51 protein-coding genes and 1 pseudogene (2 of these 52 cut by a window edge) are annotated in these 57,184 nt (G+C 68.8%); 29 read left to right on the top strand and 23 right to left on the bottom strand.

Going from position 1 to position 57,184, the window contains the following annotated elements:
- The 3 genes in view from nhaA to AC0Z9V_RS09875 are tightly spaced (at most 58 nt apart) and all read right to left on the bottom strand, a layout consistent with a single transcriptional unit that may run on beyond the window.
- On the bottom strand, window positions 1-1,077 hold the 5' portion of the coding sequence (nhaA, locus tag AC0Z9V_RS09885; RefSeq protein WP_459269260.1) for a Na+/H+ antiporter NhaA. 279 nt of this gene lie to the left of the window's left edge; the window shows 1,077 of its 1,356 coding nt (coding positions 1-1,077); the start codon lies at window positions 1,075-1,077; the stop codon falls past the left edge of the window.
- A gap of 42 nt (window positions 1,078-1,119) precedes the next feature.
- A complete protein-coding gene (locus tag AC0Z9V_RS09880) occupies window positions 1,120-1,347 on the bottom strand; it encodes an SCO4848 family membrane protein (RefSeq protein WP_133082060.1) in 228 nt (75 codons plus the stop codon).
- A 58-nt stretch (window positions 1,348-1,405) separates the two neighbouring features.
- The gene (locus tag AC0Z9V_RS09875) at window positions 1,406-1,903 is read right to left on the bottom strand and encodes a DUF2505 domain-containing protein (protein WP_133082061.1); all 498 of its coding nucleotides are present in this window, start codon (window positions 1,901-1,903) and stop codon (window positions 1,406-1,408) included.
- 239 nt (window positions 1,904-2,142) lie between these two features.
- Between AC0Z9V_RS09875 and mfd the strand changes: the two genes are divergently transcribed.
- Window positions 2,143-5,742 (top strand): transcription-repair coupling factor, encoded by a 3,600-nt coding sequence (gene mfd / locus AC0Z9V_RS09870; protein WP_485141401.1) that lies wholly within the window; start codon window positions 2,143-2,145, stop codon window positions 5,740-5,742.
- Between the two features lie 112 nt (window positions 5,743-5,854).
- Here mfd and AC0Z9V_RS09865 read toward each other — a convergent pair whose 3' ends face one another.
- From AC0Z9V_RS09865 to AC0Z9V_RS09850, 4 genes are all read right to left on the bottom strand, one after another.
- Window positions 5,855-6,142 (bottom strand): hypothetical protein, encoded by a 288-nt coding sequence (locus AC0Z9V_RS09865; RefSeq protein WP_133082063.1) that lies wholly within the window; start codon window positions 6,140-6,142, stop codon window positions 5,855-5,857.
- 33 nt (window positions 6,143-6,175) lie between these two features.
- Window positions 6,176-6,856 (bottom strand): deoxyribose-phosphate aldolase, encoded by a 681-nt coding sequence (gene deoC / locus AC0Z9V_RS09860; protein ID WP_485141400.1) that lies wholly within the window; start codon window positions 6,854-6,856, stop codon window positions 6,176-6,178.
- A 78-nt stretch (window positions 6,857-6,934) separates the two neighbouring features.
- The gene (locus AC0Z9V_RS09855; RefSeq protein ID WP_485141399.1) at window positions 6,935-8,671 is read right to left on the bottom strand and encodes a phospho-sugar mutase; all 1,737 of its coding nucleotides are present in this window, start codon (window positions 8,669-8,671) and stop codon (window positions 6,935-6,937) included.
- Between the two features lie 90 nt (window positions 8,672-8,761).
- Complete coding sequence (locus AC0Z9V_RS09850) at window positions 8,762-9,562, bottom strand: purine-nucleoside phosphorylase (RefSeq protein WP_133082066.1); 801 nt, start codon at window positions 9,560-9,562, stop codon at window positions 8,762-8,764.
- 117 nt (window positions 9,563-9,679) lie between these two features.
- Here AC0Z9V_RS09850 and AC0Z9V_RS09845 point away from each other — a divergent pair, with 117 nt between their 5' ends.
- From AC0Z9V_RS09845 to AC0Z9V_RS09830, 4 genes are all read left to right on the top strand, one after another.
- Window positions 9,680-11,080, top strand: a complete 1,401-nt coding sequence (locus AC0Z9V_RS09845) for an NAD(P)H-quinone dehydrogenase (protein WP_208740702.1) — start codon at window positions 9,680-9,682, stop codon at window positions 11,078-11,080.
- A 160-nt stretch (window positions 11,081-11,240) separates the two neighbouring features.
- Window positions 11,241-12,653, top strand: a complete 1,413-nt coding sequence (locus tag AC0Z9V_RS09840; RefSeq protein ID WP_133082068.1) for an MFS transporter — start codon at window positions 11,241-11,243, stop codon at window positions 12,651-12,653.
- A gap of 198 nt (window positions 12,654-12,851) precedes the next feature.
- On the top strand, window positions 12,852-14,225 hold the full coding sequence (locus AC0Z9V_RS09835) for a serine/threonine protein kinase (protein WP_485141398.1): 1,374 nt from the start codon (window positions 12,852-12,854) through the stop codon (window positions 14,223-14,225).
- On the top strand, window positions 14,222-14,911 hold the full coding sequence (locus tag AC0Z9V_RS09830; RefSeq protein ID WP_485141397.1) for an LPS-assembly lipoprotein LptE: 690 nt from the start codon (window positions 14,222-14,224) through the stop codon (window positions 14,909-14,911). Before AC0Z9V_RS09835 ends, AC0Z9V_RS09830 begins: the two co-directional genes overlap by 4 nt.
- A gap of 42 nt (window positions 14,912-14,953) precedes the next feature.
- Here the strand turns inward: AC0Z9V_RS09830 and AC0Z9V_RS09825 are convergent, their stop codons facing one another.
- The 4 genes from AC0Z9V_RS09825 to AC0Z9V_RS09810 form a co-directional block, all read right to left on the bottom strand.
- Window positions 14,954-16,786: an acetyl/propionyl/methylcrotonyl-CoA carboxylase subunit alpha gene (locus tag AC0Z9V_RS09825; protein ID WP_459269267.1), complete on the bottom strand. Its 1,833-nt coding sequence runs from the start codon at window positions 16,784-16,786 to the stop codon at window positions 14,954-14,956.
- Window positions 16,787-16,894: 108 nt separating this feature from the next.
- Window positions 16,895-17,527 carry a Maf family protein gene (locus tag AC0Z9V_RS09820; RefSeq protein WP_459288226.1) on the bottom strand — a complete coding sequence of 211 codons (633 nt, stop codon included), beginning with the start codon at window positions 17,525-17,527 and terminating at the stop codon, window positions 16,895-16,897.
- Window positions 17,528-17,621: 94 nt separating this feature from the next.
- Entirely contained in the window at window positions 17,622-18,179 is a 558-nt protein-coding gene (locus AC0Z9V_RS09815) for an AMIN-like domain-containing (lipo)protein (protein WP_208740707.1), read from the bottom strand.
- Between the two features lie 178 nt (window positions 18,180-18,357).
- The gene (locus AC0Z9V_RS09810; RefSeq protein ID WP_485141396.1) at window positions 18,358-20,079 is read right to left on the bottom strand and encodes a DUF885 domain-containing protein; all 1,722 of its coding nucleotides are present in this window, start codon (window positions 20,077-20,079) and stop codon (window positions 18,358-18,360) included.
- Between the two features lie 245 nt (window positions 20,080-20,324).
- Here AC0Z9V_RS09810 and paaI point away from each other — a divergent pair, with 245 nt between their 5' ends.
- A complete protein-coding gene (gene paaI / locus AC0Z9V_RS09805; protein ID WP_485141395.1) occupies window positions 20,325-20,747 on the top strand; it encodes a hydroxyphenylacetyl-CoA thioesterase PaaI in 423 nt (140 codons plus the stop codon).
- 107 nt (window positions 20,748-20,854) lie between these two features.
- The gene (locus AC0Z9V_RS09800; RefSeq protein ID WP_485141394.1) at window positions 20,855-22,036 is read left to right on the top strand and encodes a serpin family protein; all 1,182 of its coding nucleotides are present in this window, start codon (window positions 20,855-20,857) and stop codon (window positions 22,034-22,036) included.
- Window positions 22,037-22,054: 18 nt separating this feature from the next.
- On the opposite strand, the gene AC0Z9V_RS09795 is transcribed toward AC0Z9V_RS09800, so the two are convergent.
- On the bottom strand, window positions 22,055-22,294 hold the full coding sequence (locus tag AC0Z9V_RS09795; RefSeq protein ID WP_485141393.1) for an acyl-CoA carboxylase subunit epsilon: 240 nt from the start codon (window positions 22,292-22,294) through the stop codon (window positions 22,055-22,057).
- Entirely contained in the window at window positions 22,291-23,874 is a 1,584-nt protein-coding gene (locus AC0Z9V_RS09790) for an acyl-CoA carboxylase subunit beta (RefSeq protein ID WP_133082280.1), read from the bottom strand. The genes AC0Z9V_RS09795 and AC0Z9V_RS09790 overlap by 4 nt, the downstream gene beginning before the upstream one ends.
- A 237-nt stretch (window positions 23,875-24,111) precedes the next feature.
- On the opposite strand from AC0Z9V_RS09790, the gene AC0Z9V_RS09785 reads away from it, so the two are divergent.
- The 11 genes from AC0Z9V_RS09785 (at window position 24,112) to AC0Z9V_RS09735 (ending at window position 36,618) form a co-directional block, all read left to right on the top strand.
- Window positions 24,112-24,990, top strand: a complete 879-nt coding sequence (locus tag AC0Z9V_RS09785; protein ID WP_133082077.1) for an SDR family oxidoreductase — start codon at window positions 24,112-24,114, stop codon at window positions 24,988-24,990.
- A gap of 49 nt (window positions 24,991-25,039) precedes the next feature.
- Window positions 25,040-25,921 (top strand): biotin--[acetyl-CoA-carboxylase] ligase, encoded by an 882-nt coding sequence (locus AC0Z9V_RS09780; RefSeq protein WP_133082078.1) that lies wholly within the window; start codon window positions 25,040-25,042, stop codon window positions 25,919-25,921.
- Window positions 25,922-25,923: 2 nt separating this feature from the next.
- The gene (locus tag AC0Z9V_RS09775; RefSeq protein ID WP_485141392.1) at window positions 25,924-26,520 is read left to right on the top strand and encodes a PH domain-containing protein; all 597 of its coding nucleotides are present in this window, start codon (window positions 25,924-25,926) and stop codon (window positions 26,518-26,520) included.
- A gap of 140 nt (window positions 26,521-26,660) precedes the next feature.
- Window positions 26,661-27,749, top strand: a complete 1,089-nt coding sequence (locus AC0Z9V_RS09770) for an adenylate/guanylate cyclase domain-containing protein (RefSeq protein WP_133082281.1) — start codon at window positions 26,661-26,663, stop codon at window positions 27,747-27,749.
- A gap of 152 nt (window positions 27,750-27,901) precedes the next feature.
- Entirely contained in the window at window positions 27,902-28,819 is a 918-nt protein-coding gene (locus tag AC0Z9V_RS09765) for a PP2C family protein-serine/threonine phosphatase (RefSeq protein WP_485141391.1), read from the top strand.
- Window positions 28,820-28,880: 61 nt separating this feature from the next.
- Window positions 28,881-30,053 (top strand): SseB family protein, encoded by a 1,173-nt coding sequence (locus AC0Z9V_RS09760; protein ID WP_485141390.1) that lies wholly within the window; start codon window positions 28,881-28,883, stop codon window positions 30,051-30,053.
- A 118-nt stretch (window positions 30,054-30,171) separates the two neighbouring features.
- Window positions 30,172-31,482, top strand: a complete 1,311-nt coding sequence (locus AC0Z9V_RS09755) for an AAA family ATPase (RefSeq protein WP_485141389.1) — start codon at window positions 30,172-30,174, stop codon at window positions 31,480-31,482.
- A complete protein-coding gene (locus AC0Z9V_RS09750; protein WP_485141388.1) occupies window positions 31,479-32,948 on the top strand; it encodes a hypothetical protein in 1,470 nt (489 codons plus the stop codon). The genes AC0Z9V_RS09755 and AC0Z9V_RS09750 overlap by 4 nt, the downstream gene beginning before the upstream one ends.
- Window positions 32,949-32,990: 42 nt before the next feature.
- The gene (gene ligA, locus AC0Z9V_RS09745) at window positions 32,991-35,267 is read left to right on the top strand and encodes an NAD-dependent DNA ligase LigA (protein ID WP_485141387.1); all 2,277 of its coding nucleotides are present in this window, start codon (window positions 32,991-32,993) and stop codon (window positions 35,265-35,267) included.
- A complete protein-coding gene (locus AC0Z9V_RS09740; RefSeq protein ID WP_485141386.1) occupies window positions 35,264-36,157 on the top strand; it encodes an inositol monophosphatase family protein in 894 nt (297 codons plus the stop codon). The genes ligA and AC0Z9V_RS09740 overlap by 4 nt, the downstream gene beginning before the upstream one ends.
- On the top strand, window positions 36,154-36,618 hold the full coding sequence (locus AC0Z9V_RS09735; protein WP_133082086.1) for a DUF2087 domain-containing protein: 465 nt from the start codon (window positions 36,154-36,156) through the stop codon (window positions 36,616-36,618). Before AC0Z9V_RS09740 ends, AC0Z9V_RS09735 begins: the two co-directional genes overlap by 4 nt.
- A gap of 187 nt (window positions 36,619-36,805) precedes the next feature.
- Here AC0Z9V_RS09735 and AC0Z9V_RS09730 read toward each other — a convergent pair whose 3' ends face one another.
- Both AC0Z9V_RS09730 and AC0Z9V_RS09725 read right to left on the bottom strand, forming a co-directional pair.
- On the bottom strand, window positions 36,806-37,516 hold the full coding sequence (locus AC0Z9V_RS09730) for a fasciclin domain-containing protein (protein WP_485141385.1): 711 nt from the start codon (window positions 37,514-37,516) through the stop codon (window positions 36,806-36,808).
- A 263-nt stretch (window positions 37,517-37,779) separates the two neighbouring features.
- The gene (locus tag AC0Z9V_RS09725; RefSeq protein ID WP_485141384.1) at window positions 37,780-38,505 is read right to left on the bottom strand and encodes an SDR family oxidoreductase; all 726 of its coding nucleotides are present in this window, start codon (window positions 38,503-38,505) and stop codon (window positions 37,780-37,782) included.
- Window positions 38,506-38,633: 128 nt separating this feature from the next.
- Between AC0Z9V_RS09725 and AC0Z9V_RS09720 the strand changes: the two genes are divergently transcribed.
- A complete protein-coding gene (locus tag AC0Z9V_RS09720; RefSeq protein ID WP_133082089.1) occupies window positions 38,634-39,026 on the top strand; it encodes a MerR family transcriptional regulator in 393 nt (130 codons plus the stop codon).
- A gap of 128 nt (window positions 39,027-39,154) precedes the next feature.
- Here the strand turns inward: AC0Z9V_RS09720 and AC0Z9V_RS09715 are convergent.
- The 3 genes and pseudogenes from AC0Z9V_RS09715 to AC0Z9V_RS09705 all read right to left on the bottom strand — a co-directional run bounded on the left by AC0Z9V_RS09715 (window position 39,155) and on the right by AC0Z9V_RS09705 (window position 41,152).
- Window positions 39,155-40,024: pseudogene (locus AC0Z9V_RS09715) on the bottom strand (AraC family transcriptional regulator).
- 204 nt (window positions 40,025-40,228) lie between these two features.
- Window positions 40,229-40,597 (bottom strand): SdpI family protein, encoded by a 369-nt coding sequence (locus tag AC0Z9V_RS09710; RefSeq protein ID WP_208740620.1) that lies wholly within the window; start codon window positions 40,595-40,597, stop codon window positions 40,229-40,231.
- 204 nt (window positions 40,598-40,801) lie between these two features.
- The gene (locus AC0Z9V_RS09705; RefSeq protein WP_459269192.1) at window positions 40,802-41,152 is read right to left on the bottom strand and encodes a hypothetical protein; all 351 of its coding nucleotides are present in this window, start codon (window positions 41,150-41,152) and stop codon (window positions 40,802-40,804) included.
- 145 nt (window positions 41,153-41,297) lie between these two features.
- Here AC0Z9V_RS09705 and AC0Z9V_RS09700 point away from each other — a divergent pair, with 145 nt between their 5' ends.
- Window positions 41,298-41,906 carry a DUF1349 domain-containing protein gene (locus AC0Z9V_RS09700; protein WP_485141383.1) on the top strand — a complete coding sequence of 203 codons (609 nt, stop codon included), beginning with the start codon at window positions 41,298-41,300 and terminating at the stop codon, window positions 41,904-41,906.
- Window positions 41,907-42,087: 181 nt separating this feature from the next.
- Here the strand turns inward: AC0Z9V_RS09700 and AC0Z9V_RS09695 are convergent, their stop codons facing one another.
- Complete coding sequence (locus AC0Z9V_RS09695; RefSeq protein ID WP_485141382.1) at window positions 42,088-42,957, bottom strand: EamA family transporter; 870 nt, start codon at window positions 42,955-42,957, stop codon at window positions 42,088-42,090.
- Window positions 42,958-43,049: 92 nt separating this feature from the next.
- Between AC0Z9V_RS09695 and AC0Z9V_RS09690 the strand changes: the two genes are divergently transcribed.
- Window positions 43,050-43,895 (top strand): LysR family transcriptional regulator, encoded by an 846-nt coding sequence (locus AC0Z9V_RS09690; protein WP_485141381.1) that lies wholly within the window; start codon window positions 43,050-43,052, stop codon window positions 43,893-43,895.
- A 375-nt stretch (window positions 43,896-44,270) separates the two neighbouring features.
- On the top strand, window positions 44,271-44,681 hold the full coding sequence (locus AC0Z9V_RS09685) for a hypothetical protein (RefSeq protein WP_485141380.1): 411 nt from the start codon (window positions 44,271-44,273) through the stop codon (window positions 44,679-44,681).
- A 271-nt stretch (window positions 44,682-44,952) separates the two neighbouring features.
- Here the strand turns inward: AC0Z9V_RS09685 and AC0Z9V_RS09680 are convergent, their stop codons facing one another.
- From AC0Z9V_RS09680 to AC0Z9V_RS09665, 4 genes are all read right to left on the bottom strand, one after another.
- Window positions 44,953-45,612: a hypothetical protein gene (locus AC0Z9V_RS09680; RefSeq protein WP_485141379.1), complete on the bottom strand. Its 660-nt coding sequence runs from the start codon at window positions 45,610-45,612 to the stop codon at window positions 44,953-44,955.
- A gap of 585 nt (window positions 45,613-46,197) precedes the next feature.
- Complete coding sequence (locus AC0Z9V_RS09675) at window positions 46,198-47,283, bottom strand: hypothetical protein (RefSeq protein WP_485141378.1); 1,086 nt, start codon at window positions 47,281-47,283, stop codon at window positions 46,198-46,200.
- Between the two features lie 1,224 nt (window positions 47,284-48,507).
- A complete protein-coding gene (locus AC0Z9V_RS09670; protein WP_485141377.1) occupies window positions 48,508-49,389 on the bottom strand; it encodes a hypothetical protein in 882 nt (293 codons plus the stop codon).
- A gap of 111 nt (window positions 49,390-49,500) precedes the next feature.
- Window positions 49,501-49,950 carry a hypothetical protein gene (locus AC0Z9V_RS09665; protein WP_485141376.1) on the bottom strand — a complete coding sequence of 150 codons (450 nt, stop codon included), beginning with the start codon at window positions 49,948-49,950 and terminating at the stop codon, window positions 49,501-49,503.
- A 323-nt stretch (window positions 49,951-50,273) separates the two neighbouring features.
- Here AC0Z9V_RS09665 and AC0Z9V_RS09660 point away from each other — a divergent pair, with 323 nt between their 5' ends.
- The 7 genes from AC0Z9V_RS09660 to AC0Z9V_RS09630 form a co-directional block, all read left to right on the top strand.
- Entirely contained in the window at window positions 50,274-50,807 is a 534-nt protein-coding gene (locus AC0Z9V_RS09660; protein WP_485141375.1) for a GNAT family N-acetyltransferase, read from the top strand.
- 122 nt (window positions 50,808-50,929) lie between these two features.
- Window positions 50,930-51,226, top strand: coding sequence for an Asp-tRNA(Asn)/Glu-tRNA(Gln) amidotransferase subunit GatC (gene gatC / locus AC0Z9V_RS09655; protein ID WP_485141374.1), 297 nt, complete (start codon window positions 50,930-50,932; stop codon window positions 51,224-51,226).
- 3 nt (window positions 51,227-51,229) lie between these two features.
- Window positions 51,230-52,744 (top strand): Asp-tRNA(Asn)/Glu-tRNA(Gln) amidotransferase subunit GatA, encoded by a 1,515-nt coding sequence (gene gatA, locus AC0Z9V_RS09650; protein WP_485141373.1) that lies wholly within the window; start codon window positions 51,230-51,232, stop codon window positions 52,742-52,744.
- Window positions 52,744-54,258, top strand: coding sequence for an Asp-tRNA(Asn)/Glu-tRNA(Gln) amidotransferase subunit GatB (gene gatB, locus AC0Z9V_RS09645; protein ID WP_133082126.1), 1,515 nt, complete (start codon window positions 52,744-52,746; stop codon window positions 54,256-54,258). Before gatA ends, gatB begins: the two co-directional genes overlap by 1 nt.
- A gap of 25 nt (window positions 54,259-54,283) precedes the next feature.
- A complete protein-coding gene (locus AC0Z9V_RS09640; protein WP_485141372.1) occupies window positions 54,284-55,174 on the top strand; it encodes an aminoglycoside phosphotransferase family protein in 891 nt (296 codons plus the stop codon).
- Between the two features lie 147 nt (window positions 55,175-55,321).
- Complete coding sequence (tdh, locus tag AC0Z9V_RS09635; protein ID WP_485141371.1) at window positions 55,322-56,365, top strand: L-threonine 3-dehydrogenase; 1,044 nt, start codon at window positions 55,322-55,324, stop codon at window positions 56,363-56,365.
- Window positions 56,366-56,380: 15 nt separating this feature from the next.
- On the top strand, window positions 56,381-57,184 hold the 5' portion of the coding sequence (locus AC0Z9V_RS09630; RefSeq protein WP_485141370.1) for a glycine C-acetyltransferase. Its footprint extends 462 nt past the window's final position; 804 of the gene's 1,266 nt are visible here — the first part of the coding sequence; its start codon is at window positions 56,381-56,383; the stop codon falls past the right edge of the window.

The following is a 57,184-nucleotide window of genomic DNA, read 5'->3' as shown; positions in this document are numbered from 1 at the left end:
GAGGTTCGCCCTGGTGGTCTTGGTGACGAGGAACGTGGTCAGCATGATCCCGACGGGCTTGCCCAGGACCAGGCCCAGGACGATGCCGATGAGGACCGGGTCGGTGAGGGCCGACGCGAAACCCTCCGCCCCGCCGATCGCGACGCCCGCCGAGAAGAACGCGAAGACCGGCACGGCGAAACCGGTGGACAGGGGACGGAAGCGATGCTCGAGGACCTCGGCGAGTCCGGGCTTGCCCGGTCGGGGCAGGGCCGGCTTACCGCCGGACTTCCGCAGCACGGGCACGCAGAAACCGAGCAGTACCCCGGCGACGGTGGCGTGGACACCGGAGGCATGCATCAGGGCCCAGGTGATGATGCCCAGCGGCAGGAGGACCAGCCACGGGCCGCGCGTGGTGCTGCCGAAGAACCGGGGTCTGCGCTGGGCGAGGAGCGCGAACAGTCCCAGGGGGAGGATCATCCACAGCAGGAAGGTCAGGTGGACGTCCTCGGAGTAGAAGAACGCGATGATCGCGATCGCGATGAGGTCATCGACGACGGCGAGGGTCAGCAGGAAGATCCGCAGGGCGCCGGGCAGGTGGGAGCCGATGACGGCGAGGACGGCCAGGGCGAAGGCGATGTCCGTCGCGGTGGGGATCGCCCAGCCGCGCAGGGTGTCCGGCGAGGACAGGTTCACGACCGTGTAGACGAGGGCGGGGACGACGACGCCGCCGAATGCGGCCGCGACGGGCACGATGGCCCGGCTGATCCGGCGCAGGTCGCCGGCGACGAATTCGCGCTTGAGCTCGAGGCCGGTGAGGAAGAAGAACACGGCCAGGAGGCCGTCCGAGGCCCAGGCGCCGACGGACAGCTTCAGGTGCCACGGCTCGTAGCCGAACTCCAGATCACGGATGGCGAAGTAGGACTCCGAGAACGGGGAGTTGGCCCAGATGATGGCGATGGCGCTCGCGATCAGCAGCAGGATCCCGCCCACCGTCTCCTTGCGGAGGATCTCGGTGATGCGCAGGTACTCCGGATAGCTGGAGCGCTGCAGGATCACGGGATGGGCGCCGGACGCCTTCGGGTTCTCGTGTGCCATCGGTCTCCTGGGTGGGGCGGATGTGGTGCGAGCGGCGGTGCCTCAGGCGAGAAGGGCCCGGACGCCGATCACCGCGGTGGCCGCTCCCAGGATCATCGACGTCGAGATGAGCATGATGTGCACGGTCAGGAACCGCGTGGCCGCGCCCTTCTCGTCCCGGGCCCTCGGATCCTTGAGGATGCGGCGCAGGAAGGGTGGCCAGACGATCAGGGTCCAGACGCCGGCGAGGATCAGGATCAGGGCGAGGGGTGTGGGCAGGTGCACGGTCATGTCTTTCGGTGGGCGGAACGGTGCTGCGGGGAGGACGACGTGTCCGGGGCTCCGGCGGTCAGCGGCTCTCGAGCCACTTACGGGCCTCGACCGCCTGCACGTTGAGTGCCTTGCCGATCATGGGCTCGGCCGCGCCGGCGATCTTCCCGCCCAGGAAGGGGATGGACGAGGTGACGTTGCCCTGGAGGTCCACGACGGTGTCCGTGCCCTGGGCGATCAGCCGCTGGACCGCGGCGACGTTCAGCGGGACTCCCGCGACCGTCATCTCGAGCGTCGCCCGGCGCGAGCCGTCGGCCGCCGGTGCATCCCAGTGCTCGGTCTGCGTGACGGAGAGGGTCTCTCCGACGAACTTCCGGGCCATGTCCGGCAGCCGGTGGGTGGGCATGGTGCGGACGGCGGTCAGCGTGAACGCCCCGGCGGTGTCGCCGTCGAGCGTGAGGGATTCCAGGGAGCCTCCGACGTACTCGCTCATGTGGCGCACGAAGCCCTCGTCGGTGAAGACTCCGAGCACGGTCGCGGTGTCGTAGGGGAGCGTGGTGGACGCGTTCAGTGCCAAGGTTCCTCCAGGAATGGTCGCGCGGGTGCGCAGGGCGGTGGGCAGGGTCTTCCGCAATCCTACGGCCTGGCCGATCGGCCGTGCCGGGGCCCTCCCGGTCGTCGGGAAAGCGTCAGGACGGCTTGGTACTGTGGAATCATCCCGGGAACGATTCGTCTTTCCGGGCTCTTGTGCTGTCTCCGCCGCCGTCGAACCGCGGCAGGGGCGGTGGAACCCATGCATGAGGAGCCTGGAACACCATGAGCCTGAACGGATTGCGCACGGCGCTTGCCGAGGATGCGTCCTACGCGCGCGTACGGACCAATGCCTCCCGGCCGGTGGAGCAGCGCAGCGCGGACCTGCAGATCGGGGCGCCCGCCGGCATGCGCGCCCCGCTGATCGCCGAGATGGTCGAGGGCCTCGCCTCGGTGGGTTCCGGTTCCACCGGCGACGCAGCGGTGCCGGTGGTCCTCGCGATCACGGCCACGGGGCGGGAAGCGGAGGACCTCGCCGCGGCGCTGCGCAGCTACCTGCCCGAGAGCGCCATCGAGGAGTTCCCCTCCTGGGAGACACTGCCGCATGAACGGCTCTCGCCGCGCTCAGACACCGTCGGACGCCGCCTGTCCGTCCTGCGCCGGCTCGCCCACCCGGGGGGCTCGCCCGTTCTGGTCATCACCGCACCGATCCGCGCCGTCCTCCAGCCGCTCGTCGCCGGACTCGGCGACCTGGAGCCCGTGGCGCTGAAGGTCGGCGACGAGGTGGCCTTCTCCGACGTCGTGAAGGCCCTCTCCGACGCCGCGTACGCCCGGGTGGACATGGTCACGCACCGCGGCGAGTTCGCCGTGCGCGGCGGCATCATCGACGTCTTCCCGCCCACCGAGGACCACCCGATCCGCGTCGACTTCTTCGGCGACGAGGTGGACCAGATGCGCTGGTTCGCCGTCGCCGACCAGCGATCCCTCACCACGGGGGAGCCTCCTGCCGCCCTGTACGCCCCGCCGTGCCGCGAGATCCTCATCACCCCGTCCGTCATGTCGCGGGCCGCGACACTGCAGTCCGAGCTGCCGGCCGCGGCATCGATGCTCGAGAAGATCGCCGGCGGCATCGCCGTCGAGGGCATGGAGTCCCTCGCTCCGGTGCTGGTCGATGCGATGGTGCCGTTCGCGGGCGAGCTGCCACCCGGGTCGATCGCCGTCGTCATGGAACCCGAGAAGGTCCGCGCCCGCGCCCACGACCTCGCCGCCACCAACGAGGAATTCCTCGCAGCCGCGTGGGCCACGGCATCCGACGGCGGCGCGGCCCCGCTGGACCTCGGCGGCCGCCTCGGCACCGACCTGCAGGAGGCGAGCTTCCGCTCCCTCACCGACACCCGCTCGACGGCGCTCGCGAACTCGGTCGCCTGGTGGGGCATCACGAGCTTCGGTGCGGACGAGGAGCTGAGCGATGTCGACAGCTTCTCCCTGCACGCGCGCGAACCGCGCGGCTACCAGGGTGACGTCGCCGAGATGATGGACTTCATCGGCGGCCGCGTGCGCGACCAGTGGCGCGTCGTCGTCGCCACGGAGGGCCCCGGCCCGGCCCAGCGCCTCGCCGAGCTCTTCTCCGACAACGACATCCCGGCCAGCCGGGTCGATTCGCTCGACGGACCCCCGCAGGCGGGCATCATCGAGATCACCACGGCCTGCGCGGGCCGCGGCTTCGTGGTGGACGGGCTCAAGCTGGGCCTCCTCACCGAGGCCGACCTGCTCGGGCGGACGAGCGCCGCGGGTACGCGCGACATGCGCAAGATGCCCTCGCGCCGCCGGAACGCCGTCGACCCCCTGCAGCTCAAGGAGGGTGACTTCGTCGTCCACGAGCAGCACGGCGTGGCGAAGTTCGTCGAACTCCTGCAGCGCTCCACGGGCGCCGGCCCCACCCGCACCACCCGCGAGTACCTCGTCCTCGAGTACGCGCCGTCCAAGCGCGGAGCACCGGGGGACCGCCTCTTCGTGCCCACGGACCAGCTCGACCAGGTGACGCGCTACGTCGGGGGAGACGCCCCGGCCCTCAGCAAGATGGGCGGCTCGGACTGGAGCAAGACCAAGAACCAGGCGCGCAAGGCGGTCAAGGAGATCGCCGGCGAGCTCATCCGCCTCTACTCGGCGCGCATGGCCTCACGGGGCCACGCGTTCGGACCCGACACGCCCTGGCAGCGCGAGCTCGAGGAGGCGTTCCCCTACGTCGAGACCCCCGACCAGCTGACCACGATCAACGAGGTCAAGGCCGACATGGAGCGCGAGGTCCCGATGGACCGTCTCGTCTCGGGTGACGTCGGCTACGGCAAGACCGAGATCGCGGTGCGCGCGGCGTTCAAGGCCGTGCAGGACGGCAAGCAGGTCGCCGTGCTCGTGCCCACGACGCTGCTGGTCCAGCAGCACTTCGAGACGTTCTCCGAGCGTTTCTCGGGCTTCCCGGTGCGGGTCCGCGCGCTGTCGCGGTTCCAGACCGCGAAGGAGTCGCGTGAGACGGCGGAGGGCCTGACCTCGGGTGCCGTCGACGTCGTGATCGGTACCCACCGGCTGCTGTCCAAGGAGGTCTCCTTCAAGGATCTCGGGCTCGTGATCGTCGACGAGGAGCAGCGGTTCGGCGTGGAGCACAAGGAAGCGCTGAAGAAGATGCGCACCAACGTGGACGTCCTGGCGATGAGCGCGACGCCGATCCCGCGCACGCTCGAGATGTCACTCACGGGCATCCGCGAGACCTCGACGCTCGCGACGCCGCCGGAGGAGCGCCACCCCGTGCTCACGTATGTGGGCCCCTACACGGACAAGCAGGCGTCGGCGGCCATCCGGCGCGAACTGATGCGGGAGGGGCAGGTGTTCTTCGTGCACAACCGCGTCTCCTCGATCGACCGCACGGCGGCACACCTCAAGGAGCTGGTGCCCGAGGCGCGCGTGGCCGTGGCGCACGGCCAGATGACGGAGTCGCGCCTCGAGCAGATCATCGTCGACTTCTGGGAGAAGCGGTTCGACGTCCTCGTCTGCACCACCATCATCGAGACCGGCCTGGACATCTCCAACGCCAACACCCTCATCGTCGACCGCGCCGACTCCTACGGGCTGTCGCAGCTCCATCAGCTCCGCGGCCGCGTGGGCCGTGGGCGCGAGCGGGCCTACGCGTACTTCCTGTACCCGTCCGAGAAGCCACTCGGTGAAGTGGCCCTCGAGCGGCTCAAGGCCGTCGCGGCCCACAACGAGCTCGGCGCGGGCATGCAGCTGGCCATGAAGGACCTCGAGATCCGCGGCGCGGGCAACCTGCTGGGGGGTGAGCAGTCCGGCCACATCCAGGGCGTCGGCTTCGACCTCTACATCCGCCTCGTCGGGGAGGCCGTCGCCAATTTCCGGGGCGAGGCCGAGGAGAAGGCGGCGGAGATGAAGATCGAGCTGCCGGTCAACGCGCACCTGCCGCACGACTACGTGCCGGGGGAGCGGCTGCGTCTGGAGGCGTACCGGAAGCTCGCCGCCGCCGTCACCGACGAGGCGATCGACGCCGTCGTCGCCGAGCTGAAGGACCGTTACGGGGAGCCGCCCGCAGCCGTCCAGAACCTGGTGTCCGTGGCCCGCTTCCGGGTCGCGGCCCGCGCGCTCGGCCTCACGGACGTGGCGCTGCAGGGGAACTTCATCAAGTTCGCCCCTGCCGAGCTGCCCGAGTCCAAGCAGATGCGCCTCACGCGGATGTACCCCGGGGCGGCGATCAAGCCGGCGCTGAACGCCGTGCTCGTGCCCAAGCCGAAGACCGCGCGGATCGGTGGCAGGGACCTCGTCGACGCCGAGATCCTCGACTGGGCGAAGAACGTCCTCGACGCGGTGTTCACGGCGTAGTCGCGGTCCGTGCTGCTGCCTGTTCTCCTTCCCGGAGACGAGGAAGAGGCCGTCCCTGCGGGGACGGCCTCTTCCGTGTCCGGGGTGGCGCTGCCGGGCGCCCGGTACTACATCAGGAACTGACGCTCGTCGAGGTCTCCTTCTCGTCGGTCCGGTTGCCCTCGGCGAGGTTGAAGCCGGTGTCGGCGCGCCCGAGGATGCCCTGGGGGATGTAGAAGACGAGGAACGCGACGACGACGATCACGGCCATCGGCCAGACGTTCTGCGGCGTGAACCACGTCAGCAGGTACATGCTGAGCAGGAACGCACCGAAGATCAGCACGAACCACACGATGTTGCCGACGAGGTGGCCCTTGCCGGCGTGGGCGGGCTGGCTCTCGGCGTTTGTCGGGTGTGACATTGGATCTCCTTGCGTGATGGATCTGCTGCGCCGTCAGTAGCCTGCAGCGCCCTGTTCTCCCTTAACGATAGCGACTCCGGAGCTCGCGCCGATACGCGTTGCACCGGCGTCGATCATGGCGCGTGCATCCTCGAGCGAGCGCACGCCGCCGGAGGCCTTCACGCCCAGGTCGGGGCCCACGGTCCTCCGCATCAGCGCGACGTCCTCCACGGTGGCGCCGCCACCGTTGAAGCCGGTGGAGGTCTTGACGAAGTCGGCGCCTGCCTCGACGGCGGCCTCGCATGCAAGCACTTTCTGTTCGTCGGAGAGCAGCGACGTCTCGATGATGACCTTCAGGAGGGCGCCGTGCTCGTGCACGGCATCGGCGACGGCGAGGATGTCCTGGACGAGTGCGTCCCTGTCGCCCGCCCGCGCCGCGGCGATGTCGATGACCATGTCGATCTCGTCGGCGCCGTCGGCGACGGCGCCGCGGGCCTCGAGGACCTTGACCTCGGTCGTGGTGGCGCCGAGCGGGAAGCCGATGACGGAGCAGGTGAGGACGCCGCTGCCCTTCACCGCGGTGCGCACGGTGCTCACCCAGAGGGGATTCACGCAGACGGACTTGAACGAGTACTCGACGGCCTCGCGGCATACCGTGAGGATCTGCTCACGGCTGGCTTCGGGCTTCAGGAGCGTGTGGTCGATGTAGGAGGCAAGGGATGCATCGGTAGGCATGGCCTCCATCTTTCCATGTCGCCGCACCCGATTCCTCCGGTCCGGACCATCGGGTGCGAGCGGGTGCGAGCGGGAGGGTCAGAGGCCGAGGGCTTCCTCGACATCGCGTTTCACGGCGTCCAGGCGCACACGGGCGGCACTCTTGGCCGCGTCGAGCTCGGCGGCCGAGCCGACGGGCTCCACCACCTCGAGGTAGCACTTCAATTTCGGCTCGGTGCCGCTGGGGCGGATGATCACCCGCGTCTCGTCCTGGGTCAGGTACAGCAGTCCGTCCGTGGGCGGCAGGTGCGCCGAGCCCTGGGCGAGGTCGTCGGCGATGCTCACCGCCGATTCGGCGAACGACGACGGCGGGTTCTCGCGCAGCCTGTTCATCATGGCGCCGAGCAGACCCAGGCTGCCGACGCGCACCGAGAGCTGGTCGGAGGCGTGCAGGCCGTGGACCAGGAAGGCGTCGTCCAGCAGGTCGAAGAGTGTGCGGCCGGAGGTCTTGGTGGCGGCGGCGAGCTCGGCCAGCAGGAGGCCGGCGGAGATACCGTCCTTGTCGCGGACGAGTTCCGGTGCCACGCAGTAGCCCAGCGCCTCCTCGTAGCCGAAGGACAGGCCCCGCACTCGGGCGATCCACTTGAATCCGGTCAGCGTCTGCATGTGGTCGATGCCGGACACGGCCGCGATCCGCCCGAGGAGGCGGGAGGACACGATCGAGTTCGCGAAGACGCGGTGGCGCGTCCCCTCGGCGCCCGTCCCGTCGCCGTCCGGGAGTCGGGCCGCGAGGTGCAGGCCGAGGAGCGTCCCGACCTCGTCGCCGCGCAGCATGCGCCAGGCGCCGGTGGAGGGTTCACGAGCGGCGAGTGCCACGCGGTCGGCGTCGGGATCATTGGCGATCACGAGATCCGCACCGACCTCGGCAGCGGTCTCGAGTGCGAGGTCGAGGGCGCCGGGTTCCTCCGGGTTCGGGAAGGCGACGGTGGGGAAGTCGGGGTCCGGCTCGGCCTGGCGCTCGACGACGGTGACGTCGTCGAACCCGGCGGCGGCGAGGACCGCCCGCGCGGTGCGCCCGCCCACGCCGTGCAGGGGAGTGAGGACGATCCTGAGGTCGCGATCCATCACCGCCGGGTCGGCGAGGCCGGCGACGGCGGCGACATAGTCCGTCTCGATGCTCTCGGGCAGCACGGTCCAGCCCCCGGAGGCGAGGTCGACGGCGTCCACCGCTGCGATGCGGGCGGCGATGCCGGCGTCGTGCGGTGCCACGATCTGGACGCCGCGGGCATCCTCCTCGACGGCCCGTCCACCCAGGTACACCTTGTACCCGTTGTCCTGCGGAGGGTTGTGGCTCGCGGTCACCATGATGCCCACCTCGCAGTGCAGCGCGCGGATGGCGTAGGCGAGCACCGGCGTGGGCAGTTCACGCGGCATCAGGAAGGTCTCGATGCCGGCCGCGGTGAAGATCGCCGCCGTCTCCTCGGCGAAGATCCGGGAGTTGTGGCGGGCATCGAATCCGACGACGGCACGGGGCGCGTAGGCACCGGCGGCGAGGCCGAGGGCGTGGGCGGCGACCCCGGCAGCGGCCCTGCGGACCACCACGCGGTTCATGCGGTTGGGGCCGGCGCCGAGCGCCGCACGCAGGCCGGCCGTGCCGAAGGCGAGCGGACCCGAGAAGCGGTCCCGCAGCTCCTGCTCCGACACGGCGGCGGACGCGTCCGCGGACCGCACGGAGCCGACGAGCGTGCGGAGCTCCTCCGCCGTCCGGGGATCCGGGTCGGCGGCGGCCCAGGCGTCGGCGGTGTCGAGGAGGATGTCGAGTTCCGAGGTGCTCATGGTGGTCCCTAACGTGGATCGGCGGAGGCTGCCGTACGGGCGTGCCTGCGGTGCTGCTGGCGTACGGGGTCCGGTCGGAGCCCGTTCGATCTAGAGCGTGGCGACGATGTCGGCGAGCAGGCGTGAGATGCGCGGCCCTGCGGCCTGGCCGGCCTCGAGGACCTCGGTGTGGCTGAGGGGGACGGGGGAGATGCCGGCGGCGAGATTGGTCACCAGTGAGATGCCGAAGACCTCCATGCCCGCGTGGCGTGCCGCGATGGCCTCGAGCGCAGTCGACATGCCCACGAGGTCGGCGCCGATGCGCTTCGCGTACTGCACCTCGGCCGGCGTCTCGTAGTGGGGACCGGTGAACTGCGCGTACACGCCCTCGTCGAGTGTCGGGTCCACCTGGCGCGCGAGGGCGCGCAGGCGTGAGGAGTAGAGGTCGGTCAGGTCGACGAACGTGGCACCCTCGAGCGGCGAGGACGCCGTCAGGTTGATGTGGTCGCTGATGAGCACCGGGGTGCCCGGCTGCCAGTGCTCCTGCAGCCCACCGCACCCGTTGGTGAGGATCATCGTGGTCGCACCCGCGGCGGCTGCGGTCCGGACGCCGTGGACCACGGCGCGGACGCCCCTGCCCTCGTAGAAGTGGGTGCGGGCGCCCAGGACGAGGGCGCGCTTGCCGTTCGGCGTGAGGACGGAGCGGATGGTGCCGGTGTGGCCGACGACGGCGGGTGCGGTGAACCCTGGGATGTCGGCGGCGTCGAGGGTGGCGGTGGTCTCGCCGATCAGTTCGGCCGCCTCTCCCCAGCCGGATCCGAGGACGAGAGCGGTGTCGTGCCGGTCGATGCCGGTAGCGCGGGCGATATGGTCGGCAGCGTCGCGGGCCAGGTCAAAAGGATCAGAAGTCACCGATCCAACTTACCCTCTGGTGAAAGACCGGACCACCGGCCGAGGCACCCCACGAAGCCCCACGGCAGGGGCATCCGCCGTTTCGGGGTGTCGGTGGCATGGGCGATAATCGAACGCGTGACCAATCAACTCGATTTCAGCTCATTGCGCCTGGCCATCCTGGGCGGAGGGCCCGGCGGCTACGAAGCGGCCATGGTCGCTTCCTCGCTCGGAGCGAAGGTGACCATCGTCGAGCGCCAGGGCCTCGGCGGATCGGCGGTCCTCACGGACGTCGTGCCGTCCAAGACCCTCATCGCCACGGCGGACACGATGACGCGCTTCACCGACGCGAGCGGGCTCGGCGTCCACTTCTCCGCGGACAGCAAGGTCTTCGCGGATCTCGACAGGGTCAACCAGCGGCTGCTGAAGCTCGCCGTGGAACAGTCCTCCGACATCCGTGCCACGCTCGAGCGTCTCGGCGTCCGCGTCATCATCGGCACCGGCAAGCTGCTCGACAACCACCGGCTCGAGGTCGAGTCGGAGGGTGAGACCTCCGTCATCGAGGCGGACGCCGTCCTCCTCGCCGTGGGCTCGACGCCGCGCGAACTGCCGAGTGCCATGCCCGACGGCGAACGCATCTTCAACTGGACGCAGCTGTACAACCTCCGGCAGATCCCCGAGCACCTGATCGTGGTGGGTTCCGGGGTCACCGGAGCCGAGTTCGCCAGCGCCTACAACGGCCTCGGTTCCAAGGTCACCCTGATCTCGAGCCGCGATCGGGTGCTCCCCGGTGAGGACGCCGACGCCGCCGAGGTCCTCGAGGGCGTGTTCAAGGACCGCGGCATGACCGTCCTGTCCCGGTCACGCGCCGATGCCGTAAACCGGACGGACGACGGCGTGGTCGTCCACCTGTCGGACGGCCGGACGGTCGAGGGCAGCCACTGCCTCGTTGCCGTCGGTGCCGTGCCCAACACGGCGGGCATCGGCCTCGAGGATGCCGGCGTCGCGGTCGGGGAGTCCGGCCACATCCAGGTCGACGGCGTCTCCCGCACCACCGCGCCCAATGTCTACGCCGCCGGCGACTGCACGGGCGTCTTCGCCCTGGCCTCTGTCGCGGCGATGCAGGGCAGGATCGCGATCGCCCACCTCATGGGTGATTCGGTGAGCCCCATCAAGCTCAAGCAGGTCGCGTCGAACATCTTCACCTCGCCGGAGATCGCCACGGTGGGCGTGACCGAGGAGGACATCGCGTCCGGGCGGTACCAGGGGGACGTCGTGAAGCTCTCCCTGCATACCAATGCCCGCGCGAAGATGATGAACGTCAGGGACGGCTTCGTGAAGGTGATCTCGCGCAAGGGCTCCGGCACCGTGATCGGCGGCGTCGTCGTCGGTCCCCGCGCGTCCGAGCTGATCTTCCCGCTCGCGCTCGCCGTCACCAAGAAGCTGCACGTGGACGACGTCGCGAACACGTTCACCGTGTACCCCTCGCTGACCGGGTCCATCTCCGAGGCGGCGCGGCGCCTGCACGTGCACCTCTAGGCCCGCCGGCGGGAGGTTCCCGGCGTCCGCATGGTGGACACGCTTATCCACGTGCTGGACGCCGGTGATCTGATATTGGGGTTCAAACCGAAGCACGGGCGCCGTGCCGCGAGGGCTCCGTGCACCTGGCGGCGGCGCCTCGTCCGAGAAAGCCGCCGCCATGACCTCCTCTACTTCCGCTGGTGCCAGCGGGACAACCACGCCCCTGAACAGCAGGGGCCGGGTGATCTTCGCCAGCCTCATCGGCACGACGATCGAGTTCTACGACTTCTACATCTACGCCACGGCCGCCGTCCTGGTCTTCCCGGCGCTGTTCTTCCCCAACCAGAGCGACGCGAACCAGCTCCTCAGCTCGTTCGCCGTCTTCGGCGTCGCGTTCGTCGCGCGTCCGCTCGGCTCCATCGTCTTCGGCCACTTCGGCGACAAGATCGGGCGCAAGGCGACCCTGGTCGCCTCACTCCTGACCATGGGCATCGCCACCTTCCTCATCGGACTCCTGCCGGCCGCGACCAACCCGGGATGGGTCTTCCTCGCGCCGCTGCTCCTGGTGGTGCTCCGATTCCTCCAGGGCCTCGCGCTGGGCGGTGAGTGGAGCGGTGCTGCGCTGCTCGCCACCGAGAACGCTCCCGAGGGCAAGCGGGCCGTCTACGGCACCTTCCCGCAGCTCGGGGCGCCCATCGGCTTCATCCTGGCCAACCTGCTGTTCGTGCTGCTCAGCACCACGCTCAGCCCGGAGGAGTTCCTCGCCTGGGGCTGGCGTGTGCCGTTCCTGCTGAGTGCCGTCATGGTCATCATCGGCCTCTACGTACGGCTCAAGCTGATCGAGAGCGCGTCCTTCCAGAAGGTCCAGAAGACCGGCAAGGTGGTGAAGGTCCCGCTCGGCACGACCTTCCGCCTCCACTGGCGCCGCCTGATCCTCGGCACCTTCATCATGTTCGCCACCTACGTCCTCTTCTACTTCATGACGGCGTTCACGCTGACCTACGGCACGGCACCGTCGAGCCTGGAGCAGGCCCGGGCGAAGGCCGAGGCCGCCGGCGGCACGTTCACCGAGGCCCAGGCCGCGGCGTTCGTCCCCGGTCTGGGGATGGCGCGCACCGACTTCCTGTGGATGCTGATCATCGGCGTCGTGTTCTTCGGTATCTTCACCGTCGTGTCCGGTCCGCTGGCCGAGCGCTTCGGACGCCGCAAGATGCTCCTCGCGACGACGGTCGGTATCGCAGTCTTCGGACTCCTCTGGGCTCCGCTCTTCGGGGCAGGGACGATCGGCGCCATGGCACTCCTGATCCTCGGATTCATCCTCATGGGGTTGACGTTCGGGCCGATGGCCGCCGTGCTGCCGGAGCTGTTCCCTGCGAACGTGCGCTACACGGGCTCCGCCGTGGCGTACAACGTCTCGAGCATGATCGGCGCCGCGCCGGCGTCGTTCATCGCCGTCGCACTCTGGCAGGCAGCCGGGGGAAGCACCGTGCTGGTGGGCGCCTACCTGACCGTGGCCGCCGTCGCCACCTTCATCGCGCTCTACATCTCGCGTGAGACGCGTGATCACGACTACGAGAACAACGTGGCCTGATCCCCGCGCCTGCCGTAACCGACGGCGCCGTACCCACCGGGTGCGGCGCCGTCGTCGTTCCGCCGGAGCCGTGGTGCCGCCGCATGCCCGTCGCCGGTGCCCGCCGTACACTGGATGGGAAGCCGGCTTATCAATCAGGGGTGCGTGGACTGCGCGCGCCCGCGAGCCGGACGATTCGGGGTAGCGGGAGCGGGTGACATGGAGAAGCAGGCGCTGGCCGGGCGGTACGCCCTCGGGGAGCGGGTCGGTACGGGCGGCATGGCGGAGGTGTTCGCGGCGCGCGACACGCGCCTCGAACGGGACGTCGCCGTGAAGCTCTTCCGTCCCGGGACCGCCGACGGCCTCGAACGGGGATCCGCCGAGGCGCGGATGCTCGCAGGGCTCGACCACCCGGGGCTCGTGCGCGTGCTCGACATGGACAACGGCGACGACGCAGGCGACAGCACCTACCTCGTGATGGAGCTCGTGAAGGGCCCGGATCTCGGGGTTCTCCTGAAAGCCTCCGGGAGCATGGGCCGCGAGCAGGTCCGGCTCATGGCGCTCGACCTCGCACGGACGCTGCACTACATCCACGGCCGCGGCATCGTGCACCGGGACATCAAGCCGTCGAACATCCTCACCCGCCCTGCCGACCCCCAGAGCGGCCTGTTCCGCTACCTCCTCACGGATTTCGGCATCGCCCGGTTCTTCGACGGCGGCCGGATGACCGCGACCGGCCAGGTGATCGGCAGCGCGGCCTACTTCAGCCCCGAGCAGGCCCGCGGTGACGGCGTAGGGCAGCCCTCCGACGTCTATTCGCTGGGGCTCGTGATGATCGAGGCGCTGACGGGTGAGAGGGCCTTCCCGGGCACGGGCGTCGAGAGCGCGCTGGCTCGCCTCCACCGGAGTCCGTCCATCCCCCATGGCGCCGGCCCGGCGCTGTCCGCGCTCCTGGTCTCCATGACCCTCGATGATCCCGCGGACCGGACCGACGCCGCGGGAGTGGTACGGGCGCTGACGGCGATGGGTCCCCAGCGGCCGGCGGAGGCCCCCGCGACCCGGGCCACCCCCGTCGACGACCCGCCGACCGCAGCCATGCCGTTGCCCGGCGCCGTCGGCTCCGGTACGGGACCGGCGGCATCGTCGCCGGGAACCGTCGACGGGACGGCGCGGATCCCGCAGGCTGTCACCGCGACGCGCGTGGCAGGTCCTCCCACGGGTACGACGGCTGAGCCGGAGCGAGCCGTGGCGAACACCGCTCCGACGTCCGCTGCGGCTGCGGCTCCAAGAATGAGGCCATCCCCTGGTCGCACGGCGCGCGGTCTGTCCGGCCCGGCCGGGACGGACCCGGCGGAGCCGTCGAGGCGAGCGGACAGCGAGGTGCCGTCGTCCGAGCACCGGCCGGCCGGGCGTCGTCGCCCAGCCCTTCCGGTGCTGTTCACCGTGCTGCTGCTCGCTCTGGTGGCGGCGGGGATCTGGGCCTTCATGACCCTGTCCGGCGGCACGTCGTCGCCCGACGTCGAACCGCTGCCGGCCGTGTCCGGTGAGCCCGGCGAGAAACTCCAGGAACTCTACGAAAGCGTGCAGCGATGAGGATGGGCCTCGAGACCAGATTCGCCGTGCTGGCCGCTGGAATACTCCTGCTGGCGGGGTGCGGAAGCGAGGCCATCGACGCCGGGACGGCCGGGGACTTCCAGGCCGAGGTGCGGACCATCGCCTCGACGGCTGCTGCCGGTGACCCCGCCGGCGCGATCGCCCTCGCGCAGAGGCTGAAGGGCGAGGTCGACGACGCCCGTGCGGCAGGCGCCGTCACGGAGGACAGGGCCACGCTCATCGGGATGCGGATCGACGCCCTCGTAGCGTCCCTCGGCGCCGGACAGGTCCCGGCGGACGCGACACCTCCTGTCCCGGCGCCGAGCGACGACGCTCCTGACGGGGAAGCACCTGAGGATGGAGCGACCGGCGAGGATACTGCCGAGCAGGCGCCGGCAGACCCGGCCCCGGCGGAGGAGCCCGCTGATCCCGCACCGGCCGAGACCACGGAACCGCCGGCACCGGTACCCGCCCCCGTCGAGGAGGGTGACGGGGAGGGCGACGAGGAGAGCGGGGATACGGGCTCGGAGGACACCGGGGCGGATCCTGCACCGGGCAACAGCGGAGGCAATGCGGCGGACCCGGCCGAGCAGCAGCGCAAGGCCGAGGAGAAGGCCAGGGAGGCTGCCGAGAAGGCGGCGGAGAGGGCCCGCGACAAGGGCAAGGGCGAGAACGGAGGCAACTGACCTCCTCCGGTGACGGGTCCTCCCCGGCTCCTCTCCTGCCGATCAGTCCCGGATCGAGGCGATGACCGACCCGGCGGAGACCGTGTCTCCGGGCGCTGCCGCGAGACCTGTCAGCGTTCCGGCCTTATGGGCCGTCAGCGGCTGCTCCATCTTCATGGCTTCGAGCACCACGATCAGGTCGCCCTCGGCCACGACGTCGCCGTCGGCTGCAGCGACCTTCACGATCGTCCCCTGCATGGGGGAGGTGAGCTCGTCGCCGCTCACGGCGGTGGACTTGCCGCCACGCGCACGCGAGGACTTCTTCGACTTCGCCGGGGCGCCGGCCTTGCCGTTCGAGGCTGCGCCGAGCCCGGCTGGCAGGACCACCTCGAGGCGGCGCCCGCCGACCTCCACGGTGACGCGCTGCCGGAGATCCTCGTCGGACGCCGGGTCGGGCGCACCCTGCCAGGGCTCGATGGTGTTGGTGAACCCGGTCTCGATCCAGCGGGTGTGGACCGAGAAGGGCCCCTCGGCCGGTGCGAAGGCGGGGTCGGCGACGACGGCGGCGTGGAAGGGGAGCACGGTGGGCATGCCCTCGATGACCATCTCGGCGAGGGCGCGGCGCGCACGCTGCAGCGCCTGCTCACGGCTGGCGCCGCTCACGATCAGCTTGGCGAGCATGGAGTCGAAGTTCCCGCCGATGACCTCGCCGGCCTCGATGCCCGAGTCCACGCGGATACCGGGACCCGTGGGCAGCGTGAGGGTCTGTACCGTACCGGGCGCCGGCATGAAGCCGCGGCCGGCGTCCTCCCCGTTGATCCGGAATTCGAAGGAATGTCCCCGCACCTCGGGGTCGCCGTAACCGAGCTCCTCGCCGCGGGCGATGCGGAACTGCTCGCGCACGAGGTCGAGGCCCGTCACCTCCTCGGAGACGGGGTGCTCCACCTGGAGGCGTGTGTTGACCTCGAGGAAGGAGATCGTTCCGTCCTGGCCCACGAGGAACTCGCAGGTGCCGGCGCCCTGGTAGCGGGCCTCGCGGAGGATCGCCTTCGACGATTCGTAGAGCCGCTCGTTCTGCTCGTCCGAGAGGAAGGGCGCGGGTGCCTCCTCGACCAGCTTCTGGTTGCGGCGCTGGAGCGAGCAGTCACGGGTGGACACGACCACCACGTTCCCGTGCGCGTCGGCGAGGCACTGGGTCTCGACGTGCCGTGGGGCGTCGAGGAACCGCTCCACGAAGCACTCACCGCGGCCGAACGCGGCTGTGGCCTCGCGGACAGCCGAGTCGAACAGCTCAGGGATCTCCTCGTGGCTGCGAACCACCTTGATCCCGCGACCGCCGCCACCGAAGGCGGCCTTGATGGCGATGGGCAGTCCGAACTCCTGCGCGAAGTCGACGACTTCCTGCACGGACGCCACGGGATCCTTGGTGCCGGGTACCAGGGGAGCACCGACCCGGGCCGCGATGTGGCGGGCCTGGACCTTGTCGCCCAGCTGGGAGATCGAGTGCGGGGACGGGCCGATCCAGGTGATCCCGGCGTCGATGACGCGCTGCGCGAACTCCGCGTTCTCCGACAGGAAGCCGTAACCGGGGTGGATGGCATCGGCACCGCTGCGCTGCGCCGCCTCGAGGATCCGGTCCATCACGAGGTAGGACTCCGCGGCCGTCTCCCCGCCGAGCGCGAAGGCCTCGTCGGCCATGCGCACGTGCAGCGCGTCGCGATCCGGGTCCGCGTACACGGCGACCGACGCGATGCCCTCGTCCCGGGCTGCGCGAATGACGCGCACGGCGATCTCCCCCCGGTTCGCCACCAGGACCTTCGTCACCCGGTGGTGCAGCCGCCCGTCGGGCTCACTGTCGGGTAGGGCGGGGGACGGGGCAGGGGGGGACTGGCTCATGGGGCGTCGAACTCCTTCTTCTCAGTCCGGAGCCTAGCCCGGTTTTGGAGCTTCCGCCCAGAAATCGTGGCGATGGGGAGTGTTGTCCGCCATTCTTTTGTAGGGAACCTACAAGGTCACGGACGGCGCCCACAGGTCCGTGATCGCTACTCCTGCGGACTGCAGGAGGGCGCGCAGCGTGGAGATGCTGAGCCCGACCACGGCGTGCGGGTCGCCGTCGACGCGGTCGATGAAGGCACCGCCGAGCCCGTCGATGGTGAATGATCCGGCACACTGCAGCGGCTCGCCGCTCGCGACGTACGCTTCGACCTCCGCGTCCGACATCGCGCCGAAGTGGACCGTCGCGGAGGAGACGGCGCCGATCGTGGCACCGGATCCGCCGTCGCGCGTGTCCACGAGCCAGTGGCCCGTGTGCAGGACGCCGGACCGCCCGCGCATGCGGCGGATCCGCTCCACGGCGACCGACGGCTCGTAGGGCTTGCCGTGCGCCTCGCCGTCGAACTCGAAGACGGAGTCGCAGCCGATGACGAGGGTGTCGTCGGCCTCGGGCAGTGCCGCGACGGCCTCGGCCTTCGCGCGTGCCAGGAGCAGGGAGGTGTCGTGGGCGTCGAGCGTCCCGTAGGAGGCGACGACGGCCGGTTCGTCCACGTCGGACACCAGGACGGAGTGCCGGATCCCCGCCTCGGCCAGGAGCTTCGTGCGGGCGGGAGACTTCGAGGCGAGGATCAGGCGGAGGGTCATGGACCAAGCCTAGGCGGCAGTGCACGGGGCGGGTGGAACGGTGGCGTGCCTGCCGGTCCCGGCACTGCAGCGGGACGGGACCGGCAGGAATCTGTCACCAGTAGTGGGCGACGTCGACCACCACCCTCGAGGCGGTGCCGGAACCGGGTATGACGAAGGCACGGAAGGGGAGCCGTGCCCTGACCCCGAGTGCGAGCGTCGTCTGCCCCTCGAAGCTTCCAGCCCATGCGACCTGGCGGAAGGTGGAGTAGCCCGTCACGTTCACGAGCTCGCGGCCGTTGGCGAAGGTGTACGTAGCGACCCCGTTCCGATAGGCGGGAGCTTTCACGACCACGGAGAGGCGAGCCCCGCCGCGCACCGGGACGACGAACCCGGATCCGTCGCTACGGACTGCGTCGACGTATCGGACGGTGTAGCCGTTCACAGGCCCACTGACGTCGATCACGAGCCGATCGAAGCAGTCGTGCCGGCCGGAACGGACGTTGATGATGGGAGCGGAGGACAGGGTGCCGGCGGTCTCCGCCGTCGAACCCCAGGTGATGCCGCAGTATGCGGCGGATGCCGGCGGTCCCCCTGCGAGGCCGAGGCCTGCAGCGAGGGCGAGTGCGGCGAGTGTGGCGGAGAATCTCCCCGTCAGGCGCGATCTGTTCATAGCGCACCACCTTGTAGAGCTGGATAGGTGCACCCATAGTGCGCCTGCCCTCAGGGAAAAGCGCCGCCGTCGCGCTGAACGCCGCCCAATCGTTAGGGGTACACCGAATCGTTAGCCGGAGCCGCCGGACGGCAGTGCCCGGCGGGCGGAGGTGATCCCGCCCGCCGGTCACGGGGAACTACGAGGCGGACACCAGTGCCCGGCGCAGCGTGTCGAGTCCCACGGAGCCGAGGTTCAGGGCGCGCGTATGAAAGGCCCGCAGATCGAAGGCGTCGCCCTCGCTCGAGCGCACCTCGTCACGGATCTGCTCCCACAGGCGCTGGCCGATCTTGTACGACGGCGCCTGTCCCGGCCAGCCGAGGTAGCGCGTGTACTCGAAGTTCAGCTGGCCCTCGCTGATGGCGATGTTCTTCTTCAGGAAGTCGTAGCCCTTGTCCGGCGTCCAGGTCCCCTCGCCCCAGCGTTCCGGGATCTCCAGCTCGAGGTGCACACCGATGTCGAAGACGACGCGGGCGGCGCGCATACGCTGCGCGTCGAGCATCCCGAGGCGGTCTCCCGGGTCGGCGAGGAAACCCAGTTCCTGCATGAGCCGCTCGGAGTAGAGCGCCCAGCCCTCGCCCTGCCCCGACACCCAGATGGCATTGCGGCGCCAGGGGTTCAGGAGTGCACGCTGGTAGGTCGCCGTGGCGACCTGCAGGTGGTGGCCCGGGATGCCCTCGTGGTAGACGGTGGTGGTCTCCTTCCACGTGGTGAAGGAGTCCTCGCCCTCCGGCACGGACCACCACATGCGGCCCGGGCGGGAGAAGTCGTCGCTGGGGCCCGTGTAGTAGATGCCGCCCTCGTTGGTCGGGGCGATCCTGCACTCGAGCCGGCGCATCACGTCCGGGACGTCGAAGTGCACGCCGGCCAGCGCGTCGACGGCCCTGTCCGAGAGATCCTGCATCCATGCCTGGAGCGCGTCGGTACCGTGCAGCTGGCGGGCGGGATCCTCGTCGAGGATCCGCATGGCCTCCTCGATCGACGCACCCTCGCGGATCTCGTTCGCCACGGCCTCCTGTTCGGCGATGACGCGATCGAGCTCCTCGACGCCCCACTGGTACGTCTCCTCGAGGTCGACGGCGGAACCGAGGAACACGCGCGACATCAGGGCGTAGCGCTCGCGCCCGACGGCGTCCTTCTCCGGTGCGGTGGGCAGGAGGTCGTCCTGCAGGAACGATGCGAGGGAGCGGTAGGCGCCACGGGCGGCTTCCGCTCCGGCGCGGAGCTGCTCGCGCACCGGCGCCGGCAGCTCGCCGTCGTCCCCACGCTCCGTGGTGCCGAGCGAGTCGAAGAATCCGCCGTCCTCCGCGTACTTGGCGGACTGCTCGATGACGATTTCCACCTGGCGCCGGGCAGCGACGTGACCGCGCTCGCGGCCCGCGCGCAGGGACGAGATGTACCCCTCGATCGCGCCGGGGACGTTGGCCATGCGGCCGGCGATGTTGCCCCAGTCCTCCGCGGTGGCCGTGGGCATGAGGTCGAAGATCGCCCGGATGTCCTGGGCCGGGCAGGCGATGTTGTTCAGTTCGGCGAAGCTGTAGCCCGCCTCGTGGATCTCGAGGTCCAGCCCGAGCCGTTCGCGCATCGCGTCGAGGGTGACGGCGTCAACGTCGTCGGCGGGCTGAAGGCCCTCGAGCAGTCGCAGGGTGTTGCGGGCGGCCTCGGCGAGGGCTTCGATGCCGGCCGGCGAGTAGTCCTGGTATTCGGTCTCGTGGCCGGGGATGCCCAGTTCGGTGGCGAAGTTGGGTATCAGCTCGAGGAGGGTCTCGTAATACGAGGTGGCGACGGCGTCGATGGCCGTGGACCGCCGTGCTGGGTGCTCGCTGGAGGAGGGGACGGGAGCTGGGGTGTTCTGGGTCACGTCCAGAGCCTAGCGCCAGCCGGTTGCCGAAGGCCACCGAGTGCCGGGTGCGCGGCACCGTCGACCGGATGATCGCCGAGGGACTCGCGACGTAGGGTGCAGGAATGACCACAGCAGGTGCACGTCCTGACGCACCCGATCGGCGCTGCAGCGAACGGGGACCTCGTCGGGCGGACAGCGGGCAGGCCGGCCTCCTGCCCGTCCGGGAACCGATCACCTCCACCACCTTCCGAAGGGACCCGTCGATGCCGCACACCCACCCCATCCTCGAGCAGGACAGAGCCTCGCAGTGGCTCGGTATCGACGTCGACCGGGCCCTGTTCGGTGACGCGCAGATCTCCATGACCGTCCGGGAGGAGATGGTGAACGGCTTCGGCATGGCCCATGGCGGCATCATCTTCGCCTTCGCCGACACGTGCTTCGCCCTCGCCTGCAACGATCCGGAGACCGATCGCGACACCGGTTCCGCGACCATCACGGTGGCCTCCGGTGCCGACATCAACTTCGTGGCACCCGCCTTCGAGGGCCAGACCCTGACGGCCGTCGGCAGGGAGGTGAGCCGGAGCGGCCGGAGCGGGATCTACGACATCCGCGTCACTGCCGGCCACACCCTGATCGCCGAATTCCGGGGCCGCAGCCGGACCATCCCGAAGCCCGCGCGCGACTGAACCAGGGAGTGCCGTCGTCGGGCCGACATGACCGGATGGTTCGCCGATACCCGTGGCCCTCGGCAGGAAGTGCACCTACCGTGGGGACATCACACGAGGGGGAGCGGATGGACCATCAGCGCGAGCAGCAGCCGGCGCCCGTCGATCGGGTCGCCATCGACGGGCGCCGCTTCCCCGAGGCGCAGGACGCTCTCCTGCGGTCCTCCTTCGGCCTCGGTGCCGCGATGACCGCCGATCCCGCTGCCGACCAGGTCACCAGCCCGCTCGGTGCGCTCCACGCCCTGTCCCTGCTGCGGGCCGGAGCCGGGAGCACGACGGCCGCGGAGATGGATGCCGTGCTCGGGCTGCCGGCCGAGCACCACGAGGCGATGAACGCCCTCCTGGCGCGCATGGAGAGCTTCGACGGTGATCCGGGGAGCGTCGACGAGGAGGATCCCCCCGAGAAGCCCCTGGTGCACCTCGCGAGTGCGATGTTCGTTCCCGCGGCCGGAACCACCGGCGAGCGCTTCCTCGACACGCTCGCGCGGCACTACGGGGCAGGCGTCCATGAAGTCGATTTCGGAGACCCGTCGACGGCGGCACGCATCGACGAGTGGGTGTCGAGGGAGACGGGCGGACGGGTCGGGAAGGCCCCGCTCGAGGTCGGTGCGGCCACGACGCTGTCCCTGCTCACCACCGTCTACTTCGCGGCGGCCTGGGACGAGCCCTTCGATCCGTCCGGAACCTTCGACCAGGACTTCCTGCTGGCCGATGGCAGCGCAGTGGGGGTCCCGATGATGCACGGGACGCGGACGGTGCGGTACGTGGCGGCGGATGGCTGGTCCGGGATCGACCTGCCCTATGGCCAGGGCTTCTTCCTGCGGCTCCTGCTGCCCGCGGACGGATCACCGGCGCGATGGACCGGGCAGGAGTTCCTCGACATGGCGGAGCTGCTCGATGCAGCCGAGGTCGTCCGGGTGGACGTGGCGCTGCCGAGGTGGGACCACGGGTTCGAGCTGGACCTCCGGGAGTCGCTGGCCGCTGTCGGGCTCTCCGAGTCCTTCGGGCCCGACGCCGATTTCCATGCCATCCAGCCGGGCTCCGTCGTCGCGGGCGCTGCGCAGGTGGCCACCATCACGGTGGCGGAGAAGGGGACGGTCGCCGCGGCGGTGACGCAGTTCGCGATGGCGACGAGCGCTCCGATGCCACCCGAGGCGAGGATCTCCTTCGACCGGCCCTTCGGTTACCAGATCGTCCAAAGGGAGACGGGACTGCCGCTGTTCCTGGGGACGGTCACCGACCCGCGCTAGGGCCAGGTCCCGGCAGCGTCAGCGCACGCTCCGCCGCCACGATCCCGGACCCGGCGTCGGGCCCAGCCGCAGCATGGCCCGGCGGACCCACGAGCGACCATGGTCCGGCGCGCCGTCCGCGTCACCGGCGCCCTGCAGGGCGATGACGACGGCGGTGAGCGCGGCGAGCTCCTCCTCGGTCGGCCGGCCGGACACCACGGACAGGAGTGCGGGGCTCTCCCCGGTGACGCCGTCGGGCGTGCCGTCGCGGGGCGTCACAGTGGGATGTTCCCATGCTTCTTGGCGGGGTTGGCCGCCCGCTTGTCGCGCAGCGCGCGGAGCCCCCGGACGATCTGCAACCGTGTCTCGGACGGCGCGATCACAGCGTCGACGTAGCCGAGCTCGGCCGCCTGGTACGGGTTCAGCAGCTCCTCCTCGTACTGCTGCACGACGTCGGCGCGGGCGGCCTCGACGTCCCCGCCGGCGTCGGCCACTGCCTTGAGGTGGCCGCGGTAGAGGATGTTGACGGCCCCCTGCGCTCCCATGACGCCGATCTGCGCCGTGGGCCAGGCCAGGTTGAGGTCCGCGCCGAGCTTCTTGGAGCCCATGACGATGTACGCGCCGCCGTACGCCTTGCGCGTGATGACCGTCAGCTTCGGCACGGTGGCCTCGGCGTAGGCGTAGAGCAGCTTGGCCCCCCGCCGGATGATGCCCTGGAACTCCTGGTCCTTGCCGGGTAGGAAACCGGGCACGTCCACGAGGGTCAGGATCGGGATGTTGAAGGCGTCGCAGTGCCGCACGAAGCGGGCAGCCTTCTCCGAGGCGTTGATGTCGAGGGTGCCGGCGAACTGCAGGGGCTGGTTGGCCACGATCCCGATGGTGTGCCCCTCGACGCGCGCGTAGCCGGTGACGACGTTGGGTGCGTAGAGCGCCTGCATCTCGAGGAAGTGGCCGTCGTCCACGATGGCGGCGATGACCGCGTGCATGTCGTACGGCTGGTTCGCCGCGTCGGGGATGAGGTCGTCGAGGGCGAGGTCCTCGTCCGTGATGTCGGCCTCCTCCACGAACGCCGTCAGCGGGGCCTCCGCGAGGTTGTTCGAGGGCAGGAAGTCGAGCAGCTCACGGACGAAGCCGATCGCATCGGCCTCGTCCGTCGCGAGGTAGGCGGACGTGCCCGTCGTCGTGTTGTGCTGCCGTGCCCCGCCGAGGGTCTCCATGTCCACGTCCTCGCCCGTCACGGTCTTGATGACGTCGGGACCCGTGATGAACATGTGCGAGGTCTTGTCCACCATCACCACGAAGTCGGTCAGCGCGGGGGAGTAGGCGGCGCCACCGGCGCAGGGTCCCATGATGAGCGAGATCTGCGGGACCACGCCCGAGGCGTGGACGTTGTTGCGGAAGATGTCGGCGAACATGGCGAGCGATGCCACACCCTCCTGGATGCGGGCGCCGCCGCCGTCGTTGATGCCGACCACCGGGCAGCCGTTGCGCAGTGCGAACTCCTGCACCTTGACGATCTTCTCGCCGTTGACCTGGCTGAGCGAACCGCCGTAGACGGAGAAGTCCTGGCTGTAGATGGCGATCAGCCGGCCGTCCACGGTCGCGTAGCCGGAAACCACGCCGTCGCCCAGTGGCTTCTTCCTCTCCATGCCGAAGGCGGTGGACCGGTGGACTGCGAGGGCATCGAACTCGACGAACGAACCCTCGTCGACGAGGAGATCGATCCGTTCCCTGGCAGTGTTCTTGCCGCGCGCGTGCTGCTTGTCGATCGCCTCGGGACCGGAGGGCTGCTCGGAGAGCGCCTTGCGCCTCCTGAAGTCGGCGAGCTTCCCGGCCGTCGTGGTGAGGTCGGGTTGCAGGTCCTGGTGCATGGAATCTCCGGTCGGCGGGTGGCTGGGGGCGGGCGCGAGCCTTGACTGGAGGATTCCGACAAAGCACGGCGCTTTTCCCCCAGTCTAGTGAGGATCCCAGGGCCCACCGTTGTAGGACGTCTACAGTTTCCGCTTCCATCACTTAGCCGCCGCACCGATGTTACTCACGAGTAATATCGGTGCGTCGCACGCCGTCGGAAAGGCCCCGCTGCTTACAGTGAAGCCATGACTGCACGCAATGAAGCTCAGGAATCCGCGGCGCCGACGGGTGCGGGTACGGCGTCGACCCTCGCCGGGCGCACTCTCCTCATGTCGGGCGGAAGCCGCGGCATCGGCCTCGCCATCGCACTGCGAGCCGCACGCGACGGCGCCAGGGTGGCCATCCTGGCCAAGACGGGGGAGCCCCACCCGAAGCTCGAAGGCACCGTCCACACCGCTGCGGAGCAGATCGAGGCCGCGGGCGGATCCGCCCTTCCCCTCGTGGGCGACGTGCGGAACGACGACGACGTCCGGGCCGCGGTCGAGGCGACCGTGAGCACCTTCGGCGCGATCGACATCGTGGTGAACAACGCCTCGGCGATCGATCTGTCGAAGACACCGGACGTGGACATGAAGCGCTACGACCTCATGGCCGACATCAACGTCCGCGGCACCTTCATGCTGAGCAAGTTCGCCCTGGACGCCCTCCGGCAGTCCGGCAACCCGCACATCCTGACCCTCTCGCCCCCGCTGAACCTCGAGCCACGGTGGGCTGGCATGCACCTGGCCTACACCATGGCGAAGTACGGCATGAGCCTGACCACGCTCGGGCTCGCCGAGGAGCTCCGGGCCGACGGCATCGCCGTGAACTCGCTCTGGCCGGCGACCCTCATCGACACGGCGGCCATCCGCAACATGCCCGGCGGCAGCCGGATGGTGCGCGCAGCCCGGAGTTCCGCGATCGTCGCCGATGCCGCACACGCCGTCCTGGTCAGGGACGCCCGCACCTGCACCGGCAACTTCTTCACCGACGAGGAAGTGCTGCGTGCAGAGGGCATCACGGACCTCACCCGGTACAGTCTGGGCGCTCCGGAGGACCAGCTCGTCCCCGACATCTTCCTCTGAGCCGCGGTCCCCGAGGAGCGGAGGCGCCGGGCCGGATAAGATCGATGCCATGTCCTCCCGCTATTCCAATCTCGAGCGCCCGGGCCTGGACCTCGGCGCACTGAGGACAGCCCTGTGCATGCCGTCGGGGCCCTTCTCGAGGCTGGACATCGTGGCCCGGACGGGATCGACGAACACCGACCTGGTCGACGCCGCGCAGCGGGAAGCGGCAGGCTGGCCCGACCTCAGCGTCCTCGGCGCCGAGGTCCAGACCGCCGGCCGCGGGCGGCTCGATCGCGCCTGGGTGGCCCCGGAGCGGTCCTCGCTGTTCGTCAGTGTCCTGCTGCGGCCGTTCAACCGCCAGGGGCGACCCGTTCCCACCGCGGCCTACTCCTGGTTCTCGCTCCTCGCGGCACTCGCGCTCGCGGAGAGCGTCGAGGACCGCACGGAGATCGCGCCGCAGCTCAAGTGGCCCAACGACGTCACGGTGGACGGACGGAAACTCGCCGGGGTCCTGGCCCAGTTCGTGCCGGGTGCGGGTGCGGAGCCGCCCGCCGTCGTCGTCGGCGTCGGGCTCAACGTCAGCCTCACGGACGAGGAACTCCCCGTGCCCACGGCCACGAGCCTGCTCCTCGAGTACGCCGGCACCACGGACCGGAACATCCTGCTCAAGTCGTTCCTGCGCACCTTCGCCGACTCCTACCGCGCCTTCTGCGACGTCGACGGCGATGCCGGGGTGGACTGGGACAACGGCCCGTCCCTGCTCACGCGCGTCGGCGCCCGCATGGCCACCCTCGGGCAGGACGTCCGGGCGGAGCTGCCGGGCGGGGTGGCGCTGAGCGGCCGCGCGCTCGCCCTCGACCCGCACGGCGCGCTGATCGTGCGCGACGAGGACGGCGAGCGGCACACCGTCTCGGCGGGCGACGTCGTGCACCTGCGTCCGCAGGAGTAGCCATGCGGATCAAGCTGCTGCCCGGGGAACGCGTCCTCGTGCGCACCCGGCCCAACCCCCTGCCGCTCGTGGGGCCGGTGATCGCGGGCTTCGTCCTGTTGGCGGCGGGCGGCTTCGGCCTGGGCTACCTGGGTCGGCGGGACCTGCCCAGCGGGCTCGCCGAGTGGCAGCCGGTGCTGCTGCTGGGAGCACTCGCCGTCGTGGCCCTCCTCCTGCTCCGCATGGTGGTGCGGCCGCTGGTGCGGTGGTCCAGCAACCGCTACGTCCTCACGAGCATGCGCCTCATCCATCGGCGGGGAGCCACCCGGAGGACCGAACACCAGATCAACCTGTCCGCCATCTCCCAGCTGCAGACGGAGCAGGGTCTGCTGCAGCGGATGGTGGGCAGCGGGACCCTCATCGCGGACCTGGGGTTCGACCGCGCGCATGCCTACCGGCACGTTCCGCAGATTGCGACGTTCAAGGAGTACGTGGTGCAGGCGATCGGCGACCTACCGCTGACACGCATGTTCGACGGTGTGGACATGGAGATCGATCCGCAGTACGCCCGTGGCGGACTGCCCCGGACACAGCAGGAATGGAGAAGCGAGCAATCGTGACAGTCGAGGACCGCCACGAGCCCGGGCAGCCCGGCCGAACCGACGCCGGCCCGGTCGGGGAGACCGCGGTCGGCACCGGACAGTCCGACGACGCCCCTGAGGCCTCCGCGTCCAAGGCCGTCTGGCAGCTGCAGCCGGACATGGCCACGGGAGGCGGTGCCGATGCGGCGCCCCCGGCCGGCCCGATCGAACTCGACCGCGAGACGATCCGGCGCCTCGAACGCGAACTCCTCGGGGCCGAGCGCACCCTCAAGCGCCGCGACATCGCCGCCGGCGCGGGCGTGTCCCTGCTGTCCGCGCGCAAGCTGTGGCGTGCCATGGGCTTCCCCAACATCGGGGACGACGACGTCGCCTTCACGGAGAAGGACCTGCTCGCGCTGACGACGATCATCGACATGGTGCGCCAGGAGCAGCTCACCGAGGACGCCGCCATCTCCATCACGCGCGCCGTGGGCCAGATGACAGACCGCATGGTGGTGTGGCAGATCGAGGCCATCGTCGAGGAGATGGTGGCCCAGCGCGGGTTCACGGACGCCGATGCACGGAAGACCCTCGTCTCCGAACTCCCGGACCTGATCGAACCGCTCGAGAAGACACTCGTCTACGCGTGGCGCCGCCAGATGAACGCCGCCGTGCAGCGGCTGGCCCTGCGCGCGGAGTCGGGGCTGGCGTCGAGCGAGGCAGGGCGCGACGGCGACGAGCAGGACGCGCCGCTGCCGCTGGCCCGAGCGGTGGGGTTCGCCGACCTCGTCTCGTACACGTCGCTGTCGCGGCGCATGAACGAGCGGACGCTCGCGCAGCTCGTGCAGCGGTTCGAGAACAAGTGTGCCGAGATCATCTCCGTGGGCGGCGGGCGCCTCGTGAAGACGATCGGCGACGAGGTCCTGTACATCGCCGAGTCGCCGGAGGCCGGAGCCGAGATCTCGCTGGCCCTCGCGAAGGCCTTCACGGAGGACGAGTTCCTTCCCTCGGCGCGGTGCTCCCTTGTCTGGGGCCGCGTCCTGTCCCGGCTCGGGGACATCTACGGGCCCACCGTCAACCTGGCCGCACGGCTCACGGCGCTCGCCGAGCCGGGAGAGGTGCTCGTCGATTCCGCCACGGCCGCGACCCTCGAGAACAACGAGAAGTTCGTCCTGGCTCCGCACGAGCCGCGGCAGGTGCGCGGCTTCGGCGAGGTCCGCCCGGTGACGCTGGCCCGGGGGACCGGTACGGGGATCATCCTGGACTGACGGCCGAACCGCAGCGACGCGGATCGGTGCCCGGGCGGACAAAGGGCAGAATGGGGACATGACAGACCAGCAAGCCCGCCTCCGCGCGGCCGCACGCTCCCTCCCGGTTCCTGCCCAGCCGGGCTGTGCAGGACGGGTGCCCGGAGGCCGCGATGCGTGAGCCGACGGCCAACGGGTCCCACGCGGTCGACCTGCGCGCCGGGGCCGGCAGCACGGAGGACCCTCCCGCCCAGCAGCACCAGGGCGTGGCACCGGGGCTGGGCATCCGGCTCACCTGCGGGTTCGGCACCGACCGGGGGCTCCGCCGTGAACTCAACGAGGACTCCTTCATCGCGCTCGAGCCCGTCTTCGCCGTCGCCGACGGCATGGGCGGACACGAGGCAGGCGAGGTGGCCAGCAGCATCTGTGTCCGGACCCTCGCGGACAGCAGCATCATCGGCACCAGGACCCCGCACTTCCAGGCGGGCGACCTCGAGGAGCTCATCCGACAGGCCGACGCGCGGATCCGCCGGGAGGCCGGTGGCCATGCCGGTACCACCCTGACCGGGGTGGTGCTGGTCGAGGAGTCGGGAGCCCCCTACTGGCTCTTCTTCAACGTGGGCGACTCCCGGACGTACCGACTGAGCAACGGCACCTTCGGGCAGATCTCGGTGGACCATTCCGAGGTGCAGGAGCTCGTGGAGATCGGGCAGATTACGGAGGAGCAGGCACGGACCCATCCCCGCCGGCACGTCGTCACCAGGGCCCTGGGCACGGGGGACGACGCCGAGGCGGATGTCTGGCTCCTGCCCGTCGAGCCGGGGGACCGCATCCTGCTCTGCTCGGACGGACTGAGCGGGGAAGTGGCGGACGACGGCATCTACGCCGTCCTCAGCGAGGTCGCGGACCCGCAGGAGGCCTGCGACGCGCTGATCGCCGCAGCGCTCCGGTCGGGCGCCCGGGACAACGTCACCGTCATCGTCGTGGACGTCACCGACCCGGGCGAGGAGCCTGCCGGGCCGGCACCTGCGTCCGCGGGCGGACTCTTCGCGGCCAATTCGGACCGACGCCCCCCGGGGGACCGCCCGTGAGGTATTCCACCGCCCGGACCGATCTCCGCTCCATCCCTGGATCGGAGCTGCTCCGGTGCAGGTGAGCGTCACCCGTGACGGCCTGGAGCTTCCCGACGGTGTTGTTCCGCAGCTCCGGGAGTTCGACGTCGAGGAGTACACGCCGCTGACGACGGTCCTGGAAGGATGCGGCCTCCCCCTCTCCTTCGTCGACGGCGCGGGACTCTGGACGGTCGTCGCCGGCCGGGCCGAGTCGGTCGTGGCGGTGGTCCGTCAGGTCCCGCGCGCGGACGGCAGGGGCTTCCTGCCGGAGGTCCTGTTCGCCCTCGACCGGTCGTGCGGGGAACTCGCGGCGGAGGACGGCATCCTCCGGCTCGCCTTCCGGTCGACGCCGGGACCGCTCGCGGACGTCCTGGCGCCGGCCAGGGACGGACGGTTGTGGCGCCCGTCCGCGCGCGGCGGGGCGGTGGACAACACGCCGGTCGCCGACGCGGTCGCCCGGTTCTCCGAGCGACCGGGACAGCGGACGATGATCGAGGTCCTGAGAGCCTGCCTGTCGGGCGAGCTGCTGATGGACGTCACGGGTTCGGATCCGTCCGCCCCCGCGGTGCGGAGCTTCGCAGGCTCGGACGGCGCCCGGGCGCTCGGCGTCTTCACCAGCCAGGCGGAGCTCTCCAGATTCCTCGAGGGCGGGCCGACCGCAGGTCCGCCGCAGTCCCTGGCGCTGCCCGGCGTGGTCGCACTGGAGACTGCGCTGATGGATCCGGCGGTCGAGCGGGTGTACGTGGATCCGGCCGGCCCAACGTGCGGGCTGGTCCGCGACGACCTGGCGTTCGCACTGCAGGGCCCACCCAATGCCCTGCTCCGCGACGTCGTGGTGCGACAGGGGTCGCAGCAGGAGCTGTTCACCGCCATGCTCGGCGAGAGCGTGCTGTTCCTGGCCGAGTCGGAACGGGACGGTCGGCGGGAACTCGTGATGGTCCCGGGCGAGGGCACCGGATCGACCGGCGTGCACCTCGCCGTGTTCACCTCCGCGGCGGAGGTCGCTGCATTCGACCCCGAGGTCTCGGCGCGGGCTTCCTCGACCGGCTGGGTGGCGGAGCTCGTCTTCGGGCGGCGGCTGGGCGGGATGGTGATCGACCCGGCCGGTCCTTCGGCGTCGATCGGCGCGTTCCAGCTGTGGCACATCCTGGCCAACCCGTCGCTGGACCGAGGGACGGAGCATTCCGGGCAGGAGCGACGGACCGGGGCATGATGGAATGTGTGCCGGGCAGGTGCGGTGGTGCCCGGCTCATCGACAAGCACAGGGGGAGAGTTGACCGACCAGAAGTCCTTCACCCGGACGCGCAGCAGCCGGCAGCACGGGAGCACCGATGACTGATCCTGTCATCGCCAGCCTCAGGAGGGCCCTCGAGGCCCACCCGGGCGACGTCGTCCTGCGGATCCACCTCGCGCAGACCCTGCTGGCCGGCGGCGACCCGGCCGCTGCCATCGCCGAGGCGAGCCTCGCCCTGCAGGCGGACCCGGCGAACGACCAGGCGCGGCTCCTCCTGGGTACCGCCGCATCAGCACTGAGCTCGCCGCCCGGCGCAGCCGAGCCCGATGACGCGCCCGATGACGCGCCCGATGACGCGCCCGATGACGCGCCGGGCGGCGGAGCGGCGCCGGGCGCTCCGGCCGGACCCGCCGCCTTCGACTGGGACCAGGCGGAACACGAGGTGGGGAGCGCCGTACCGCCTCCCTTCGTGGAGGCGAGCCCCGTCCCCGTCGGCCCGGCGGCGGACGACGGCACCGCACCGGTCGAGGTACCGCGCGAGGCCGTGACACTGTCCGACGTCGGTGGGCTCGACGACGTGAAGCGTCGCCTCGAGGAGTCCTTCCTCGCGCCGATGCGCAACGCCGAGGTGGCCCGGGCGTTCGGCAAGTCCCTGCGCGGCGGCCTGCTGCTGTACGGTCCGCCGGGCTGCGGCAAGACCTTCCTGGCCCGTGCCGTCGCGGGTGAACTCGGTGCGACCTTCCTGTCCGTGTCGATGACCGATGTGATCGGGTCCTTCATGGGCGAGACGCAGAAGAACCTCAAGCGCGTCTTCGACGAAGCCCGGGCCCAGGCCCCCACAGTGCTCTTCATCGACGAGATCGACTCTCTCGGGATGCGGCGGGGCGCCCTCTCGGGCGGAGGAGCCGCCTGGCTGCGCCAGATGGTGAACGAGCTGCTGCTGCAGCTGGATTCCATGAGCGGAGACAACGACGGCCTGTACGTCCTGGCCGCGACGAACAACCCGTGGGACCTCGACGAGGCGCTCCTGCGCCCCGGCCGGCTGGACCGCTCGATCCTCGTGAGTCCGCCCGACCACGAGGCGCGGGCGTCCATACTTCGCCATCACCTGAAGAACCGTCCGATCGCGGGCATCGACGTGCAGCACCTCGCCACCGTGACGGAGGGTTTCTCCGGAGCTGATCTCGAGCACGTGGCCGTCACGGCGGCGGAGAAGGCCATGATGCAGTCGATCGCGCAGGGGGCGATCAGCCCGATCACCATGGACCACCTCGGTGACGCGCTGCGGGAGATCAGGCCGAGCACCGTCGCATGGCTCGAATCGGCGCGCAACGTGGTGCGGTTCTCCAACGCGAACGGCCGCTACGACGACCTCGCGGCCCTGCTCGACGGCAAGAAGCGCCGGTGAGCGAGGTCGTCGACCTCGACGTCCTGTCCAACCGCTTCGAGATCCTCGCCGCCCAGCAGCGTGCCCGTGACGCGGTCGACCTGCTGGAAGGGCAGGCGGCGTACCACGGGGACGAGCCCCTCTACTGGGCGCTCCTCGGGCGGGCACTCGTGATGGACCAGCGGTTCGTCGACGCCGAACACGCCGGGCGCCGGGCCGTGGAGCTCGAGCCGAACGCCGCCGGGACGCAGATCATCCTGCTGCTCGCGCTCCTCGGTCAACGCCGGACCGACGAGGCCGTGGCACTCGCCTGGTACGTCGTCGAACAGCATGCCGAGGAGCCCGACGCCCACTACTGGCTCAGCCGGGCGCTCCTCGTGCGCCGGCGCGACCACCAGGACCTGGTGGTCGCCCATCAGGCAGCCCGCCATGCGCTGTCCCTGAACGCGGATGCGGCAGCGTTCACGCAGGCGGCGCAGACCGCGTCGCTGCTCGACGACGACGGCGAGGCCCGGGCTCTGCTGGCCGCCGGCCTCGCGCAGTTCCCCCAGGACCGCGAGCTCCTCCTGCTCAGCGGGCGGATCCGGGGCGGGGAGAGGGTGGTGGGGCCGCGCGAGGAGCTCGTCGGCGGGATCCTGAGGATGAGCCCCCTGGACACCTCCGCGGAGGCGGATCTCGCCTCGAGCCCGCTGCGCTGGGTGCGCGGCCGCCTCTTCCTCCTCTGGTACCACGTCCTGGCGTTCGCACTCCTGGCGGTCGTCCTGCTGCCGGTGCCCGTGCTGGTCGCCGTCACCCTGACGGCCGCCGGAGTCCATGCCGCGCTGGTCGTCCGGAGCTACAGGAAGCTGGACGCGGTCCTCCCCGGCGGGTACCTGCGGGAGCAGCTGGCGGATCCGGGGCGCGGCAGGAACAGCGTCGCGGCCGGCGCGGCGGCCGCCGTCCTGGTCCTCGTCGGCACCGTCCTCGCCGCCCTCCACCCGGATCCCGGTCCCGGTGTCGGCGACGGGATCCTCGTCCTGGCCGCCGTCGTCCTGGCCGCTGGACTGCTGGCGGTGGAGCGGGCCCTGGCGCGCCTCTCCGTGACAGGCCGGTCCGAGGACCGCCGGCGGCAGGACTACCACCTCATCCGCTTCGGGGACAACGCATCCTCCTACCGACGCTACTGGCTGGCCGCGCTCGCCGGGATCGTCCCGGTGATGGTCACGGCCAACACCGGGGGCGACGCGACGGCCGGAGCCGGGATGCTCGCCGTCGGGATCCTGTGGACCGTCAAGACCCTCGACCTGCTGGTCCATTCGCGGGCCGTAACCGGAGGCGAGAACCCATGGGTGACGGGCGCCGCGCTCAGCCGGGCCGGGAAGGGCCGGCAGGCCGTGCGGGGCCGGCTCCTCGGCGCCCGGTTCCTGCTGATCATGCTCTTCGTGTGCTTCTTCACCTGCTCTCTCGGATTCGGCATCTTCATCGGCGGGTTCATCGAGGGCGCCTGACGTCGGTGGCCCGTGTCAGGGGTGTAGGGCAAGATAAGGACGGTGACCACAGGAACCGAAGACGCAGCCCAGACCGCCGGATCCGGAGACCGTCAGCCGCCGGGGGACGAGCTCAGGGCCGAGTATGCGCAGCTCGCTGAGGAGGTCCGCGCACACCGCACCGCGTACTACCAGGACGCCGCCCCCACCATCTCCGACGCCGAGTTCGACACCCTCTTCCGGCGGCTCGAGGAGCTGGAGGCGCTCCACCCCGAGATCGTCGCCAACGACTCGCCCACCCAGGAGGTGGGTGGGGAGGTGTCCGCCGCCTTCGCCCCCGTGGACCACCTCGCGCGCATGTACAGCCTCGAGGACGTCTTCTCCCTCGACGAGCTGAAGGCCTGGCTGGACCGCGCGGCCGCCGGCGTCGAGCAGCGCAGCCCGGGGGCGACGGTCGCCTGGCTGACGGAGCTCAAGATCGACGGCCTCGCCGTGAACCTCCTGTACCGCGACGGCGAACTGGTCCGCGCCGCCACCCGCGGCGACGGCGTCACGGGGGAGGACATCACGCACAACGTCCTCACCATCGCCTCGGTCCCGAAACGCCTCGCCGGTACCGGCCACCCGGAGGAGGTGGAGATCCGCGGCGAGGTCTTCTTCCCCACCAGGGAGTTCGCGCAGCTCAACGAGCGGATGGTCGCCGCCGGCAAGGCCCCGTTCGCCAATCCCCGGAACGCCGCCGCCGGTTCCCTGCGGCAGAAGGATCCCGCCATGACGGCGGAGCGTCCCCTCGACATGTACGTCCACGGCATCGGTGCCCGCACCGGCCTGGCGGCCGAGACGCAGTCGGAGACGTACGACCTCCTGAAGGCCTGGGGGCTCCCCACCTCGCCGTACTACAGGGTCCTCGCCACGCAGGACGAGGTCGTCGACTTCATCGGTCACTACGGGGAGCACCGCCACGACCTCCTGCACGAGATCGACGGCATCGTGGTGAAGGTCGACAGCTTCGCCCTGCAGCGCGCGCTCGGCCACACCTCCCGCGTGCCGCGCTGGTCCGTGGCGTACAAGTACCCGCCGGAGGAGGTGAACACGAGGCTGCTGGACATCCTCGTGAACGTGGGCCGGACCGGCCGTGTCACGCCCTTCGGCCTCATGGAGCCCGTCAAGGTGGCCGGATCCACCGTCGGTATGGCCACGCTGCACAACCAGGAGGTCGTCAAGGCCAAGGGCGTGATGATCGGGGACATCGTGGTGCTGCGGAAGGCCGGCGACGTCATCCCGGAGATCGTGGGCCCGGTCATGGCCCTGCGCGATCCCGAGAAGGTCCGCGCGTTCGTCATGCCCACCGAGTGCCCCTCCTGCGGCACGCCGCTCCAGCCGGCGAAGGAGGGCGACGTCGACATCCGCTGCCCCAACGCCCGGTCCTGTCCCTCCCAGTTGCGTGAGCGCGTGTTCCACCTCGCCGGGCGCGGCGCCTTCGACATCGAGGCGCTCGGGTGGGAAGCGGCGATCGCACTCACCCAGCCCGCGGAACCAGCGGTGCCGCCGATCACCACCGAGGCGGAGATCTTCGACCTCACGCCGGAGAAGCTGGCGGACGTGAAGATCGAGCGGGACAAGAAGGTCAAGGGCGTCGTCACCGGCAGGGAACTCGTGCCCTACTTCTATTCGAAGGGAACGGCGAAGAAGCCCTCGGAGCCGAGCGTAACGACCCGGAAGCTCTTCACGGAGCTGGAGAAGGCGAAGAAGCAGCCGCTCTGGCGCGTGCTCGTGGCGCTGTCCATCCGTCACGTCGGCCCGACGGCGTCACGCGCCCTCGCCACCGCCTTCGGCTCGATGGACCGCATCCGTGCCGCGAGCGAGGAGGAACTCGCGCACGTCGACGGCGTGGGCCCCACCATCGCCGTCGCCCTGAAGGAGTGGTTCGCTGAGGACTGGCACCGCGAGATCGTGGACCGCTGGGCGGCAGCAGGCGTGCGCATGCAGGACGACGTCGACGAGAGCACGCCGCGCACCCTCGAGGGCCTCACCGTCGTGGTGACCGGATCCCTGGAGCAGTACAACCGCGACGAGGCGAAGGAGGCCATCATCACCCGTGGTGGCAAGGCCGCCGGTTCGGTATCGAAGAACACCAGCTACGTGGTGGCGGGCGAGAATGCCGGGACCAAGCTCGAGAAGGCCGAGGCGCTCGGCATCCCCGTGCTCGACGAGGAGGGCTTCATCGCACTCCTCGAGAACGGACCCCCGATCTCCGATCCCGACGACGAGGACGCCGAGGTGGCCACGGAACCCGGGTCCGGAGCGGGAACGGGCCCCGACACCCCGGAAGCCCCGTGACGACCGGGCCGGCAGGTCCTTCGGGGGACGGCCGTGCGCCGACCCCGGAGGCGCTCCTGCACCTGGCACGGCAGGCGGCCGCGGCCGGTGCCGAGGTCCTGGCCCGGCGCGACCCCGCTGCCCTCGATGCCACCAGCAAGAGCTCGGACAGTGACTGGGTGACCGCGTTCGACGTCGCCGCGGAGCGTGCGGTGCGCCGCGTCATCCTGGACTCGCGGCCGCACGACGCCATCACCGGCGAGGAACTCGGCACCACCGTTCCTGCCGGGTCCGGCGCCGCAGGTATCCGCTGGTCGATCGACCCGCTCGACGGCACCACGAACTTCATCCGGAACATCGTCTACTACGGCACGTCCGTGGCGGCGGCCGACGCGGACGGCACCTGGCTGGCGGGCGTCGTGCACGCCCCGGCGCTGCGCCGGATCTACTGGGCGTCCCGCGGCGGCGGAGCGTGGCTGAGCGACCAGGGCAGGGTGCGGCGCCTCACTGGGCCCGGCACCGACCGGAGGAGGATCCTCGGCACCGGCTTCTCGTACCACGCCGCGACGCGGGCGGGGCAGGTGGACGACCTCGGTGCGTTCCTCCATGGCTTCGGCGACCTGCGGACGCTCGGTTCTGCGGCTCTCGATCTCTGCATGGTCGCGGACGGCTCCCTCGACGCCTTCGTGGAGCGCGGGCTGCACGAGCACGACATCGCGGCGGGCGCGCTGATCGCCGAGGAGGCGGGCGTCGTCGTCCTCCGGCCGCCGCTGCGGTCCGTGCTCGACGGCGGGCCCACGGAGGCCGAGCGCCTCGCGGCCGTCACGGCGGCCGGGACGCCCGGCTTCCTCGCGGCCGTTCGGGGGTCTGCAGCACCGACCTCGGCACCGACCACGGAAGGGGCATCATGACGCGGTCCTGGCAGAAGATCCTCTCGACCCTCGCCGGAGCGCGTTCCCGTGAGATCTATGCGCGGGCCGTGCTCGGGGAGCCGCTCGACGCTGCGCCGAAGGAGATCCGGCGCCTCGTCGACGCGGGACTCCTCGCGGCCGACCACGCGGTCGACGGTGAGCTCTTCAAGGAGGTGCTCGCGGCCGCGGCGCCGGGAACGCCGAAGGGCGTGGACCGGTTCTTCCGGGACGGGCGGATCGACGGACTCCCGCGCGCCGGCCAGGACCGGGCCGACCTGCTGGCGCACCTCGCCGAGCGGCTCCTGCCCGCCGACGAGGAGCTGGGCGAGCCTGACGTCAACCGGCTGCTCGCCACGGTCACACGCGACGTCCCGACGCTGCGGCGGGCGCTCGTCGACCACGGCTACGTGGAGCGGTACCCGGACGGCACGGGCTACCGACGCGTCACGGAGACGTCCTGACCTCACGGTGCGGCGGCACGCGACTCGTCGTGTCCACGGACGGTGCTCATGGACGGTGCTCATGGACACACCGGCGGGGCCACCGCTGCCAGGTCGTCGAGCCTGCGGCGGGACCGTCTGGGGAACGCAGAAGGGCTCCCGCACCAGTGCGCGGGAGCCCCTCTGCAGAACGTGACCTGCGTGGTCCTTAGCCGGCGGGGGGTGTGAGGACGGTGTCGATGAGGTAGACGACGGCGTTGGCGGTCTGGACGCCGCCGCAGACGACGTTGGCGTCGTTGACCTTGAGGTCCTGGCCGGATCCGGTGACTTCGAGGTCGGCGCCCTGGACGGTGGTCTGGGTGGTGCCTTCGAGGTCGGCGGGCTGGATCTTGCCGGGGACGACGTGGTAGGTGAGGATGCTGCTCAGGCCCTCGGTGTCGGTCTTGAGTCCTTCGACGGTCTCGGGGGGCAGGGCGCCGAAGGCTTCGTCGACGGGGGCGAAGACGGTGAATTCGCCGCCGTTGAGGGTGTCGATGAGGTCGACGTCGGGGTTGATGCCGCCGGAGACGGCGGCGGTGAGCTGGGTGAGGATGGGGTTGTTGGAGGCGGCGGTGGCGACGGGGTCCAGGGCCATGCCGGCGACGGATCCTGCGCCGTCGGGGACGGTCTCGGCGTAGCCGGCGCAGCCGGGGCCGACGAGGTTCGCGGCGGGGTCCATCATGGCGTCGGCCGAGGCGGAGGGGGCCATGCTGGCTTCGGGGGAAGCGGACGCGCTCTCGGGGCCCGCCGTGCTGCTCTCACTGGCCATGCTGCCCGAGGTGGTCTCGGTCGCATCGGTGCCGCCACATGCTGCGAGACCGAACATCGAGACTGCTGCGATCCCAAGGATCGAGAGATTCCTGCGCTTGGTGAGTTCCATGCTTCTCCTTGATAGGTGGACGGGAACTGATCGCCGCCCTCTGTGTCCGACTTCCCGACGCTGCACTCCACGCCGATGTCTTACTGGTCCTTCGGTGACACCTTCCGGGCAGATGGGTGCCGGACCGAGGTGACGCGCGACACAGCTGCCCGCCATCAGCGGGTGGTGACCTGTCCTACCGCATCCGGGGTTGCGCTAGGACAGTACTGGCCGACGTGCCTGCTGCTGCCTGCCGCCCAGTACCTGCTGTCAGTGCCCTGCTGTCAGTGCCCTGGGAGCTGCGCGTAGAGAGCGGCGGGGTCGTGGGCCAGTGACGCCTTGACCATTGCGCTCCACTCGTCGACGACCACCTCGATCGCGCCCACGGCCAGTCCGTCGAAGGACGCACGGGGTACGAGTGCCGGGTCGATCATCGGTCCGTCGTAACCGGCCATGATGTCGGTGTCCGCCGCACCGAGGTGGACGCCCTGAACGAGCGTGCCCTGCGCCGCGAGGTCCTGCCGCACGCCGTTGGTCATGTTCCACTCGGCAGCCTTCGCGGACGCATAGCCTCCGTTCCCGGGATAGGAGAACCAGGACAGCGCCGACAGCACATTGACGATTCCCCCTCCGCCGTTCGCCGCAAGGGTCGGAGCGAACTCGCGGATCATGTCCAGCGTGCCCCAGAAATGCGTGTCCATCTCGCGGCGGAGCGCGTCGAGGTCGCCCGTGACGAGGGGCGTCGAGGTGGCGATGCCGGCATTGTTGATCAGCAGCGTGACGTCCGACGCCGTCCGTGCCGCTGCCACCACCGCGGCGTGATCGGTGATGTCGAGCCGGAGCACCTCGACGCGGTCCAGGGCCGCGAGATCACGGGCCTCGGGGGTGTCGGTGCGTCGTGTCGCGGCGTAGACCTTCCGGGCTCCCCGTGCAAGGAGCTCGTCGACGAAACGGCGCCCGATGCCTCGGTTGGATCCGGTGACGAGGGCGATCTGGTCGGTGATGTCCATGTGTGGCGTTCTCCATTCTCGCGGCCGGGCCTCGTGCCCTGCCTGCTCGGCTACAGTAGGACTTCACGTTGACGTCAAGGGCAAGTCCGGCCCGGACGTCGAAGGAAAGTCGGAGGAAAGGAGCGCTTGTGCGCATTGGAGACATCGCCGAGCGGACCGGGGTCAGCACCCGGGCTCTGCGCTACTACGAGGAGCAGGGACTCCTGCCGGCGGATCGGACGGCGCGGGGCCAGCGCGTGTACGAGGAGGCAGCCGTGGAGCGGGTCCAGCTGATCCAGCAGCTCTTCTCTGCAGGACTTGCCAGCCGCACGATCGTGGACCTGCTTCCGTGCGTCGACAGGGGTGAGGCGAGCGACGAGGCACTGGCCCTGCTCCAGCGTGAGCGCAACCGGATCACCGAGAGCATCGCCGAACTGGAGAAGGCGCGTGCCCAGCTCGACCGCGTCATCGAGATCTCCCTGCACCCCGACCCGGAGCACTGTCCCGCTCTCCGCGACGAGACGTCATCCCTCCCGGCGTGAGTCTTCCGGTCGGCATCGAACCCAGGCAGTAACGCTGCCCGCCCTCATGAACGGGCGAATCCGTCCGCACAGGACCCCCGATCCCTGTGCGGCCACGCAGCCCCGGCGCATCAGGGCCGGCGGTCGGTTCAGTCTGCGTGTTCTACCGGCAGCCATAGTTCGCAGGTGGCCGTGCTGAAATCCTCGGCGTGATCGAGGACCGCGACGATCTATGGTCCGGGACGGAGGCGCCACGGGTTGGAAGGGAACCAGTCCGTGGCTGTGGCTGCCCAGACTGCCTGCAAAGTAGCCGGGTATTCACCCTCGGTGCGGAATACGGCCCATGTGCCGGCAGGAACATCGGCCGTCCACAGATCGTCGGGGGTCCGGGTCGTGTCGGTGACGGCGACGCCGTGCACGTAGGTCAGCTCGCTGCCCTCGACGTAGTCAGGGTCGACGTCGAGGCTCACCTGGAGCAGCCCGGCCGGCTCGGTGTTGCTCAACTCCTTGAGCCGGGCGTGCTCTGCGGCAGGCACGGAAGCGATGTGCGCCTGGATGTGGGGATTGGCGCCCTGATGGATGAGGGGCACGCGCACGGCGTGGCCCACGAGATTGAACGTCGGCCGCTCTGTGACGCGGGTGTCCATGGTGATGTTCCCTTCGACGGTCAGGCGGAACCTGAGCTGTGACTGAGTGCGAAGGGGACCACCGTCTCGGCGGACAGCGCTGGGCCCGACGCCGTGGACGGAGCGGAACGCTCGGCCGAATGCTTCAACCGATCCGTAGCCATGACGCACCGCGATGCTCAGCAGGTCTTCGTCGCCGAGTACCTCTGCCGCGGCGAGTGTCATCCTGCGGCGCCGGATGTACTCGGACAGCGGCATGCCGGCCAGCGACGAGAACATCCGCCGGAGGTGGTATTCCGTCGTCCCGAGTCCGGTTGCCAGAGCATTGACGTCCGGGTCGCCCGTCAGACGGTCCTCGAGCACCTCGACGAGTCTGTTGAGTGCAGCGATCACGGCTCTCCCTTCACCAGCCATCCTTCCAAGCCGACTCGATCGGCACCCTACTATCGCGGTCCGATCCGATCGCCCCGGCCCTCGGCGTCCTGCCGGTGGGCCGGTTGCCCAGCAGCTCCGCAGGCGACGGGGCATGCATGGTGAGACCGGCCGGCAGGCTGCATTCATCGAATCAGATCGCCCGCTGAGGGCTGCCACACCCGATCACCTGGGTGCCGTGCGTGCAGCACGATTGGCGGCCGCGGTCGCCCGGAAGAGGACCACGGTCTGCGCGATGAGCGCCGCGAAGGCCGTCAGAGGTCCGGCCTGTCCGCCGGCCAGGAGTTGTGCGCCCACCGCGGAGACTATTCCGATGACAGCGACGAGCCTCATTTTCTTCAGTGCTGGGAGGGCGGCCTGATGACCGGCGACCCATGCTTCATCGGATGCCTGCGTGTACCTGGTGCGGATTCCCGCTGCTGCGTTCCGACCGATCGATCCCTCAGCGGCTTGGCGCACGACGAACAGGCAGACGGCCGGCAGGAGGACCATGGTGAGGAGCAGGATGGCGAGCGCGACGGACTCCTCAGACACGCAGATACCAGGTGGCGTTCAGAAAGGACATCACTGCGATGAGGGCGAATACAGCGCCCAGGTTGCCCTGCACCGCAGCGTCACGTGTCACAGCGCGAGTTCTTCCTTCTGCGTGCTGCTGGTGATGATGGTTCGTCCCCCTTGCCATGCCCTCGAGTCTAGCCAGAGCCATCCGCCACGTTGCCAGTAATGATCTGCGTGCTGTCAGGACGTAGCTGGCCAGGGCAGGTCGCGGGGGACACGAAGCTGTCCCCACCCGAAACGACTCTCGGCAATGAAGTCTTGAAGCTCACTCTGCACGAAACGAATGAGCGCATCTTCGCCATCCTCAGGGCGGAGACTGCCGGATCCGCCCTCTTCGCCAAGCACCTGCCACCTGACCCACGTGTCGTTCGTCGTGATGATGGTGTCGCCAGGAAGCTCTCCGCCATTCCCACCGTCGGCGACCCGCTCCAGCCGGAACGTCGACGATTCCAGCTCTGCAGCGCTGAGCAGCGATTCGAAAATGGGCTCGAGGAGTCGCTTCACGTCTCGCACGTACTTCACCTCGGTCATGTGTACACGATAGAGACCTCGAAGCTGTCGGCGCCTGCCGTGATTGCCCGTATGCCGGTCGGTCAGCGGACCCTCGCCATGGTGTCGGATGTGACACTGCTTGAATAGAGCTTGCGAATCGAGCGATCGAGCGAGGGGATATGACGTGACACCAGCAACCGGAGAAGCTCACGATGACTGGGGCCGGGGGACATGGCGCAACCCGCCCGTAGGTGTGGTCGCTGATGGTCGGACTCTGCAGGTGACCGCAGCGGAGAAAAGTGACGCGTGGAGGCACACCTCGTATGGCTTCGTCCATGACAGCGCGCATGCCTTGCTGGCACCGCTACCTGCAGAAGGGGCGATGGAGGTCTCATTTTTGTTGGATTACACCGAGCAGTTCGACCAGGCAGGGATCTATCTTCACGTTTCGGAATCCGTGTGGATCAAAGCCGGTGTCGAGGTGTCCGACGGAATCCCCCAGGTGGGGGCCGTCGTCACACATGGGGTCTCTGACTGGTCCGTAGCACCTGTCCCTGAGTGGATCGGCCGGGAAATCACCGTGCGCCTCAGCAGGGCCGATAACGCCGTCACTATCAGAGCCCGCGCTGGGGATGAGCCCTTCCGGCTCGTCCGCGTCGCCCCTCTTGACGAATCCGCGCGTGCTGAAGCCGGCCCGTTCTGCGCCTCTCCCACGCGGGCCAACCTCACGACCACCTTCACCCGATGGGTCGGAACCGATGCAGATGCGACGCTGCACCCTGGACAGGACTAGGGTCACAACCCCCGTCGGTGGGGGGTGCCCGAGATGGTGGAGGATCGCTGACCGGCGGACGTCCCGCCGAAGGTCGACCACAGGTGGCTGGTGCGGCGCCTTGGCAGTACGTGCACTGATCGGTCACGGGGATGGTCAGCAACGCCTGTGACCAGTCACATCTTCGAGGGTCGCGTGGTTCCTATCCGGGCCGTGGTGGGTTGCCGGGGAGGAGGAGGGCTGTGGTGTTCGCGGTGACGATGAGGGCTATGCCTACCCATTCGGGGGTGCCGAGGTGCTCATGGAGCAGTGTCGCGCCGATGAGGGCGGCCAGGACGGGGTTGATGCTCATGAGGATCCCGAAGAGGTTCGCTGGGACCCTGCGTAGTGCGATGAGGTCTGCCACGAACGGGATCGTGGAGGCCAGGACACCGGAGCCGACGGCGTAGAGCACAGTGAGCGCTTCCGGGCGGGTGGTGACGAGTATCCAGGCGCCGATGGGCAGGAACAACGCGGCGGAGATCCCTGTGGCCGTGGCGGTGCCCTGGACCCCTGGGATGCGGTATCCGATGGTCCTGTTGAGCAGGATGTACGCGGCCCAACTGCACGCGGCGATGAGCCCGAGCCCGAGGCCCAGGTAATCGGTGGTGGGTTGGGGCCGCGTGATCGCGATGACGCCGGCACCGGCGATGACAGCGCAGAGTGCGTTGGTCCGGGTCCGGGAACTCAGCAGGGCCACCGCGAGGGGCCCGCAGAACTCCAGGGTCACCGCCAACCCGAGGCCGATGCGTTCGATGGCCAGGTACAGGGTGAGGTTCATGGTCCCGAAGACCAGTGCCAGGAGCACCACCGGCCACCACTGCGCCCGGGTCAACTCCCACACCCGCGGCCGAACGATCGGGAGCAGGATCAGCGCGGCGATGACCTGCCGGACGGCGACGACGCCGACCGGCTCGATGACCGGGAAGGCCAGGGACCCGCTGGTGGCTCCGAGCTGGTTCGAGAGCGCCCCTCCCAATGCAACGCCGATACCCCTTGCCCGGCCGCTGCCCGTGTGTCCAGTTGTCGTCATTGTGGAAGTCTGACCACCATTGACTGCCTGCACATAATGCATGAATGCTCGTGTTGATGCGCTGGACGCATGGATAGGCTGGAGGTGTGGATATGGAACTGCGTCACCTTCGATCCCTCGCGAGTGTCGTCGATTCGGGGACGTTCACCGATGCGGGGATCGAGCTCGGGATCTCCCAGACCGCTGTCTCACGCAATATCGCAGCCCTGGAATCCGTCCTGGGTGTCCGGCTCCTGCACCGCACCACCCGCAGCGTGGAACTGACTCCGGCCGGGGAACGAGTCCTGCGCCATGCCCGCCGGGCCCTGGCTGTCGTCGCTGATCTACGCCAGGAAGTACTCACCGGTGTGAGCACGATCCGGATCGGGTACGCGTGGTCCGCCCTGGGCAAGCACACCCCTGAGTTCCAACGTCGATGGGCTGCAGCCCTCCCGCACCATGAGCTGCGTCTGGTCCGGACGAACACCCCGACCGCAGGACTGAATGAGGGCACCAGTGACCTGGTGATCCTGCGCCGCGTCCCCGAAGCAGTGAACCTCGAGCTGGCCCTGATCGGTGCGGAAAAACGCTACTGCGCGATGTCCGTCGATGACCCACTGGTCACCAAACGCACCGTCACCCTCGCCCAGGTAGCGGAGTCAGCGTTGGCGGTCGATCATCGAACCGGAAGCACCCAACTCGACCTCTGGCCCGAGCACGGCCGGCCACATCGCACTATCCCCACCAACGACGTCGACGACTGGCTCACCCTCATCAGCAGCGGCGCAGCCCGCGGCGTCACCGCAGAATCAACAGCACACCAATACCGCCGCCAAGGCCTCACATACCGGCGCGTCCGCGACGCACCACCCGTGCCCATCTATGTTGGTTGGGACAGAACTGACCCGCCTGCGATCCTGCGGGAGGTCATCACGCTTCTCGCAAACCTCTATCAATGACCCCGTTAAAAGCCTGCACGCAACGGGATCCGCTAGCGGTCACTGGCGGTCGCGGGCCGGGACATGGTCCGGCCAGGTCTCACCGATGCCTCCTGATTCGTACACGTGCTCGACGAACCCTCGTACGTCCGCCGCGAGCTCTTCTCGTGTCATGCGGGCTGCATCGTCCGGGGTGATTTCTCCCGTCCCGAGCGTGGACCGTCCGACAGTAAAGCCGTATGTCCCACTGGCTGGTCCGTTGACCCACAGCAAGTCGTAGGACAGAGCCCCACCGGGCTGGCGTCGCTCGCTGACTCGGAACACTTCGTGCTCGGCCGTGACGTCAAAGGGATCCATCCGGTGATCCTAGGACCCGCTCCTGCATACTGGGGCGCTATGGGGAAGAACTGGATCATTGCTGTCCTGGTGGGAGTGCCACTGATTTGTGTGGCGGGCATGATCTATTGGTTCTTGCACCCCCAACTCACCCTCACGCTCGAAGACGTGATGGAGGCCGAATACACCGAGAAAGACGTCACTACCGACGTCGTGGAGATCACCGATACGGCGTGTAACAGCGACATCAAGTGCGTCGAGGCGTACAGCACGGCTGAAGCCAACTACTACCGCTTCCGGACCCACGCCTCGGCGACGGAATACGAGGCAACCCTCGACGACGGATTCAGCGTCAACTGCTTCGTCATGGACTTCGCTGGCAAAGACGCGTCCGTGGACGACCAGCTGTTCGCGATGCAGATCCTGGCCGGCATGTGGAACGACTACGAAGGCGACTTCCCCACCCGCTGATCGATCCCTCGGCGCGCGTCTCGAAGCGAGCCAAGGGTCGGCTTCCATGCGCTATTGCTCGAGCGCGGCTCGTAGGAGGCGAATGGCTTTCGGTCCAACTCCGTGAAGCGCCTCGAGGTGATCAAGGCCGACGCCCTCCGCATCATCCAGGCTTCGTACCCCCGCCGCCGCTAGGGCCCTGACGGCGGGAGCACCAATGGCCGGGAGAGGTCGCGGGGCGTCCATAGATTGGAGGATACGCTTCGTATCGACCGCCCCGTAAGCCGATCGGCTAGCGGGACGGTGAGGGCTGATCGCTTGTTACTGGCCCCAGGTGGGTCGACGGTAGCTTTACCTTCCTCCCCCGATTGTCCTTCTCGGGAACTGCCTCGGGCATTGGACCAGCCGTGGCCGAGACGGCTCGTTCGTACCCCCCGTCAAAGCCGATCCTTGTGATGTCCCGCAAACGGAACCGGTCCAGAAACGTCTCCCACTGCCCGTGTTCGTTGATTGTGAAGAGCCACAGATGCTTCTTGCTCCACCTGACCGGGATGCCAATGAGGAGTTGTTCGGGGTGCTTGTCTTCTCGGTACAGCGAGATGACATCTGCGGCGTCCAGGGCTGCCCGTATGAGCTGTTCAGGATCGCTGAGGTCGGCGGTCAGGAAGGGGCTGCGCGGGGGCCACTGATTGTTGTCCCGGACGAAGCCTATGAAGGTGTCAAAGACCCAGGCGCGCTTGATTGAACTGGCCCGGAAGGCCACGTAGCCGTCCCGGAGTACCCCCTCGCGGAGTTCCGCCAGAACCACCCATTCCTCGAACAGGCCAACCACCACACCGAACTCGGCTTTTGCGCCGCCTGCGTCGCGAAGGATGCGCAAAGGAAGGGCTTGTTCCTGAGAGAGGACTAGGAGCTTGTTGATCTGCGTCCGGCCCTTGGCTGCTGTACCCATACGTCGAATCTAGATCACCTTCGGTCCGTTCCACTCCTGACTCGACCAGTTACCCGGATCATCACAAAGCAGTGCAGTTCCGAATCAGCACACACTCACATGCCTAGCTCGTCGGCACCCGGTTGACGATCTTCCACCGCACTAGGAGACGATAAGGCTCAAGCCTTTTGTGAGGACACGCTCAGCCCCATCTCCACGGGTGCTACTAGAGTGAACCTGGTTCAGGCTTAGTCATCTTGCTGATTGAAGGAAGATGTATGAAACAATCCATGGTCCTCAAAGCGTTGGCGATGCTTGTTCTGTACGTGGTCATTTGGGGAACGGTCGGCTACCTGGGGGGAGGCTGGGAGGATGCCCGGAGGTACGGTCTCATCGCAGGGCCGATCTTCGCCCTCTTCACGGCTATTCCGTTCATCCTCAAAGCCCGAAGGAATCGCGTCAACTCTGGGGGACCGGCCGACCCTCGAGGTAAAAGAAAGCGCTGAGTCGAGTCCTTCAATGCGTCAATCCACCTCACTGCAACGTGCGCCCCTCGGAGGGATGGGGTTGTGCCCCTGGAATCATCTTTAGTTGAGCAGTGTGGTGTCAGATGTCCAGGATTGTGTTTAGGGCGACCTTGTGGGGCGGAAGAACTCCTGTGTCGAGATCCTCCATGAGATGGATGGAAGCGTACTGCCATGATTTGATACGCCCGGCGTCGTCGAAGACTCGGTATGTGCGCCGTAGTCGGCCTTGCCGGTAGTGAGGGTGTATGAAACTCACCTCGACCTGTGTTTGGGGCCAATCACCGACCACGTCGACGCGGGCATCAGCAACCCCGTCGGTGAGGGGAACCATCTCCCCTCCGGGTGTTCGCCAGTATGACTCGAGGCGATCGAACTCGGCACAGAGGGCCTCGACGGCTGCCTTCTTCTGTTCCTCGGGGAGGTTCACCCTGTCCCACGACACGTAAGGATCGCCGGCGACCACAGGATTGATCTGGGGAGCATCACCTTCGGACCATCCAGGGATGTCTATCTCCTCGATCGGCGTCGATGGAAGCTCGTTCGCCCGAAGGACAGCGGGAAGTCCGCCGGTGGGCACCTCTATCTGCTGATAACGGTAGGTGTATCCGGTACCGCCATACCTGTCGTGAAGCGCTTCCGGGGCGGAGGCATACACCACCAGGTAAGGCGAGGATCCGGCCTCAAAGGCTAGTAACGGGATGCGGTCGATGCTCGTGCGGTGTGTTCGGCCGCCGGCGTCGAGGAGCAGAAGCTCACGTGCTTTCAACCATTGCGCCTGATCGTCCACGTTGACGTCCGAACGACCCGACCAGAGCCATGCGCCGTGCCGTGTTGTCCCGATCAGATGAACATTCATCAGGTCCATGAACCAGGTAACGTCGCCTGCCTGGGAGATATGGATAGCCGTGGAGATCACCTGCGAAGCGGTTCCCTCGTCTTCTCTCATTTCATCCGCCGTCGCCGGCGTGTAAAGAACCCATACTCCGGTGGAGGCCGCAGCAACTCTCATGTGGGGGTTGATCAAGCCCACAGGAAGATCGGCCCAGGTAATGACCCGGTCGGGGTGCTTTAAATTTCGGATGACCGCGACAGGTTCGGAAATGCTCACCCGAATGAGTGAATCCGCGACGACGACGTCCTGCCACCCTGCTGACTCATCCCCCATGGCGAAAGTATCGCACTCCACCCAAAACGCCCGCTGAGGGATCGTTCTCCGTGCGTTATCCAACGTAGTTTGGCCGTGGGACTATGACGCATGACAAGAGTGCAATGGGTCTTCGTCGCGATCGTGTGCGTCGCGATTCTCCTGGTCTTGCTGTTAATCGGTTCACCAGATTCACTTGGACGGCGAAGCACTGACTCTCAGTCTCTACGACTGTCTGCGGAATCGCTTACCTACTGACAGAGAAGCAGAACGTCCGCTGACGAATCGTCTTGCGAACGGACACACCGACAAATGGAGCCAGCCGTAGGATTCACTACGTCTTTCGTATGGCCAGTGGAAGGAATGCGGCGTTTCCCAGCACCTACCCCATAACGAGGTCATCCGTGTGGCCGTAGCGCAGGGACTCGGTTGGCACAGGGGGAAAACGACGGCAGGACCGGAGGACAAAGTGGCAAAATCCCATGACCGGTGGGCGACGGCTTAGCACCATTCCCGCGGGGTCACCGACAACGGACTGAGTGCGGCGCTGCATACGTACTACACGCGCTACTTCCCAGCCGGCGTCTTCATCATCATGGCGTTGACTATCACGGGGGGTTACCTCCTGGCCGGTGGTGGCCCGGTTCATTGGCAGCGCACCTTGAGCCTTGGTGCGATCCTCGTCGGATTCGCTGGGCTAGTGGGAGGCACCATTTACGAGCGAGAACGCCTCGCGCCCAGTGCGCACCTCGGATCCGCGAGCAATCTTCTTTCCCTACTCGAGGAGGAGGAGGGCAAGGCCCTGATGCGTGGAATCAACGGCAAGGGCACGATAGAAGCAGAGCATCTGACAGTCGCCCGGGCCGTAGCGGTCCAGCAGCGGAAGAAAACAGCATCCACTCTGCTGGGTACCCCCTGTTTCTGCTTCTTGTTCTCCTCCGTCGGGACGCCTGCGGGCTGGTTTGCTGTCGCGCTGGTACCCGCTGTCCTGATCATTACTGCGGTATTCATTCGGGACTTCAGGCGCCAAGGGCGTTTCCTGGCAATTACTGCAGAATAATCTGCTTGTCGTCTCTGTCACCGGAGGCGACCGTCGCCCGTCCTCGAGCCCTATCAAAGCAGAAGACAACCGTTACGGGGCACTAGGCCCACCACAAAGCGCCCCGTGCGGTAGCCCGAAAGCGGATCCCCGTCCGAGTAGTACGGCGGCGCGTAGGCTACGAGATGCTGAGTGCCACCAAGCCGTCAGAGATCGGGACGACGTGTGATTTTCGATGAAAGCCGCGCAGCAGCTTGTTCCAAGATGTTCGACAGTTGAGGCTCGTACCCCGAGTAATCAGCGAAACGAAGCACCGCGTACGAGGTGAACGAAGCGGCCAATTCCGTGATGGAGGTGATGGCTTCGGGATCAGGCATTTGGGTGGTGTTGAACTGACCCGGAAGGAACTCATCGCGGGGAACAACGATCTGCAGCTCGTGCGAGGGCCAACGCTTACCGTGTGCCGAGCCGGCCGACGCGCGCCAGAGCCTCTCCGCCGCTTCAGCGTCAAAGGTACCCGCGCCCTTAACCACGACGACAGCCGCCGCCTGTTTCACAAGATCCATGTACCCCGGGGCTCGCTTCACGTCATCCTCGGTGAAAAGCGGTCCTATCTTGCTGACGAGATCCGCACGACGCTTTGCTAGTGCTGTCTTGCGCTCCTGACCAACAGCAGCCTTTTTCTGCTCCTCGAAATCGTGCACGACAAACGACAGGTGACGTCGCGTGCACTCCTCAGCTGTGCGCGCGTCCAACACCCAGATGGCATGCGATGACGACTCAATGGCTGCCCTTGAGAGGGTCTGCGTCGGCCTGAACGTATGCCGCACCTTCTGCTCCGGATGGAACTTCAACGGGGCGACGTGATCGCCCCAGAACTCTAGATGTTCAAGAGCAGAGGTGAGATACCCGCGGCACCAATCCGAACCGCGCTCCGCTGGGTAAACCGCGTTGACCTGAGCGAGATTCGAGCCTGGCATCGGCTCACCAATCTGATGCAGTACGTCGGTCATCAAGCGAGCACTGTGGGCAACGCCAGCCCAGGCCTCCAAGATGTCCCGCGGGACTTCAATACCTTCATCCATCATAAATTCGAGCCTAAGTTACTGACCGCCGCCTATTAGTAGCACGTGCGCCCTGGTCCTCATGATTTGAGTCTATGCACATAGACTCCGCCCGTAAGCCGGTGGCCCACAGCATCAGTCAGATTGTGGCTGGGCGTCGTCGTCGAGTGGCTGTCCTGCTAGGTAGTACCTGCGGATGTTTACTCCCAGCGCGATGATGCAAAGGATCGGCAGGAGAGGGAACACGAAGTCCCCGCGCCATTGGATGAACCAGATGAAGAACGTCCAGAAGAGGACCGTGAAGACGCCGAGCGCGATCAGTGAACGACGGGTAGGAATTTGCGGCAGGGGTTCCAGTCCTCGCTTCCGAAAGTCGTTGAGTTCCTGCACCGCAGCGAGGCTGAGAGGGATGAAGATCGCAAGGAAGAGCGCGATACTGACCACCTCGCTCCAGACGTCTGCTACTCCGAGGGTGTCTGTGACGATGTAGATGAGCGTCCGAATCACCAGTGCCCAAATCACTACCGCGATAATCAACCGCCGCCGTGCGGGGTGGAGTGGTTTGGTTCTGGGCGGCTCGGTCATGGGATCAGCTAACCATGACCTTTTTGATGATCAAGCTCCCGCCGTCCCTTATGTACAGCTGCCCGTAAGCCGGTCCCTTACTCGGACAGTTGCAGATGAGCGGTCGGGGAAGGAGGCGGCCGCACAGACACTGCACTCAAGGATTCCCGTAACACCCGCCCGAGAACATGCCCGGTGAAGGTGCCTTATACGGACACCCTCCTGCCGCCTGTAGGCGGTCCACCGGAGGTGTCCGGGTGCCACTGCGGTCGAACCTCCGCCCGGGGCCGGGACATCACCTGGCCGAGCGTCGTCGAGCCCCTGCCCCATGGCAAACTGAACCGGTGACTTCCGCTCCGTCCGGCAACGCCGTGTCCGACTCCCGCCTCACCATCCGTCCCGTCCAGCCGGAGGACTTCGACGACGTCCGTCGCATCACGCGCGGCGCCTACCTGGAGGCCGGCTACTTCGCCGACGATTCGCACCCCTACATGGCGGTCCTGTCCGACATCGAGCACCGCGCCCAGCACGCCGAGGTGTGGGTCGCCGAGCGGGACGGCGCCGTCGTCGGGTCGGTCGCGCTGACGTTCGCGGGCCAGCGGTACACGGACATCGCCGTCGAGGGTGAGCTCGAGTTCCGGATGCTGGCCGTGGACCCCGCCGTCCAGAGCGGGGGCGTGGGCCGGGCCATGGTCGAGCGCATCATCGAGCATGCGAGGACGCTTCCCGGGATCGAGGCGGTGAGCCTGACGAGCGGTTCGGACATGGTGCGGGCGCACCGCCTCTACGAGTCCATGGGCTTCGTCCGCGTCCCCGAACGCGACTGGGAGGTCCCCAACGAGGACATCCTGCTCTGGGTCTTCCGCCTGCCGCTCTGAGGCGAGGAAGCGCACGGGACGGCGCGTCGTCGTGCCGGGACGTCCCGTCGGATGCCGGGTGCCGGACGCGCCAGCACTAGACTGGAGGGCAGATACCCACTTCCGACTTCCAGGGGAGATCCATGGCTGAGATCAACCGGGACGACGTCGCGCACCTCGCGCGCCTCGCCCACATCGACATGACCGACGACGAGCTCGACCGCATGGCCGGTGAGCTCGCGGTGATCGTCGACTCCATCAAGACCGTGAGCGAGGTGGCGGGCGACGACGTCCCCGCGACGAGCCACCCCATCCCGTTGAGCAACGTGTTCCGCGAGGACGTCGTGGGGGAGACCCTCACCAACGAGGAGGCGCTCCTCGGCGCCCCTGACAACGCGGACGGCCGCTTCAAGGTCCCTGCCATCCTGGACGGGGAGTAACCCATGACCGAGATCATCCACCTCTCCGCCGACACCCTCTCGCAGAAACTCGCGTCGAAGGAGGTCTCCGCCGTCGAGGCCACGCAGGCCTACCTCGACCGCATCGGCGCCGTGGACGGCGCGATCAACGCCTTCCTGCACGTCAACACCCACGAGGCGCTGCTCGTCGCCGCCGAGGTGGACAAGGCCAGGTCCGACGGCGACACCCTGCACCCCCTCGCCGGCGTGCCCATCGCGGTGAAGGACCTCATCGTCACCAAGGGCCAGCCCACCACGGCCGGGTCGAAAATCCTCGAGGGCTGGCAGAGCCCCTATGACGCCACCGTGGTCCGCAAGCTGCGCGCCGCGAGGATGCCGATCCTCGGCAAGACCAACTTGGACGAGTTCGCCATGGGGTCCTCCACGGAGCACTCGGCCTTCGGTCCCACCCGCAACCCGTGGGACCTGGACCGGATCCCCGGCGGGTCCGGCGGCGGGTCCGCAGCGGCCGTCGCGGCGTTCGAAGCCCCGCTGGCCCTCGGCACCGATACCGGCGGCTCCATCCGGCAGCCCGGCGCCGTCACCGGGACGGTCGGCGTGAAGCCCACCTACGGCGGCGTCTCCCGCTACGGTGCGATCGCGATGGCCTCCTCGCTCGACCAGATCGGCCCCGTGTCCCGGACGGTCCTCGACAGCGCCCTGCTGCACGAGGTCATCGGCGGCCACGACCCCCACGACTCGACGTCGCTGACCGATCCCGTCGGCGCACTCGTCGAGGCCGCCCGCCTCGGCCAGGTCGAGGGCATGCGCATCGGCGTCATCAGGGAGCTGCAGGGCGAGGGCTACCAAACCGGTGTCCTGACGCGCTTCTCGGAGTCGCTCGAGCTGCTGCGTTCGGCGGGTGCTGAGATCGTCGAGGTCTCCTGCCCCAACTTCCAGTACGCGCTCGGTGCCTACTACCTGATCATGCCGTCGGAGGCCTCCAGCAACCTCGCGAAGTACGACGGGGTGCGTTTCGGGTTGCGTGTGGTGCCCGACGGCGCCCCGACGATCGAACGCGTCATGGGGGCCACCCGCGCCGCAGGCTTCGGGGACGAGGTCAAGCGCCGCATCATCCTCGGCACCTACGCGCTGAGCGCCGGCTACTACGACGCCTACTACGGCTCGGCGCAGAAGGTCCGCACGCTCATCCAGCGCGATTTCGCCGCAGCCTTCGAGCAGGCCGACGTGCTCATCTCCCCGACAGCCCCGACCACGGCGTTCAAGCTGGGGGAGAAGCTCGACGATCCGCTGGCGATGTACCTGAACGACGTCGCCACCATCCCGGCGAACATGGCGGGCATCCCCGGCCTGTCGCTGCCGGGCGGCCTCGCGGACGAGGACGGGCTGCCGGTCGGCATCCAGCTCCTCGCGCCGGCCCGCCAGGACGCGCGCCTCTACCGGGTGGGCGCCGTCCTCGAATCACTACTCGAAGACACGTGGGGCGGCCCGCTGCTGGCCCAGGCCCCGGCCATTCCAGGAAGCGCAGGTGGGAAGTAATGACTGCTGTAACCGATGAGGTCCTGACCTTCGACGAGGCCATGGAGAAGTACGATCCCGTGCTCGGGTTCGAGGTCCACGTGGAGCTCAACACGAGGACCAAGATGTTCTCCTCCGCACCCAACGCCTTCGGGGACGTGCCCAACACCAACGTGACGCCCGTGGACCTCGGCCTGCCCGGCGTCCTGCCCGTCGTCAACGGCGTCGCCGTGGAGTCCGCGATCAAGATCGGCCTCGCGCTGAACTGCAAGATCGCCGAGAAGTGCTACTTCGCCCGGAAGAACTACTTCTACCCGGACACCCCGAAGAACTTCCAGACCTCCCAGTTCGAGGACCCCATCGCGTACGACGGCTCCATCGACATCGAGCTCGCCGACGGCACCGTCTTCACGGTCGAGATCGAGCGCGCCCACATGGAGGAGGACGCAGGCAAGCTCACCCACATGGGTGGCTCCACGGGCCGCATCCAGGGCGCCGAGTTCTCGCTCGTGGACTACAACCGCGCCGGCGTGCCCCTCATCGAGATCGTCACCAAGCCGATCGAGGGGGCCGGATCGCGAGCCCCCGAGCTCGCGAAGGCCTACGTCGCCGCGATCCGCGAGATCGTCAAGAACCTCGGTGTCTCCGACGCCCGCATGGAGCGCGGCAACGTCCGCTGCGACGCCAACGTCTCCCTCCGCCCGCACGGCCAGGAGAAGTTCGGCACCCGCACCGAGACCAAGAACGTGAACTCGCTGCGCGCCGTCGAGCACGCGGTCCGCTACGAGATCCAGCGGCACGCCGCCGTCCTGGACTCCGGCACGCCGATCCTGCAGGAGACGCGCCACTGGCACGAGGACACGCGTTCGACGACATCAGGGCGCCCCAAGTCCGACGCCGACGACTACCGCTACTTCCCCGAGCCCGACCTCGTGCCCGTCGTGACGAACGATGCCTGGATCGAGAAGCTGCGCGCCGAGCTCCCCGAGCCCCCGGCGGAACGCCGCAAGCGCCTGCAGGCCGACTGGGGCTACTCCGACGCGGAGTTCCGCGACGTCGTCAATGCCGGCGTGATGTCCTCGATCGAGGACACCGTGGCCGCCGGCGTGAGTGCCGCCGTCGCCCGCAAGTGGTGGATGGGCGAGATCTCCCGCCGTGCCAAGCTCGCCGACCTCGAGCCCGCCGAACTGGGCGTGACACCCGAACTGATCGTAGAGCTGAACGCGCTCATCGAGTCCGGCAAGATCAACGACAAGCTCTCCCGCGACGTGCTCGACGGCGTCCTCGCCGGCGAGGGCACGCCGGCGGAGGTCGTCGAGCAGCGCGGGCTCGCCGTCGTGTCCGACGACGGCCCGCTGCTCGAGGCGATCGACGGCGCCCTCGCGGCCCAGCCCGATGTCGCCGACAAGATCCGCGGCGGCAAGGTCCAGGCCGTCGGCGCGATCGTGGGCGGCGTCATGAAGGCGACGCGCGGACAGGCCGACGCCGGCCGCGTCCGTGAGCTCATCCTGCAGCGCCTCGGCGTCGAGGGATAGCTCCAGCAGGATCCGGGAGGGTGCGATGGCGGTTCTGCCGAGGGCGGAGATCGACATCCCACCCTCCCTCGTCGTATCGCTGCTGGCAGACCAGCACCCGGACCTCGCGGACCGCGCCCTGCGGCCCGCGGGCCACGGCTGGGACAACGAGCTCTTCCGGCTCGGACCGGACCTCGTGGTGCGGCTGCCCCGGCGGCAGGTCGCCGACGCGCTGATGGTCGCCGAACACCAGTGGCTGCCCGTTATCACGGCGCGGCTGACCGTGCCGACGTCGGCGCCGCTCCGGTGCGGTGTGCCCGGTCCCGGCTACCCCTGGCACTGGTCCGTCAGTCGGTGGATCGAGGGGGAGTCCGGCATCACCGTGCCCCGCGCCCGTCGCCTGCCGGCGGCCCGCCCGCTCGCACGGTTCCTCGCGGAGTTCCAGCAGCCCGCTCCGCCCGGTGCCCCTGTCAGCCCCGTGGGCCGGGGCGGGCCGCTGGCGGCGCGCGACCACGTCCTGCGGGACCGGCTCGCATCGCTGCCGAACGCCCCGGAGAGCCTTCTGCTCCGGGTATGGGACGAGGCCCTGGCCGCTCCGGCCTGGACGGGGCCGGACCTCTGGCTGCACGGCGACCTGCACCCGGCGAATCTCGTGCTCGGACCGGACGGCGTGCTGGCCGGCGTCGTCGACTTCGGGGACCTGTGCTCCGGTGATCCGGCGACCGACCTCGCCGCCGCATGGCTCGTGTTCGACGCGGCGGGCAGGTCTGTCTTCCGCACGGAACTCGAGGCCCTGCGGCCGGTCGACGCCGCCACCTGGGCGCGGGCGCGGGGCTGGGCGACGAGCATGGGCAGCGCCCTGGCGGCCTCGTCCGACGACGCCCCGGAGTTCCTCGCCCTCGGACTCGAGGTCCTCTCGGCGGTGCTCGAGGACTGACAACGGCCCCGCCGTGCGCTCGAGCCCACGCGTGCCCGCCGTCGTCCGCTGATAGTGTTGCTGCCGGGCATATCCCGCCCGGCACTCGTACCGCACAGGCCCGGCCCATCCCGCCGGAGGCCCGGAGCGGCATGGAAGGAATGTCCAGTGAAGGCGCTGTACAAGTCCGGGGCGCACCCCGGTTTCGAACTCGTGGACCGACCCGAGCCCGAGGCAGGGTGGGGCGAGGTCAAGATCCGCGTGATGACCACCGGCATCTGCGGCACCGACCTCCATATCGAGAGCTGGGACCCCTGGGCGCAGGGCATGATCTCGGCACCGCTGATCCCCGGCCACGAGTTCTACGGCGAGGTCGTGGCCCTCGGCGAGGGTATCCGCGGCGTCCGGGTCGGCGACCGGGTGTCGGGGGAGGGCCACATCGTCTGCGGCGTGTGCCGCAACTGCCGTGCCGGCCGCCGCCAGATGTGCATCCACACCTCGAGCGTCGGCGTGCAGCGCGACGGCGCCTTCGCGGAATTCGTCGTCGTCCCCGAGACCAACGTCTGGGTGCACGACGCGACCATCACCCCGGAACTCGGCGCCGTCTTCGACCCCTTCGGCAACGCCGTCCACACCGCGCTCAGCTTCCCGCTCGTCGGCGAGGACGTCCTCATCACCGGGGCCGGCCCCATCGGTCTCATGGCCGTCGCCGTCGCCCGCCACGCCGGGGCCCGGAAGATCGCCATCACCGACGTCTCCGCCCCGCGCCTCGAGCTCGCCCGCGGCGTGGGCGCCGACATCGCCGTCGACGTCAGCCGCATGCGCATCGCCGAGGCCCAGCGCGCACTCGGCATGAAGGAGGGCTTCGACGTCGGGATGGAGATGTCCGGGCACGCCACGGCCCTGCCCGAGATGATCGACAACATGAACCACGGCGGGCGGATCGCCATGCTCGGCCTGCCCTCGGGGCCCATCTCGATCGACTGGGGCAAGGTGGTCACGCACATGCTCACCCTCAAAGGCATCTACGGGCGGGAGATGTTCGAGACCTGGTACGCCATGAGCGCCATGCTCCAGTCCAACCGGACGCTGCGCGAGGCGGTGTCGTCGGTGGTCACCGACTGCCTGCCCGCGGGCGAATGGCAGCGGGGCTTCATGACAGCGCGCGACGGCGCGAGCGGCAAAGTGGTCCTCGACTGGACCACCTTCTAGGGAAACGGGAACACCATGTACTCAGCAGTCCGCGACCAGCTCGCCGGTGAGCTCGACGCCATCCGAAGCGCCGGCCTCTTCAAGCACGAGCGGCGCATCTCCTCGCCCCAGTCCAGCACCATCACAGCGGGAGCCCTCGGCGCAGGTGACGCGCGGGTGCTCAATTTCTGTGCGAACAACTACCTCGGCCTCGCCGACCATCCGGAGATCATCGCGGCGGCCAAGACGGCCCTCGAGGAGCGGGGCTTCGGCATGGCCTCGGTCCGCTTCATCTGCGGCACCCAGGACCTGCACCTCGACCTCGAGCGGCGCGTCTCGCAGTTCCTCGGCACCGAGGACACCATCCTGTTCTCCTCCTGCTTCGACGCGAACGGCGGCGTCTTCGAATCGCTCCTCGGCGCGGAGGACGCCGTGATCTCCGACGCACTCAACCACGCGTCGATCATCGACGGCATCCGCCTGTCCAAGGCCCAGCGCTTCCGCTACGCGAACCGCGACATGGCGGACCTCGAGGCGAAGCTGCAGGAGGCGTCGGGAGCCCGGCGGCGCCTGATCGTCACGGACGGCGTCTTCTCCATGGACGGCTATCTCGCGCCGCTCGAAGCCATCTGCGACCTCGCCGAGCGGTACGACGCGATGGTCATGGTCGACGACTCGCACGCCGTCGGCTTCATGGGTGCGACCGGCGCCGGGACCCCGGAGCACGCGGGTGTCGCGAGCCGGGTGGACATCTTCACCGGGACCTTCGGCAAGGCGCTCGGTGGTGCGTCCGGTGGCTACGTCGCCGCCCGCGCCGAGATCGTCGCCCTCCTGCGCCAG

The sequence above is a fragment of the Arthrobacter sp. UYP4 genome, assembly GCF_057291175.1.
This window is presented reverse-complemented; position numbering and strand designations above follow the sequence as displayed.

Bases quoted from the DNA above. Each gene is read 5' to 3' on its own strand.
- AC0Z9V_RS09820 (WP_459288226.1), bottom strand. From the start codon at position 17,527: ATGACCCTCCGCCTGATCCTCGCCTCGAAGTCTCCCGCCCGCACGAAG.
- AC0Z9V_RS09765 (WP_485141391.1), top strand. From the start codon at position 27,902: ATGCGTGAGCCGACGGCCAACGGGTCCCACGCGGTCGACCTGCGCGCC.
- AC0Z9V_RS09880 (WP_133082060.1), bottom strand. From the start codon at position 1,347: ATGACCGTGCACCTGCCCACACCCCTCGCCCTGATCCTGATCCTCGCC.
- AC0Z9V_RS09840 (WP_133082068.1), top strand. From the start codon at position 11,241: ATGACCTCCTCTACTTCCGCTGGTGCCAGCGGGACAACCACGCCCCTG.
- AC0Z9V_RS09735 (WP_133082086.1), top strand. From the start codon at position 36,154: ATGACGCGGTCCTGGCAGAAGATCCTCTCGACCCTCGCCGGAGCGCGT.
- gatB (WP_133082126.1), top strand. From the start codon at position 52,744: ATGACTGCTGTAACCGATGAGGTCCTGACCTTCGACGAGGCCATGGAG.
- gatC (WP_485141374.1), top strand. From the start codon at position 50,930: ATGGCTGAGATCAACCGGGACGACGTCGCGCACCTCGCGCGCCTCGCC.
- AC0Z9V_RS09675 (WP_485141378.1), bottom strand. From the start codon at position 47,283: ATGGGGGATGAGTCAGCAGGGTGGCAGGACGTCGTCGTCGCGGATTCA.
- AC0Z9V_RS09865 (WP_133082063.1), bottom strand. From the start codon at position 6,142: ATGTCACACCCGACAAACGCCGAGAGCCAGCCCGCCCACGCCGGCAAG.
- AC0Z9V_RS09775 (WP_485141392.1), top strand. From the start codon at position 25,924: ATGCGGATCAAGCTGCTGCCCGGGGAACGCGTCCTCGTGCGCACCCGG.
- AC0Z9V_RS09640 (WP_485141372.1), top strand. From the start codon at position 54,284: ATGGCGGTTCTGCCGAGGGCGGAGATCGACATCCCACCCTCCCTCGTC.
- AC0Z9V_RS09665 (WP_485141376.1), bottom strand. From the start codon at position 49,950: ATGACCGAGCCGCCCAGAACCAAACCACTCCACCCCGCACGGCGGCGG.
- AC0Z9V_RS09815 (WP_208740707.1), bottom strand. From the start codon at position 18,179: ATGAACAGATCGCGCCTGACGGGGAGATTCTCCGCCACACTCGCCGCA.
- AC0Z9V_RS09670 (WP_485141377.1), bottom strand. From the start codon at position 49,389: ATGATGGATGAAGGTATTGAAGTCCCGCGGGACATCTTGGAGGCCTGG.
- AC0Z9V_RS09780 (WP_133082078.1), top strand. From the start codon at position 25,040: ATGTCCTCCCGCTATTCCAATCTCGAGCGCCCGGGCCTGGACCTCGGC.
- AC0Z9V_RS09690 (WP_485141381.1), top strand. From the start codon at position 43,050: ATGGAACTGCGTCACCTTCGATCCCTCGCGAGTGTCGTCGATTCGGGG.
- AC0Z9V_RS09785 (WP_133082077.1), top strand. From the start codon at position 24,112: ATGACTGCACGCAATGAAGCTCAGGAATCCGCGGCGCCGACGGGTGCG.
- AC0Z9V_RS09855 (WP_485141399.1), bottom strand. From the start codon at position 8,671: ATGAGCACCTCGGAACTCGACATCCTCCTCGACACCGCCGACGCCTGG.
- AC0Z9V_RS09695 (WP_485141382.1), bottom strand. From the start codon at position 42,957: ATGACGACAACTGGACACACGGGCAGCGGCCGGGCAAGGGGTATCGGC.
- AC0Z9V_RS09705 (WP_459269192.1), bottom strand. From the start codon at position 41,152: ATGACCGAGGTGAAGTACGTGCGAGACGTGAAGCGACTCCTCGAGCCC.
- AC0Z9V_RS09685 (WP_485141380.1), top strand. From the start codon at position 44,271: ATGGGGAAGAACTGGATCATTGCTGTCCTGGTGGGAGTGCCACTGATT.
- AC0Z9V_RS09730 (WP_485141385.1), bottom strand. From the start codon at position 37,516: ATGGAACTCACCAAGCGCAGGAATCTCTCGATCCTTGGGATCGCAGCA.
- AC0Z9V_RS09835 (WP_485141398.1), top strand. From the start codon at position 12,852: ATGGAGAAGCAGGCGCTGGCCGGGCGGTACGCCCTCGGGGAGCGGGTC.
- AC0Z9V_RS09755 (WP_485141389.1), top strand. From the start codon at position 30,172: ATGACTGATCCTGTCATCGCCAGCCTCAGGAGGGCCCTCGAGGCCCAC.
- AC0Z9V_RS09830 (WP_485141397.1), top strand. From the start codon at position 14,222: ATGAGGATGGGCCTCGAGACCAGATTCGCCGTGCTGGCCGCTGGAATA.
- deoC (WP_485141400.1), bottom strand. From the start codon at position 6,856: ATGCCTACCGATGCATCCCTTGCCTCCTACATCGACCACACGCTCCTG.
- AC0Z9V_RS09825 (WP_459269267.1), bottom strand. From the start codon at position 16,786: ATGAGCCAGTCCCCCCCTGCCCCGTCCCCCGCCCTACCCGACAGTGAG.
- gatA (WP_485141373.1), top strand. From the start codon at position 51,230: ATGACCGAGATCATCCACCTCTCCGCCGACACCCTCTCGCAGAAACTC.
- AC0Z9V_RS09725 (WP_485141384.1), bottom strand. From the start codon at position 38,505: ATGGACATCACCGACCAGATCGCCCTCGTCACCGGATCCAACCGAGGC.
- AC0Z9V_RS09680 (WP_485141379.1), bottom strand. From the start codon at position 45,612: ATGGGTACAGCAGCCAAGGGCCGGACGCAGATCAACAAGCTCCTAGTC.
- paaI (WP_485141395.1), top strand. From the start codon at position 20,325: ATGCCGCACACCCACCCCATCCTCGAGCAGGACAGAGCCTCGCAGTGG.
- mfd (WP_485141401.1), top strand. From the start codon at position 2,143: ATGAGCCTGAACGGATTGCGCACGGCGCTTGCCGAGGATGCGTCCTAC.
- AC0Z9V_RS09770 (WP_133082281.1), top strand. From the start codon at position 26,661: ATGGCCACGGGAGGCGGTGCCGATGCGGCGCCCCCGGCCGGCCCGATC.
- AC0Z9V_RS09800 (WP_485141394.1), top strand. From the start codon at position 20,855: ATGGACCATCAGCGCGAGCAGCAGCCGGCGCCCGTCGATCGGGTCGCC.